Source organism: Hymenobacter sp. YIM 151500-1, from assembly GCF_025979885.1.
GTDB lineage: Bacteria > Bacteroidota > Bacteroidia > Cytophagales > Hymenobacteraceae > Hymenobacter.
In genome coordinates, this window is the sequence record NZ_CP110139.1 from 421,642 (window position 1) to 478,108 (window position 56,467).

53 protein-coding genes (2 of these 53 running past the window's edge) are annotated in these 56,467 nt (G+C 62.8%); 25 read left to right on the plus strand and 28 right to left on the minus strand.

What is annotated here, in order from left to right; genetic code table 11:
- The 3 genes in view from OIS53_RS01710 to OIS53_RS01720 are tightly spaced (at most 28 nt apart) and all read left to right on the plus strand, a layout consistent with a single transcriptional unit that may run on beyond the window.
- Positions 1-311 carry the 3' end of a DUF58 domain-containing protein gene (locus OIS53_RS01710; RefSeq protein WP_264680661.1) on the plus strand. The gene continues 613 nt to the left of window position 1, outside the view, so 311 of the gene's 924 nt are visible here — the last part of the coding sequence; its start codon lies beyond the left edge, outside the window; the stop codon is at positions 309-311.
- 19 nt (positions 312-330) lie between these two features.
- Positions 331-588, plus strand: a complete 258-nt coding sequence (locus tag OIS53_RS01715) for a hypothetical protein (protein ID WP_264680662.1) — start codon at positions 331-333, stop codon at positions 586-588.
- A gap of 28 nt (positions 589-616) precedes the next feature.
- On the plus strand, positions 617-829 hold the full coding sequence (locus OIS53_RS01720; protein WP_264680663.1) for a hypothetical protein: 213 nt from the start codon (positions 617-619) through the stop codon (positions 827-829).
- A 6-nt stretch (positions 830-835) separates the two neighbouring features.
- On the opposite strand, the gene OIS53_RS01725 is transcribed toward OIS53_RS01720, so the two are convergent.
- The 5 genes from OIS53_RS01725 to ltaE form a co-directional block, all read right to left on the minus strand.
- Entirely contained in the window at positions 836-1,462 is a 627-nt protein-coding gene (locus OIS53_RS01725) for a DNA-3-methyladenine glycosylase family protein (RefSeq protein WP_264680664.1), read from the minus strand.
- 445 nt (positions 1,463-1,907) lie between these two features.
- Entirely contained in the window at positions 1,908-2,558 is a 651-nt protein-coding gene (locus tag OIS53_RS01730; protein WP_264680665.1) for a metallophosphoesterase, read from the minus strand.
- Positions 2,555-3,016, minus strand: a complete 462-nt coding sequence (locus OIS53_RS01735; RefSeq protein WP_264680666.1) for a GNAT family N-acetyltransferase — start codon at positions 3,014-3,016, stop codon at positions 2,555-2,557. Before OIS53_RS01735 ends, OIS53_RS01730 begins: the two co-directional genes overlap by 4 nt.
- Before the next feature lie 13 nt (positions 3,017-3,029).
- Complete coding sequence (locus OIS53_RS01740) at positions 3,030-4,301, minus strand: cation:proton antiporter (protein WP_264680667.1); 1,272 nt, start codon at positions 4,299-4,301, stop codon at positions 3,030-3,032.
- A gap of 171 nt (positions 4,302-4,472) precedes the next feature.
- Complete coding sequence (ltaE, locus tag OIS53_RS01745) at positions 4,473-5,507, minus strand: low-specificity L-threonine aldolase (protein WP_264680668.1); 1,035 nt, start codon at positions 5,505-5,507, stop codon at positions 4,473-4,475.
- 98 nt (positions 5,508-5,605) lie between these two features.
- On the opposite strand from ltaE, the gene OIS53_RS01750 reads away from it, so the two are divergent.
- On the plus strand, positions 5,606-5,776 hold the full coding sequence (locus tag OIS53_RS01750; protein ID WP_264680669.1) for a hypothetical protein: 171 nt from the start codon (positions 5,606-5,608) through the stop codon (positions 5,774-5,776).
- A gap of 188 nt (positions 5,777-5,964) precedes the next feature.
- Here OIS53_RS01750 and OIS53_RS01755 read toward each other — a convergent pair whose 3' ends face one another.
- On the minus strand, positions 5,965-6,459 hold the full coding sequence (locus OIS53_RS01755; protein ID WP_264680670.1) for a metallophosphoesterase family protein: 495 nt from the start codon (positions 6,457-6,459) through the stop codon (positions 5,965-5,967).
- 421 nt (positions 6,460-6,880) lie between these two features.
- On the opposite strand from OIS53_RS01755, the gene OIS53_RS01760 reads away from it, so the two are divergent.
- Both OIS53_RS01760 and OIS53_RS01765 read left to right on the plus strand, forming a co-directional pair.
- Positions 6,881-7,582: an NUDIX hydrolase gene (locus tag OIS53_RS01760; RefSeq protein WP_264680671.1), complete on the plus strand. Its 702-nt coding sequence runs from the start codon at positions 6,881-6,883 to the stop codon at positions 7,580-7,582.
- 34 nt (positions 7,583-7,616) lie between these two features.
- Entirely contained in the window at positions 7,617-8,099 is a 483-nt protein-coding gene (locus OIS53_RS01765) for a hypothetical protein (RefSeq protein WP_264680672.1), read from the plus strand.
- Positions 8,100-8,217: 118 nt separating this feature from the next.
- On the opposite strand, the gene coaD is transcribed toward OIS53_RS01765, so the two are convergent.
- The 4 genes from coaD to OIS53_RS01785 form a co-directional block, all read right to left on the minus strand.
- Positions 8,218-8,685 (minus strand): pantetheine-phosphate adenylyltransferase, encoded by a 468-nt coding sequence (gene coaD / locus OIS53_RS01770; protein WP_264680673.1) that lies wholly within the window; start codon positions 8,683-8,685, stop codon positions 8,218-8,220.
- A gap of 225 nt (positions 8,686-8,910) precedes the next feature.
- Positions 8,911-9,789, minus strand: a complete 879-nt coding sequence (locus tag OIS53_RS01775) for a DUF3822 family protein (protein ID WP_264680674.1) — start codon at positions 9,787-9,789, stop codon at positions 8,911-8,913.
- A gap of 108 nt (positions 9,790-9,897) precedes the next feature.
- On the minus strand, positions 9,898-10,401 hold the full coding sequence (locus tag OIS53_RS01780; RefSeq protein ID WP_264680675.1) for an NUDIX domain-containing protein: 504 nt from the start codon (positions 10,399-10,401) through the stop codon (positions 9,898-9,900).
- A 158-nt stretch (positions 10,402-10,559) separates the two neighbouring features.
- A complete protein-coding gene (locus OIS53_RS01785) occupies positions 10,560-11,174 on the minus strand; it encodes a DUF4126 domain-containing protein (protein ID WP_264680676.1) in 615 nt (204 codons plus the stop codon).
- A 133-nt stretch (positions 11,175-11,307) separates the two neighbouring features.
- On the opposite strand from OIS53_RS01785, the gene OIS53_RS01790 reads away from it, so the two are divergent.
- The 4 genes from OIS53_RS01790 (at position 11,308) to OIS53_RS01805 (ending at position 16,792) form a co-directional block, all read left to right on the plus strand.
- Positions 11,308-11,778, plus strand: a complete 471-nt coding sequence (locus OIS53_RS01790) for a PaaI family thioesterase (protein WP_264680677.1) — start codon at positions 11,308-11,310, stop codon at positions 11,776-11,778.
- Positions 11,779-11,884: 106 nt separating this feature from the next.
- Positions 11,885-14,119 (plus strand): ATP-binding protein, encoded by a 2,235-nt coding sequence (locus OIS53_RS01795; RefSeq protein WP_264680678.1) that lies wholly within the window; start codon positions 11,885-11,887, stop codon positions 14,117-14,119.
- A gap of 313 nt (positions 14,120-14,432) precedes the next feature.
- Positions 14,433-15,857 carry an ATP-dependent DNA helicase gene (locus OIS53_RS01800; RefSeq protein WP_264680679.1) on the plus strand — a complete coding sequence of 475 codons (1,425 nt, stop codon included), beginning with the start codon at positions 14,433-14,435 and terminating at the stop codon, positions 15,855-15,857.
- A gap of 377 nt (positions 15,858-16,234) precedes the next feature.
- Entirely contained in the window at positions 16,235-16,792 is a 558-nt protein-coding gene (locus OIS53_RS01805; protein ID WP_264680680.1) for a DUF1573 domain-containing protein, read from the plus strand.
- Between the two features lie 177 nt (positions 16,793-16,969).
- Here OIS53_RS01805 and OIS53_RS01810 read toward each other — a convergent pair whose 3' ends face one another.
- The 5 genes from OIS53_RS01810 to OIS53_RS01830 all read right to left on the minus strand — a co-directional run bounded on the left by OIS53_RS01810 (position 16,970) and on the right by OIS53_RS01830 (position 21,418).
- A complete protein-coding gene (locus OIS53_RS01810; RefSeq protein WP_264680681.1) occupies positions 16,970-17,347 on the minus strand; it encodes a DUF423 domain-containing protein in 378 nt (125 codons plus the stop codon).
- A gap of 126 nt (positions 17,348-17,473) precedes the next feature.
- The gene (locus tag OIS53_RS01815) at positions 17,474-18,136 is read right to left on the minus strand and encodes a YggS family pyridoxal phosphate-dependent enzyme (protein ID WP_264680682.1); all 663 of its coding nucleotides are present in this window, start codon (positions 18,134-18,136) and stop codon (positions 17,474-17,476) included.
- A 99-nt stretch (positions 18,137-18,235) separates the two neighbouring features.
- A complete protein-coding gene (locus OIS53_RS01820) occupies positions 18,236-19,279 on the minus strand; it encodes a vWA domain-containing protein (protein ID WP_264680683.1) in 1,044 nt (347 codons plus the stop codon).
- 233 nt (positions 19,280-19,512) lie between these two features.
- Complete coding sequence (locus tag OIS53_RS01825) at positions 19,513-20,526, minus strand: hypothetical protein (RefSeq protein WP_264680684.1); 1,014 nt, start codon at positions 20,524-20,526, stop codon at positions 19,513-19,515.
- Positions 20,519-21,418: a DUF58 domain-containing protein gene (locus OIS53_RS01830; protein WP_264680685.1), complete on the minus strand. Its 900-nt coding sequence runs from the start codon at positions 21,416-21,418 to the stop codon at positions 20,519-20,521. The genes OIS53_RS01825 and OIS53_RS01830 overlap by 8 nt, the downstream gene beginning before the upstream one ends.
- Positions 21,419-21,455: 37 nt before the next feature.
- On the opposite strand from OIS53_RS01830, the gene OIS53_RS01835 reads away from it, so the two are divergent.
- Entirely contained in the window at positions 21,456-21,833 is a 378-nt protein-coding gene (locus tag OIS53_RS01835) for a DUF4296 domain-containing protein (RefSeq protein WP_264680686.1), read from the plus strand.
- A gap of 230 nt (positions 21,834-22,063) precedes the next feature.
- Here OIS53_RS01835 and OIS53_RS01840 read toward each other — a convergent pair whose 3' ends face one another.
- The 6 genes from OIS53_RS01840 to egtB all read right to left on the minus strand — a co-directional run bounded on the left by OIS53_RS01840 (position 22,064) and on the right by egtB (position 28,353).
- The gene (locus OIS53_RS01840) at positions 22,064-22,396 is read right to left on the minus strand and encodes a tRNA-binding protein (RefSeq protein ID WP_264680687.1); all 333 of its coding nucleotides are present in this window, start codon (positions 22,394-22,396) and stop codon (positions 22,064-22,066) included.
- Positions 22,397-22,634: 238 nt separating this feature from the next.
- The gene (locus OIS53_RS01845) at positions 22,635-23,189 is read right to left on the minus strand and encodes a DUF922 domain-containing Zn-dependent protease (protein WP_264680688.1); all 555 of its coding nucleotides are present in this window, start codon (positions 23,187-23,189) and stop codon (positions 22,635-22,637) included.
- A gap of 71 nt (positions 23,190-23,260) precedes the next feature.
- A complete protein-coding gene (locus OIS53_RS01850) occupies positions 23,261-24,631 on the minus strand; it encodes an MATE family efflux transporter (protein ID WP_264680689.1) in 1,371 nt (456 codons plus the stop codon).
- A gap of 43 nt (positions 24,632-24,674) precedes the next feature.
- Positions 24,675-25,787, minus strand: coding sequence for a pyridoxal phosphate-dependent aminotransferase (locus OIS53_RS01855; protein ID WP_264680690.1), 1,113 nt, complete (start codon positions 25,785-25,787; stop codon positions 24,675-24,677).
- Positions 25,788-25,815: 28 nt separating this feature from the next.
- Positions 25,816-26,919 (minus strand): L-histidine N(alpha)-methyltransferase, encoded by a 1,104-nt coding sequence (gene egtD, locus OIS53_RS01860; protein WP_264680691.1) that lies wholly within the window; start codon positions 26,917-26,919, stop codon positions 25,816-25,818.
- A gap of 93 nt (positions 26,920-27,012) precedes the next feature.
- Positions 27,013-28,353: an ergothioneine biosynthesis protein EgtB gene (egtB, locus tag OIS53_RS01865; RefSeq protein WP_264680692.1), complete on the minus strand. Its 1,341-nt coding sequence runs from the start codon at positions 28,351-28,353 to the stop codon at positions 27,013-27,015.
- 252 nt (positions 28,354-28,605) lie between these two features.
- Between egtB and OIS53_RS01870 the strand changes: the two genes are divergently transcribed.
- The 7 genes from OIS53_RS01870 to OIS53_RS01900 all read left to right on the plus strand — a co-directional run bounded on the left by OIS53_RS01870 (position 28,606) and on the right by OIS53_RS01900 (position 37,231).
- Complete coding sequence (locus OIS53_RS01870; protein WP_264680693.1) at positions 28,606-28,836, plus strand: KGG domain-containing protein; 231 nt, start codon at positions 28,606-28,608, stop codon at positions 28,834-28,836.
- Between the two features lie 220 nt (positions 28,837-29,056).
- Positions 29,057-30,127 (plus strand): o-succinylbenzoate synthase, encoded by a 1,071-nt coding sequence (locus OIS53_RS01875; protein WP_264680694.1) that lies wholly within the window; start codon positions 29,057-29,059, stop codon positions 30,125-30,127.
- 195 nt (positions 30,128-30,322) lie between these two features.
- Positions 30,323-31,618 carry an aspartyl protease family protein gene (locus OIS53_RS01880; protein WP_264680695.1) on the plus strand — a complete coding sequence of 432 codons (1,296 nt, stop codon included), beginning with the start codon at positions 30,323-30,325 and terminating at the stop codon, positions 31,616-31,618.
- Positions 31,619-31,950: 332 nt separating this feature from the next.
- Positions 31,951-33,120: a lysophospholipid acyltransferase family protein gene (locus OIS53_RS01885; RefSeq protein WP_264680696.1), complete on the plus strand. Its 1,170-nt coding sequence runs from the start codon at positions 31,951-31,953 to the stop codon at positions 33,118-33,120.
- Between the two features lie 289 nt (positions 33,121-33,409).
- On the plus strand, positions 33,410-34,363 hold the full coding sequence (locus OIS53_RS01890; protein WP_264680697.1) for an alpha/beta hydrolase: 954 nt from the start codon (positions 33,410-33,412) through the stop codon (positions 34,361-34,363).
- Between the two features lie 211 nt (positions 34,364-34,574).
- The gene (locus OIS53_RS01895) at positions 34,575-35,132 is read left to right on the plus strand and encodes a phasin family protein (RefSeq protein WP_264680698.1); all 558 of its coding nucleotides are present in this window, start codon (positions 34,575-34,577) and stop codon (positions 35,130-35,132) included.
- Between the two features lie 404 nt (positions 35,133-35,536).
- On the plus strand, positions 35,537-37,231 hold the full coding sequence (locus tag OIS53_RS01900; protein ID WP_264680699.1) for an ABC1 kinase family protein: 1,695 nt from the start codon (positions 35,537-35,539) through the stop codon (positions 37,229-37,231).
- Between the two features lie 147 nt (positions 37,232-37,378).
- On the opposite strand, the gene OIS53_RS01905 is transcribed toward OIS53_RS01900, so the two are convergent.
- From OIS53_RS01905 to hppD, 5 genes are all read right to left on the minus strand, one after another.
- Positions 37,379-38,509 carry a hypothetical protein gene (locus tag OIS53_RS01905; RefSeq protein ID WP_264680700.1) on the minus strand — a complete coding sequence of 377 codons (1,131 nt, stop codon included), beginning with the start codon at positions 38,507-38,509 and terminating at the stop codon, positions 37,379-37,381.
- Positions 38,510-38,563: 54 nt separating this feature from the next.
- Positions 38,564-39,766: a hypothetical protein gene (locus tag OIS53_RS01910; protein WP_264680701.1), complete on the minus strand. Its 1,203-nt coding sequence runs from the start codon at positions 39,764-39,766 to the stop codon at positions 38,564-38,566.
- Positions 39,767-39,911: 145 nt separating this feature from the next.
- On the minus strand, positions 39,912-40,358 hold the full coding sequence (locus OIS53_RS01915; RefSeq protein ID WP_264680702.1) for a hypothetical protein: 447 nt from the start codon (positions 40,356-40,358) through the stop codon (positions 39,912-39,914).
- A gap of 162 nt (positions 40,359-40,520) precedes the next feature.
- Positions 40,521-42,257 (minus strand): phospho-sugar mutase, encoded by a 1,737-nt coding sequence (locus OIS53_RS01920; protein WP_264680703.1) that lies wholly within the window; start codon positions 42,255-42,257, stop codon positions 40,521-40,523.
- Positions 42,258-42,388: 131 nt separating this feature from the next.
- The gene (hppD, locus tag OIS53_RS01925; RefSeq protein ID WP_264680704.1) at positions 42,389-43,522 is read right to left on the minus strand and encodes a 4-hydroxyphenylpyruvate dioxygenase; all 1,134 of its coding nucleotides are present in this window, start codon (positions 43,520-43,522) and stop codon (positions 42,389-42,391) included.
- A gap of 150 nt (positions 43,523-43,672) precedes the next feature.
- Here hppD and OIS53_RS01930 point away from each other — a divergent pair, with 150 nt between their 5' ends.
- From OIS53_RS01930 to OIS53_RS01940, 3 genes are all read left to right on the plus strand, one after another.
- Complete coding sequence (locus OIS53_RS01930; RefSeq protein ID WP_264680705.1) at positions 43,673-44,059, plus strand: hypothetical protein; 387 nt, start codon at positions 43,673-43,675, stop codon at positions 44,057-44,059.
- A 276-nt stretch (positions 44,060-44,335) separates the two neighbouring features.
- On the plus strand, positions 44,336-44,689 hold the full coding sequence (locus OIS53_RS01935) for a DUF952 domain-containing protein (protein WP_264680706.1): 354 nt from the start codon (positions 44,336-44,338) through the stop codon (positions 44,687-44,689).
- 132 nt (positions 44,690-44,821) lie between these two features.
- Entirely contained in the window at positions 44,822-45,586 is a 765-nt protein-coding gene (locus OIS53_RS01940; protein ID WP_264680707.1) for a hypothetical protein, read from the plus strand.
- A 90-nt stretch (positions 45,587-45,676) separates the two neighbouring features.
- Here OIS53_RS01940 and OIS53_RS01945 read toward each other — a convergent pair whose 3' ends face one another.
- A complete protein-coding gene (locus tag OIS53_RS01945) occupies positions 45,677-47,572 on the minus strand; it encodes an ABC-F family ATP-binding cassette domain-containing protein (protein WP_264680708.1) in 1,896 nt (631 codons plus the stop codon).
- Between the two features lie 131 nt (positions 47,573-47,703).
- Here OIS53_RS01945 and OIS53_RS01950 point away from each other — a divergent pair, with 131 nt between their 5' ends.
- Positions 47,704-50,970, plus strand: coding sequence for an RICIN domain-containing protein (locus OIS53_RS01950; RefSeq protein WP_264680709.1), 3,267 nt, complete (start codon positions 47,704-47,706; stop codon positions 50,968-50,970).
- Between the two features lie 39 nt (positions 50,971-51,009).
- Here OIS53_RS01950 and OIS53_RS01955 read toward each other — a convergent pair whose 3' ends face one another.
- Positions 51,010-51,243, minus strand: a complete 234-nt coding sequence (locus OIS53_RS01955) for a hypothetical protein (RefSeq protein WP_264680710.1) — start codon at positions 51,241-51,243, stop codon at positions 51,010-51,012.
- A 169-nt stretch (positions 51,244-51,412) separates the two neighbouring features.
- Between OIS53_RS01955 and murI the strand changes: the two genes are divergently transcribed.
- The 3 genes from murI to OIS53_RS01970 all read left to right on the plus strand — a co-directional run.
- The gene (gene murI / locus OIS53_RS01960; RefSeq protein WP_264680711.1) at positions 51,413-52,237 is read left to right on the plus strand and encodes a glutamate racemase; all 825 of its coding nucleotides are present in this window, start codon (positions 51,413-51,415) and stop codon (positions 52,235-52,237) included.
- Positions 52,238-53,481: 1,244 nt separating this feature from the next.
- On the plus strand, positions 53,482-56,121 hold the full coding sequence (locus tag OIS53_RS01965) for an RICIN domain-containing protein (protein ID WP_264680712.1): 2,640 nt from the start codon (positions 53,482-53,484) through the stop codon (positions 56,119-56,121).
- A gap of 94 nt (positions 56,122-56,215) precedes the next feature.
- Positions 56,216-56,467, plus strand: the beginning of a protein-coding gene (locus tag OIS53_RS01970) for an RICIN domain-containing protein (protein ID WP_264680713.1). It continues 2,367 nt past the right edge of the window; the window shows 252 of its 2,619 coding nt (coding positions 1-252); its start codon is at positions 56,216-56,218; its stop codon lies off the right edge, out of view.

A 56,467-nucleotide genomic window follows, 5' to 3' on the forward strand; every position in this document is an offset into this window, starting at 1 on the left:
TGGCTGCCTTGCAGCACCTGCGCCACCAGCACCACGAGGTGCTGCTGTTCCACGTCATGGACCGCGCCACCGAATCCGACTTCACCTTCCAGGACCGCCCCTACCTGTTTGAAGACCTGGAAACCGGCCAGACCGTAAAGCTCCAGCCCGCCCAGGTGCGCGAGCAGTACCGCGCCGCCATGCGCACCTACGAGCACGAATTGGCTCTGCGCTGCGGCCAGTATAAGATTGACTTCGTGCCGGTTGACATCCGGGAGCCCTTCGACAAGGTGCTGTACGCCTACCTGGTGAAGCGTGGCAAAGTGCGGTAGCCTACCAGTTTAGTAGCACATGAGCACTTGGTACTGCCGGATCTGCGGCCTTGACTACGACACCTCACCCTGGGGACCCGACGAGCGGACTCCAGACTACACTATCTGCGACTGCTGCGGCGTCTCGTTCGGGTATGAGGACTACACGCCGGCCGCGGCCCGGCAGTTTCGGGTGGAGTGGTTGCGGCGGGGCGCGCCGTGGTTTTGCCCGCGCCAGCGGCCCGCCGATTGGGACCTTGCCGGGCAGTTAGCCCAGGTACCGCCTGCGTATCAATAAGCAAGCCCTCTAACGTAGCAATAACTTGATGTACAGTGATATTTGGTTTTTACTGGTTCTGGTGTGTCCGCTGTCGGCTATAATTACCGTGTACGTAGCGCATATGTACGGGCGGCGGTTTTGGCCGTGGCTGGTGTTTGGCTTCTGCGTGCCGCTGCTTTCCGCCTTTATAGCTCTAGCTCTTGCCATGCGCGATGCCCGGCGCGAAGCAGCAGCGGACAAGAGAGAAGAGGAGAAATAAGCCACTTTACTCGGCGGGCGTGTTGTCCAGAGACTGCCACAGGTACTTGCTGGCCAGCGTGCGGTAGGGCCGCCAGGGCTCAGCCAGCTCGGTCATGCGGCGCAGCAGGGCGCGGCCGGTTTCCGGCAGGCCATAGTGGCGGCGCATGGCATTCTGAATACCCAGGTCGCCCTCCGGAAACACGTCGGGCTGGTCCAGGCTGAACATTTGCAGCATCTGCGCCGTCCAGCGCCCCACGCCTTTAATTTGGGTGAGGTGGCGGGTGAAATCCTCTTCCGGCAGCCGGCTGAGGTGGGCGTGGTCGAGCTGGCCGCGCTGGGCAAACTCGGCAATGGCGCGCAGGTAGCCGGCTTTCTGGCGCGAGATGCCCGCCGCGCGCAGGTCCTCGTCGGTGAACTGGAGCAGGGCGGCCGGCTCGGGGTAGCCGTCGGGCGGAAACAGGGCCTGCACCTTGCGCCAGATAGCGGCCGCCGCCTTGGTCGATATCTGCTGGCTGACAATAGCCCGCAGCAAGGCCAGGTACAAATCTTCGTGGGCAGAAGGCAGAATGGGACGGCCGTGCCGGATAATGTCCGCCAACACAGGGTCGGCTTGGGAAAGGTGGTGCAGTGCGGCGTTCAAATGGTCAGTCATAAGCTGTGAGGTAGATATCTGGCGGCAGACTTAGCCACCACAGGTGGCGCGTCTGCCCGCCGGGAAATGGGGCAAGTCTCCCGACTTGCGGCCGCCGCAGGCGGCCATCGGGCGTCAGGGCCGCCTGCCTGAATATAGCGTTGTCGCGGGCCTCGTTGCATGGGTGTCGTTCTGGCCCTCAGGGCTGAAGCCCTGGGCTAATCAGCGGAAAAATGTCCCGCTACGTAGCCCAGGGCTTCAGCCCTGGGACGTGCAGAGCGGTCCAGCATTGTGCTGCCGTGTCGCGAAGTACAACTTCGCGTTACATCTTCTGGGCTCACCATCTAGCCATACGGCGCGGTGCCACCTGACCGCTGCGCGGCCGCAAGTCGGGAGACTTGCCCCATGCCCCGGCGGGCAGACGCGCCACCTGTGGTGGCTAAGTCTGCCGCCAGGCTTACACCCTCTACTCAATATCAGCCCGGTGCGTGGGGACGATGAACTCGGCTAGAACATCGCCGGTGAGGGAGAAGCGGATGCCGGTCAGGGCCTGGCCCAGGTAGGCGCCGGTGTCGATGCACACCACGTTGGCAATGGGGTCGAGGGTGGGCTGGCCGTCGGTGGGGGTGTGGCCGATGACCTGGCGCTTGCCTACGTTGAGCAGGGGGCCGCGCCGCCAGAGTACGCCGTCGGGGTTGTCGGGGTCGAGCGGGTCGAGGGTATTAGCGAAGCCGGCGTGGCTGAGCAGCAGGTGGTTATTTTGCCAGAATAAGGGTCGTTGCTTCAGCCAGGCGAGGTGCTGCTCCAGCAGCTCGGGGCGGCCCTGGTACTGGCGCAGCGTGGCCCGGCCACCCCAGCGCAGCCAGTCGGGGTTGGGGCCCTGCGGCCCTAAGTGCTGCAACATCTCGTGCTCGTGGTTACCGAGCAGAAACACCGTGCGGCCAGGGTGGCGGGCCTCCAGGTTCCGGGCCAGTTCCACGCACTCCGGGGCGTAGCGGCCCCGGTCTACCAGGTCGCCGGTTTGCACCAGCAGCTCGTCTGCAGGGTGCCAGTGCTGCACCAACTCCCGCAAAGTGTGGTAGCAGCCGTGCACGTCGCCGATGGCAAATACAGTCATGAATCAGAGGACGTGAGGTGGGCGTCGTAGCGTATCCGGCACCGGTCGAGGCCCGGCGCCCAGTAGTTGGGCTGGGGCGGTTCGAGCAGGCGGAAGCCCAGCTTCTCGTAGAAAGCCGCCGTAAGCTGGGAGGTTCCAATGTCGATGGGCAGGTGGGGGTACTGCCGGGCGGCTTCCAGGAGGCGAAACTCGGTGAAGGCCCGCCCGATGCCCTGCCCGTGCCGGCCGGCGTGCACCATGCCCCAGGTAAGAGCCACGTGGGAGCCGTTGAGGGCGTAGCCGCCAGCCGCCACCGCTTCCCCTTCAGTTACCGCCACAAAATACGGGTGGCCGCTGGCCAGGTAGTCCAGCAGGTCTGGCTCTTCCGCCGTCACGAAGTAGCGCGGCACGTTGGAGCGGAACAGCCCGCGCACGGCTGTTTCGTGGCGGGCTGGGTCGTAGGGAAGGAAGTGGAGCATACAAACCGGAGCGTTACTGCGGAGGAGGAGAGGCCTCAGGGTCAGTGCTCAGCCCCAGGCGCCTGACCAGCGGGCCGATGGTGAGTCCCTGCCCGATGATGCTGAACACCACCACTACGTACGTAATGCCCACGAGCAAGTCGCGGGGCATGGTAGCGGGCAAGGACAACGCCAGGGCCACGGAAATGCCGCCCCGCAGCCCGCCCCAGGTGAGCACGGTGGTGCTGTGCGGGGCAAAGGTGCGGGTGCCGAGCCGCAGCAGCCCCAGCGGAATCGACACCGACACGAGCCGCGCCACCAGCACCACCGCCACGGCCAGCACGCCGGCCAGCACAAAGTGGCGGGTGATGTGCAGCACCAGCATTTCCAGCCCAATGAGCACGAACAGCACCGCATTCAGCACTTCGTCCAGCAGCTCCCAAAACTTGTCGAGGTACTCGCGGGTGCGGTCCGACACGTTGCCGGCGCGGCTGTAGTGGCCCACCAGCAGCCCGGCCATCACCATGGCCAGCGGCCCCGACGTGTGCAGCCACGCCGCCAGCGCCGTGCCGCCCGCTACCAGAGCCAGGGTCAGCAGCACCTCGGTCTGGTAATGGTCGATAGTGCGCAAAAGCCAAGCGGTGCCGTAGCCCAAAGCCGCACCCAGCACCAAGCCGCCTACCGCCTCGCGCACAAACAGCCAGACTATTTGTAAGGGCTGCACGGCGTCGTAGCCCAGCGCGGCCACTTCAAATACGCTCACGAACACCACCACGCCCACGCCATCATTAAACAGCGACTCGCCCACAATCTTGGTTTCCATCTCCTTGGGAATGTTGGCTTTAGTCAGGATGCCCAGCACGGCAATGGGGTCGGTGGGCGAGATAAGGGCGCCGAACAGCAGGCAGTGGATAAAGTCGGTGGGCAGGCCCAGCAGCGGGAGTCCCACGTACATGGCCGTCGCCACCACTACCGTCGACAGCAAAGTGCCGGCCGTGGCCAGCACGCCTACTGGCCAGCGCAGCCGCTCCAGGCGGCGCGTATCGACATGGATGGCGCCGGCAAACAGCAGGAAACTCAGCAGCACTTGCATCAGCAGGGTGTCGAAGTCGAGCCGGGCCACCAGCGCCACCACGGCCAGCACCGGCGTCACGCCCATTCGCCCCAACGCCACCAGCCCCAGCGACAACACCAGCGCCAGCACCATCAGCCCAATAGCGCTGGGCAGGTGCAGAAAGCGGTGGTTGAGGTAGCCAAAGCCCGCCGCCACCAGCAGCAGCAGCGCAAATGCGTTGTAGAGTTCCAAGCGGGAGAGGTGAGGAGGTGAAAAAGTGAGAAGGTGATGGAGTGAAGAGGTAATAAACCAGGTATCATCTAAAGCTGGCGAAGGCCCTCCCCCGCTCGAACGAACCGTTCTGCCGTTCCGTCGTTCGGGCGGGGGAGGGCCTTCGCCAGCTTTAGATGACCAGTAGAAACGTTACAACGCCAGTTCTTGCAGCGTGGTTATCACGCGGTTCACCATGGCGTCGTCTACGTCGAGGTGGGTGACGAAGCGGACGGTTTGCGGCCCGAAGGCGGCGGCCCGGATGCCGTGCTGCTCCAGCCGGGCCAGAAACTGCTCGGCCGGAACCTCGTCGCGTAGCCGGAAGATGACTAGGTTTGTTTCCGGGGCCAGCACCTCGGCCACGGAGGGCAGGGCCGCCAGCGCGTCGCCCAGCTGCCGGGCGCGGCGGTGGTCGTCGGTCAGGCGCTCCACGTGGTGATCCAGGGCGTAGAGGCCGGCGGCGGCCAGGTAGCCGGCCTGCCGCATCCCCCCGCCCATCACCTTGCGGATGCGCTTGCACTTCTGCACCAGCGCCCGGCTGCCCAGCAGCACCGAGCCCACCGGCGCCCCCAGCCCCTTGCTCAGGCACACCGAAATGGTATCGAACAGGCGGCCGTACTCGGCGGTCGGCTGGCCGGTGGCGGCCAGGGCGTTGAAGATGCGGGCCCCGTCGAGGTGGAGGGCAATGCCGTGGCGGCGGGCCACCTCATGGATGGCTTCCAGGGTGGGCAGGTCGTAGCAGGAGCCGCCGCCGCGGTTGTGGGTGTTTTCCAGCGAAATCAGCCGCGTAATGGGGTAGTGCAGGTTGTCGGGGCGGATGGCGGCCTCCACCTGCGCGGCCGTGAGGCGGCCCCGCTCACCGGGCAGCAGGGCCACCGAGGCGCTGGAGTGAAAGGCCACGCCGCCCGCTTCCCAGAGGTAGATGTGGGAGTTCTGCTCGCAGATAACCTCCGACAGGGGCTCGGTGTGGGCCTTGATGGCAATTTGGTTGGTCATGGTGCCCGAGGGGCAGAACAGGCCGGCTTCCAGGCCAAACCGGGCGGCAGCTTCCTGCTCCAGGGCCCGCACGGTGGGGTCCTCCTCGTACACGTCGTCGCCGACGGGGGCGCGGAACATGGCCTCGAGCATGGCGGGGGTGGGGCGCGTCACGGTGTCGGAGCGCAGGTCTATCGGGGCGGGGTGGGTCATGCGAAAGGAATAGGAAAAGCGGGAAAGGTTTCCCGTTTCAAATTTAACCCTTACTTTTGCGCCTCATTACCTGAACGACGTAAACCGACCCGGAAAAAATGAGCGTTACCCGTCTGAAGCGGAAGCACCGCAAGAACATTGCCCGCGCCAACAACAAGCAGCGCGTTATCAAGCAACTGCTGCTAACCCCCGTTCTGAAGAACGTGGACATCGAAGAGCTGAAATCCCGCTTCGCCAACAAGCCCGCCCAGACCGAAGCCGCTGCCTAAGCCGCAGCCTTCCCGTCTGACGCACCTACCCCCGGTGTCGGTGGGTTTTCAGTCAGAAATCACAAAAGCGCCTTTCCTATAGCAGGAAAGGCGCTTTTGCTTGAGCTACAAGCTGTAAGCCGCAAGCTACAAGCTGATGTTCAGGTGCCAGCACAGAGCTTGTAGCTTGCGGCTTACAGCTTGCCGCTCTACTTCGGTCCTAGCTCCACGGCTTGCAGCTGCTGCACTTTGCCATCGGCTACCTCGAACCGAAGCAGAGTGCGCACTTTGTGGAAACCGTGGCGGCCAGCGGCGCCGGGGTTGAGGTGGAGCAGGCCCAGGCGCGGGTCGGGCATGACTTTGAGAATGTGGGAGTGCCCGCTGATGAACAAGCCCGGCCGGTGCTCGTGCAGCAGGGGCCGGGCCGCGGGGCTGTAGTGGCCGGGGTAGCCGCCGATGTGAGTGATGAGCACGGCCAAGCCCTCTACCGAAAACGCCTGCACCAGAGGCTGTGTCAGGCGCACGTCGCGGCCGTCGATGTTGCCGTACACCCCACGCAGCGGCGCCACCGCCGCCAGTTGCTCCACCACGGCCGCCGTACCGAAGTCGCCGGCGTGCCAGATTTCGTCGCAACCGCGCAAATGGTGCAGGATTCGGTCGTCGAGGTAGCTGTGGGTGTCAGAAAGCAGGCCAATTTTTTTCATAGGGTCTCAGGGACTTGGGGGCTTAGGATCTTGGAGGACGTTCTATTGAAGCTGTTTGGAAGTCGCCAGACCGTCATGCTTCATCTGGCGTCCGCTTGTCGAAGCATCTCTACCGCTTCGTCTGCACGTGATGAGAGTTACCCTCAATAGAGATGCTTCGCGGGGCTCAGCATGACGTTCCGGTATGTTTTAGACGACTTCCTAAACAGCTTCACTGTCATTCTGATTACGTGGTATACCGCCTACGCGGTATAGCATCTAAGACCCCAAGCCCCTAAGCCCCCAAGACCCTAAATACAACACAACGGCTGACATCCCGTATCTTGCCCGACTACGGGTATACTTTCGTTTCCCGCGAAATATGCTGTGCTTTGCAGCCTTGCCCCTAGATGTTTGTGCTCCTCCCGCAGAATACCCCGCGATGAACGTCTTCATCAATGACATCCCGCTGATTATCAAAAAGAACAGCGAGAAAATCTACAAGCACCGCTACGACCTGATTTTGGGGCCGGAGGACGAATTTACTTCCAAAGACCTGGTGGGCGACGTGCTGGTGCGCGACGTCACGGATGTGTTTATCGACCGGCTGCTGCGGTTGATGGAAGTAAAGAAACTCAAGAAGCTGAAGTCGCTGACGCTGCTGGCCCGCAAGAAAAAGCGGCTGATTCTGCACCTCAAAGACCAGTTCAAGATTGTAAAAGCCGCCGGTGGCCTAGTGGTAAAGGAAGGGCTGGTGCTGATGATTTACCGCCTCGGCAAGTGGGATCTGCCCAAGGGCAAGCTGAAAAAGGACGAGGACCCGGCCCTGGGCGCCCTGCGCGAAGTGGAGGAGGAGTGCAACATCAAGATTGAGCTGGGCGAGCAGCTACCCAGCACCTGGCACTCCTACGCCTACAACGGCAACAAGATCCTGAAGAAAACCAACTGGTACGTCATGCGCTGCCTCGACGACACGCTGATGAAGCCCCAGGCCGAGGAATACATCGAAGAAGTGCGCTGGATGACGCCCCAGGAGGCCCTGGGCGTGCTCCACGAGTCATACGCCAGCATTGCGCTGGTGGTGCGTCACTACCTCAGCGAAACCGCCGGCGCCACCCCCGCCGACAAAGAGTCGGCCCAGTAACCCACGCGCGAGTACCAGTTAGTACAGTTTCTTGATGCATTTTCTACGCTTTGCCTGTTTAGCGGCGCTGGCGGCAGCCACGGCCTGCACCGGCTCTCAAACCGCCTCCGAAATCGGCTCCCCGGCCGTTAGTCGCGCCGAAACTATCATGCCCCTTGGCACCCTCAACGCACCCGCGTTACTCGGCAGCACCATTGACCAAGTACGGCGCAGCCTGGGGGCGCCCCGCGAAGCCAAAGCCCAGAAAGTGGGCCTTGAACCCACCCCCGAGCAGCTGAAAGCCACCAAAGGCGAAGCTTGGGTAAACACGTTTGAAAAGAGCGGCACTACCATTATCGTCACCTTCGACGCCCGCAGCCGCAAAGTGCGCGACCTGGTGCTGATGGGCGAAGACGAGGACAAACTACTGTACCTGGGCAACCTCGACCTCGATGCTCCTGAGTATCAGGTGTTGCCCGTTGCTAATCCCAAAAACGACCGGCAGCTCATGGGCCTACGCGTGGTGCCCAAAAAGTAAGAGCTGCGCTCCGATACGTAAGCCTCACCCCCGAATCTTCCCCCGCGAGGTGGGCCGGGGGTGGGGCTGCCTGTGGATTAGCCGATAGGCTATACTGTGTTCCGCAAAACTGCTCTCGTCACTGCTCTGGGCGGGGCGGCAGGGCGAACGGCACGAAATCGTCCACGTTGCCGCCGAAGCGGTGAATTTCGCGGATGATGGTGCTGCTGATGGCGGCCAGGGTGGGGGAGGTAATTAGAAAGACGGTTTCCAGGTCCGGGTTGAGGTGGCGGTTGGCCTGGGCAATGGTGTTTTCGTACTCGAAGTCGGTGGTGTTGCGCAGGCCCCGCAGCAGAAACCGGGCCCCGGTGTGGCGGGCGAAATCGGCAGTGAGGCCCTTGTAGGTGCGCACCAGCACGCGAGGCTCCTCCCGAAATACCTCGGCTATCAGCTCCTGCATCTGCTCCACCGGCAGGTAGCGCTGCTTGCTGCTGTTGTTGCCGATGGCTACAATCACCTGGTCAAACAACTCCACCCCGCGGCGCACCACGTCCAGATGACCATTAGTAAACGGGTCGAAAGAGCCGGGAAACAGGGCGATGCGCATGGTAGGGGCTTGGGGTCTTGGGGACTTAGGGGCTTAGAACTGTACCAGTAGCCCGTCATGCTTTATCTGGCGTCCGCGAAGTCGAACCGAAGGAAGGCGAAGCCAAGCATCTCTCCTTCTGGCTAACTCCTGACGCTTGTTCAACGAAGTGGGAGAGATGCTTGGCTTCGCCTTCCTTCGGTTCGACTTCGCCTCCGGCTCCGCTCCGCATGACGTACCAGTGCTTCACTCGCACAAATGCAGGGCGTACAGCTCGAAGAAGCGGTACTCGAACACGTCGTTGAGGCGGTAGCTGTAGCCCAGGTCGAAGGGGCGGTTGCCGAAGCGGATATGGCGGATGTACTTGCGCAGGATGGTAAACAGCTCCGAGTCGTGCATCAGGTCGCCCCACACTACCACGGAGTCCTGGTCGGGGTTGAGCTGCAGCTCCTGCATCACCAGGATGGTGTAGTAGATAAGGTCTTCGGGAGTGCTGAAGGGAAAGACGTTGCAGAACTCCGGGCGCTTGTCGCGCACGGCCAGGATGGTTAGCTCCAGGTGGCCGATGCTGAGGTAGATGCGCCGCGCGCCGCCTTGCTCACTCTGGTGGACTACGCCTTCGAGCAGGGCGCTGGTTTGGTGCAGCAGCCGGCCCTGCGGATAGATGCGCCGAAACCAATCGGCCAGGTTTTTCTCGGCCGCAAACACGCTCACCAGGTCCAGGCTGGCGTGCTGGTAGTGCTGCACGGTTTCGTGCTGCAAGTCGGGGGCGTGGTGCAGGCGCAGGTAGGGTTCCTCGTCGCCGGGCCGAAACAGCGGGGCCGGCAGCTGGGTGAAAAAGCGGTTCTGCACGGCCAGCCGCACGTGGTTCCAGCCGGTCTGGCCCACCAGGTCGTGCTGGCTGGCCAGGGCCTGCAGCTGCCCGGCCAGGGAGCTGGCCGTGGTGGGCGCGTAATCTTCCAGCACCACAAACTTGTTGCGGCGCACGTCGGCCACGCCCAGGCGCAGGCCGGCGGGCCCGGCCGTCAGGTACAGGTTGTAGGAGGCCAGCTGGCCGGGGTCCAGCGTCTCGTCGCGCAGGCGGTGCAAGGCAACCGGGGGCACGAGAGCGGTGGCGGCAGACATAGGCTCAGCGGGTAAAGCGGAAACGGACACGAGCGGAAAGCAGCAGAAACGAGTTGAGCCGCTAAAGGTACGAAAGCCGACCTTAGTGCTGCCTGCTAGCCAATAAGGCTACTGAAACCGGATTTGTGGAATAAATACGTCGTCGGTGCTGATGATGTCGCGCAGGACGGGGTGCACCTGGGCCGGGGGCAGCGCATGGAGCTGGCGCGGCGTGCAGAAGGCCACCTCGCTGAGTAGCTGCTGGTCGGGGCCGTGCTCGGGGTCGGAGCCCAGGCGGGGCACGGCGCTGGAGTGGCGCGGCGTCACTTCAAAGAACAGCTCCAGGGCTTGCAGCTCGGCCCGCTTAAACTCGTGCAGATGCAGAAAGCGCCCCACCGCTATTTCCAGACCAGTTTCTTCCCGAAACTCCCGCTCGAGGCAGTGGCGCAGGGTTTCGCCGAACTGCCAGCCCCCACCCGGCGGCGACCAAAACGGCTGGCGGCCGGGCAGCAGGCCCCGGTGGGAGGTCAGCAGCAGGGCGCCCTCGTGCACCAGCAGGCCGCACACGCGCACCCGCGCCACGCCGGCGTAGGTGCCCAGCAGTGAGTCGATGGAAGATGTGCTATCAGTCATGCAGATTAAAGAACAGGAGGCCGAAAGGTGCCGCCTGCAGTATGCCTACGGCAAAAGAAGCTGAGCAGCCACACCAACCAGCCAGCGCAGTTGCGGAGTACGGAGCCAGAGCTGGTTCTGGTGCGCAGCTTGGGTTTGCTACAGCCGAACTGCTGCCACTACGCGGATCCTTCGGGAGCCGGCCAGACGGCAGCAGTCCGGCGGGCGGCCCGGCGCTGCCGCCAGCGGCGCAGGTGCACCAGCACCCACCCCACGGCACCCACCGCCAGTGCGGCCACGAGCAAGGGCACCAGCAGCCCCAGCACCGTGCCCACAATGGCCAGCAGGTTTTCGGCCGTAGCCAGCACGGGGTTGCCCAGGCCGCCCGTGGTGGCCGTGGAGCCGGCCCGCAGCAGGGAGGTGCCGGTTTGGATGATGCCGGCCGTGCCGCCGCCCACCAGCACGCCCAGCCCCCAGCGTACCATGGGCGGCAGGTCGGGCAGGGCCGAGGTCATGAGCAGGGTGCCGGCAATAAAGGAGGCCGGACCCGTAATGGTGTCCAGCAGGTTGTCGACCACCGGCACGTAGTAGCCCAGGATTTCGGCCACCGTGGCCGTGCCCAGGGCGGCTACGGCCGGCCAGCTGCCCAGCCACTCGAAGCCCGCCGACGGCGTGAGGTAGCCAGTGCGGTAGGCAAGGCTGGCCGCCAGCAGGGGCACAAACACCCGAAAGCCGCTGCACGCGGCCAGGGCCAGGCCTAGCGCCCCGGCCAGGAGGTAGTTTATGTGTTCCATAATGCTCAACGTGAGGTATTTTTCTGCCCGGTCGCTTGCAGGGGTACTGGCAGCCGGGGTGAAATTATTTCCAAAATATACACAACTGCGCGGTTTGGTGGGGCGGGGCCCAGGCCAATACCTTTGCCGCCGCATGACCACACCACCCCCCGCTATTCCCGCCGCTGCCGACGACGATTCCCTGCCGGCCCGCATCCGCCGCAAGCTGGCCCGCCAGCACTTCATGCACCACATCGGCGCCGACCTCACCCGCATCGAGCCGGGCCGGGTGGAGGCCGAGCTGCCCTTGCGGCAGCAGCACCAGCAGCACGCCGGCTTTGCCCACGGCGGCCTGGTAGCCACCCTGGCCGACCTGGTAGCCGGCTTTGCCGCCGTAACGCTGGTGCCCGAGGGCACGGGGGTGGTGACGGTGGAGCTGAAAATCAGCTACCTGCACCCCGGCGTGGGGCAGCAGCTGCGGGCCGTGGGGTGGGTGCTAAAAGCCGGCCGGCGCTTGCACTTTTGCGAGGCCGAGGTGTGGTGCGACGCCCTGCTGATTGCCAAAGCCACCGCCACCATGGCGGTAGTGGAACCCTCGGCACCGGCCGATGCAGCCCAGGGCTAGCGGGCTTAGGTGTTGGCATCTTTTCGGTTTGACCAAGGCTGCTTTTTAGGATTTAAGTGGCATCTTGGCAGGCGAAGCAGCACGCAGTTGCTGGCTTTGCTTGCCTATGAAATGGATCCTGACCCTGCTGCTGCTCTTGACTGGTGGGCCGCTGCTAGGCCAGCATCGGTACTGGAGCGCCAACGTGGACTCGCTACAGCGGGTGCTGCACCAGCAGTCAGCTGATACGGCGCGCCTGCGGACGCTCGTGCACCTGCTGGACCTGGTGGAGCTAACCGAGGTCCGCGGCCGGCACCAGGTTCTGCCGCTGCTTGACGAGTTGCTGCGCCTCAACCAGCGCACTCCTACGCTGGATGCGGCAGGTTACCAGGCGCTGCGCCAGGGTGTAGCCTTGTGGGTGCAGGGTGGCACCAGCCTGCCCGCCGCCATGCAGACCCTGCACGAGGCCGTCCGCCTGTTCGACCAGGCCGGCCGCCCGGTGCCCCAGCTGCTCGTCGACCTGGCGCCCCTCTACAACCAGCTTCGCCAGACCGACGAGCGGCTGGCTTACTTTCAGCGCCAGCTGACGCAGTACCGCCTGCGCGGGGCTACTGAAAACGCGGCAGCCTGCTACCTGGTGCTGGGCGGCTCCTACCGGCACCGCGGCCACTACGACCGGGCCATCAGCTGCTACCTGCGGGCCGCCGACCTGTTTCGGCCGTTTCATCCGCGCCTCTACACCAGCGAGTTGATGGTGGCCGGCACCACCTACGCCGAGTGGGGCAACGCCCGCAAGGCCCTGCACTACCTGGAGCAGGCCCTGAAGCTGAACGACCAGTTTCGGATTCACGGCTTGCAGCGCTTCTTCACGTTTCAGGCGGTGGCCAAGGTGTACTTGCAGCAGCACAACGTTCCGGCGGCCCTGCGCTACGCCGAGCAGGCCCTGCAAACCGCCCGCCACGACTCCCTCGACCGGGCTCAGTTTACGGCCTACGCCCTGGTGCTGAAAAGCCTGATTCTGCTGCAAGCCGGCCAGGCTGAGCAAGTGCGCCCCCTGCTCACGCGGGCCCAGCAGCTGGCCGATTCCCTGCACCTGTCCATTACGGCCCGCCCCGGCGAGTTTGCCCTGGATATGGCCTGGGCCCGCTACCACGCCAGCCGCCACCGCTACGCCCAGGCCGAAGCGCACTGGTGCCGGGCCTACAACGCGGCCACCGCAGCCCGCCTGCAGATGGTGCGGCCCAAGTACCTGAAGGAGCTGATTCGCTTCTACGACGCCCAGGGCCAGGCTGAGCAGGCCCGCCGCTACGCCCGCATCTACCTCGACCTGGCCGACACGCTGGCCGCCAGCCAGGGCAGCAACCTGCTGGCCCAGTACGAAAGTGAGCGGGTAGAGCAGGCCCAGAACAACCAGATTGCCCGCCTGCACCAGGCCCAGGAGGTGCAGGCCCTGCGCCTGCGCCAGCGCAACCAGCTGCTGGGCCTGGCTTTGGCGGCTATTGTGCTAGTATCGGGGTTGGGCGGGCTTATCTTCTACCAGCTCCAAATCAACCGCCGCACCCTCGCCCAGCTCCGCCAAACCCAGAACCAGCTGGTGCAGTCGGAGAAATGGGCGTTTGTGGGTGAAGTGTCGGCGGGTATTGCGCACGAGCTGCAAAACCCGCTCAACTTCATGAAGAAGTTTGCCGAGGTCAGCACCACGATGGTGGACGGGATGCACCCTAGCTCAGGAGAAGCGCAAGCGCCCGGACTGGGACAGGAAATCTTGCAGGGACTGCGCCAGAACCTTCAGGAAATTAGCCAGCACGGTATTCGGGCCTCGGCCATCATTCGCAACATGCTGGAGCACTCTCGCGCCGGCGCCGGCCAGCGCCTGCCCACCGACCTGAATGCCCTGGCCGCCGAGCACGTGCACCTGGCCCGGCAGAGCTGGGAGCTGCAGCCCGGCGCCTGCCTGGGCGTGGAGGTACGCACCGACCTGGCCCCAAACCTGCCCTGGGTGCCCGCCGTAGCCCCCGACCTGGGCCGGGTGCTGCTCAACCTGCTGGGCAACGCCTTCTACGCCGTGTGCCAGCGCCAGCAAACCGCCGCCGAGCCCGGCTACGTGCCCCGCGTGGAGCTGAGCACCCGCGCCCTGCCCGGTGCCGTAGAAGTGCGCGTGCGTGACAATGGCGTCGGTATGCCGCCCGAAGTACGCGAACGGGTGTTTCAGCCCTTTTTCACCACCAAGCCCCTGGGCGAAGGCACCGGCCTGGGCCTCTCCCTCAGCTACGACATCATCACTAAAGGCCACGGCGGCACCCTCACCGTCGAAACCGAGGAAGGAGCTGGCACCGAGTTTATCGTAACGTTGCCGGGATAAGATGAGTGAATGAGTGAATGAGTGAATGAGTGAATGAGTGAATGAGTGAACGTAGCGGAACGTAGCGGAACGTCATGCTGAGCGCAGCCGAAGCATCTCTACAGAGGGCTAATTCCAATCGTGCACACGGCTTCCGCTGCATAACCCAGGGGTTAACCCCTGGGCTACGGAGGGCCCACCGAAGCGGCAGAGATGCTTCGGCAAGCTCAGCATGACGTTCTGTTACATTCACTCATTTACTCACCCACTCATTCACTCATTCCAAAAGGCCGGAGCTTAAACGGGCGTAGCTTTGTTGTCCGATTACCTCTGTATGCTGACAATCAAAACTCCGTCCGTTCGGGACTATTTTCCGTTTGAACCCACCCAGGACCAGGGCCTGCTGTTCCAAAAGCTCGATGGGTTTCTGCGCGACGACCTGCCGGGGCGCAAGGCCTTTGTGCTGCGCGGCTACGCTGGTACCGGCAAAACCACCGTGGTCAGCGCCCTGGTGCAGTGGCTGCACCGCATGGGCCGCAAGTATACGCTGATGGCGCCCACCGGCCGGGCGGCCAAGGTGATGAGCACCTACTCGGGCGTGGCCGCCAGCACCATTCACAAGAAAATCTACCGCCAAACCAGCGGCACGCCGGCCCAGGGCCTGGCCTTCCAGCGCCAGCCCAACCGCGCCCAGGACACGCTGTTCATCGTGGACGAGGCCTCCATGATTTCCGACGAAAAGGCCTTCGGCGAAAACGGCCTGCTCGACGACCTCATGGGCTACGTGTTCGAGAAAACCTCCAACCGCCTGCTGCTCATCGGCGACACGGCGCAGCTGCCGCCCGTGGGCCAGCTGCTCAGCCCGGCCCTCGACCCGGAGCTGCTGCGCCAGCGCTTCCGCGCCCAGGTCGACTCGGTGGAACTGCGCCAGGTGATGCGCCAGGCCGAGGAGTCGGGCATTCTGATGAACGCCACGGTGCTGCGCGAGGAGCTGCGCGAAGAGCACCCGCGGATTACCTTTTTCACCCGCGGCTACCCCGACATCTTCGCCATGCAGGGCGACAAGCTGGAAGACGGTCTGCGCTGGGCCTACAAGCACTACGGCCACGAAAACACCACCATCATCTGCCGCTCCAACAAGAACGCCAACCAGTACAACCAGTACATCCGGCGCATCCTGTTCGAGGCCGAAGACGAAATTGAGTCGGGCGACTACCTGATGGTGGTGCGCAACAACTACTTCTGGCTGCCCCGCGACTCCGAAATCGGGTTTCTGGCCAATGGCGACTTTGTGCAGGTGGTCAAAATCATTCGGCGCACCGAGGAATTTGGCTTCCGCTTCGCCGATGCCCGCGTGCGTCTGGTGGACTACCCCGACGAGCCCGACCTGGAAGTAAAGCTGCTCCTGGACACCCTGCACACCGAAAGCCCCGCCCTGCCCCAGGACCGCAACAAGGCCCTCTACGACGCCGTGAACGAGGACTACGCCCACCTCGAAACCAAAAAGGAACGCTCGGCCGCCTTGCGCAAAGACCCGTTTCTGAATGCCCTACAGGTGAAGTTTGCCTATGCCCTCACCTGCCACAAAGCCCAGGGCGGGCAATGGCAGGCTGTATTCGTCGACCACGGCTTTCTAAAAGAAGACATGGTAAACTCCGAGTTTGCCCGCTGGCTCTACACCGCCGTTACGCGCTCCTCCGAGAAGCTGTTCTTACTGAACTTCAATAAAACCCTCATCGGCGACGAGCCGACAGACTAGGGCAGAAAACCGCCTGGCAGGGCTGGATGTCAAGCATCTTACCTACTGATGCAAGCAAGGTAACCGTTCTGCTGAGCCTGTCGAAGCATCTCTCCCGCTTCGTTGAACAAGCGTCAGCAGTTAGCCAGAGGTAGAGATGCTTCGGCAAGCGGACGCCAGATGCAGCATGACAGGACCACTGCAACGTCAGTAAGATAGATGCTCTCTGCCTTAGCATGACATTCTGCTGTCCCTGTTTTTCCAAGCCTCCTGTGCTTCGCCCAGAATGACGTTCTTTGCGCTGCTCTTCTACACCTGCGCAAACTAATCTGGCCGGGAAATTGTCCGGAGTGCGAAACCTGTATTTTTGTTCACGCCAACGCTTATTTGCTTTAGCCATGAAAAAAATCTTCTTGCTGGCCTTGTCCCTGACGGCCGCTGGCCTTAGCGCCCAGGCCCAGACGACGGCCGCCGCCGGTAAGTCCGCCACCGCCCAGGCCAAAGCTGCTGGCCCGCAGATTCAGTTCGAGGAAATGAAGTACGACTTCGGCTCCATCAAGTCTGGCGACGTGGTAGAGCACACGTTCAAGTTCAAGAACGTGGGCACCCAGCCCCTAGTCATTTCCAACATCGGGGTGAGCTGCGGCTGCACTACTCCCGACTGGACCCGGGAGCCCGTATTGCCGGGCAAAAGCGGCACCATCACGGCCAAGTTTAACAGCGCCGGCAAGGTGGGCATGCAAAACAAGGTGCTGACTGTTGAGTCGAACTCCGTGGGCGGCAACGCCATGATTTCGCTGGTCGGTGAATCCAAAGACCCCAACGTGGCTACCGCCGAAGTTCCGGCTCCGGCCGCTGCTCCCGCCGCCCCCGCCACCTCGGCTGCCGACACCAAGGAAGTGAAGCAAAAAACCAAAATCAGCGACAATAAAATCAAGGCGAAGCGGAAAAGCTAATCGCAGATTGTGCAGATTAAGCTGATTTCGCAGAATGCAGCTTCGCAATGATGCACACTTGCTGACGCAAAAGGCCGGTCAATTTCTGACCGGCCTTTTGTGCTTTTTAAGCTAAAAGCAGGGTACATCTTGCTCTCGTTTCTCACCTCTGACTTCTCACTTCTTATTTTCTAACTTCTACAGCTGCCGCGCCGCCAGCAGCAGCGTAATCCAGCCGGCAATGAGCAGGACGCCGCCGATGGGCGTGATGGCGCCCAGCTTGGTGATGCCCGTGAGGCAGAGCACGTAGAGCGAGCCGCTGAAGATGAGCACGCCGCCCAGCCACAGCCAGGCCGTGGTGCCCAGGCCGCGCAGCTCGGGCCGCACGTGGTAGAGCACGCCGATGATAAGCAGAGCCAGCGCGTGGTAAAACTGGTAGCGCACGGCCGTCTCGAAGGTTTCGACGCGGCCGGAAGCTTCCAGCATCTTGCGCAGGCCGTGAGCCGCAAAGGCCCCGATGCCGACGCTGAGGCCGCCCAGCAGAGCCGCCAGTTGAAGAATAAGTCGAGCCGTCATATGGTTTCTGGTTGCTTGTTGTTGATTTTTGGAGCTGGCCAGGAGTTCCTGGCGCATGGAACATGGGCGGTGTTCGGTTTCAGCACACGAAGCCAACACCCAAAAACCACCCACCAAAACCACCCATCATCGGGCGCCAAAAATAGCGCTGCCCACCCGAATCAGGGTGCTGCCTTCTTCCAGGGCTAGGCGGTAGTCGGAACTCATGCCCATCGACAGCTCCCGGAATCCTTCATCCTGAGCGAAGTAGCGGGCCCGCAGGTGCTCGAAGATGCCGCGCAGCTCCTGGAACTCCCGGCGCAGCTGCTGCTCATCCGGCGTGTTGGTGGCAATGCCCATGACGCCGGTCAGGCGCACGTGGCGTAGGGCGCGGGTAGCGCCGGATTGCAGAATTTCCTCGGCTTCGGGGAGACTGAGGCCGGTTTTGGTTTCTTCCTGGGCAATGTGAAACTGCAAGAGCCCCTCAATTACGCGCTGGTGCTTGGCGGCTTGCTTCTCGATTTCCAGCAACAGCTTCAGGCTGTCGATGCTCTGGATGGTATGCACGAATGAGGCAATGTACTTGACCTTGTTGGTTTGCAGGTGCCCGATGAGGTGCCACTCCACATCTGGGGGCAGCTCGGGCAGCTTGGCGGCCATTTCCTGCACCCGGTTTTCGCCGAAGAGCCGCGCGCCAGCTTCGTAGGCCTCGCGCAGGCGCTCCACAGGGTGCGTTTTCGTAACGGCCACCAGGCGGGCCTGGCTGCCGGCAAGGTCTTGCTGAATGCGGTGAAAATTTTCGGCAATCATAGTAGGGGCGCGTCGCACGCGCCCGCCCCGTAGAACACAGAGTAGCGCGGCTCATAAAACACGCCTCAAAGATAGGCGGGCGCGGGCGAGGCGCCCCTACTAATCTTCCAAGGCATTCGTCAGAAACGTGTTTTTCAGCCCCAACCACAGCAGCCAGAGGCCCACGCACCAGAGCAGGTAGATGCGGTAGTAGTCGCGGGTGTTGCGGTAGCGGGTTTGCTTGATTTCGGACTTCTCGTACCGGTCGATGCGGCGGAACACCTGGCGCAGGCCGGCTTCGTCGGTGGCGCGGAAGAACTGGCCTTCGCCGGCCTGGGCAATCTGGCGCATGGTGGTTTCGTCGAGGCGGGTTTCCACGTAGCGGGTGCGGCCGGCCGCATCCTGGCCGTAGGGCACCAGCCCATCCTGCCCCAGCCCGATGGTGTAGATTTTCAGGCCATAGGCGTGGGCCAGCTGGGCCGCCGTAAGCGGGTCGAGGGAGCCGGCCGTGTTTTCGCCGTCCGAGAGCAGAATGCACACTTTGGTGCGGGAGCGGGAGTCGCGCAGGCGGTTGGTGGCCACGCCCAGGGCCGTACCGATGGCCGTGCCGTCGTTCGGAATCATGCCCAGGCGCAGGCCCTGAAGGTTGTCACGCAGCAGGTCGTAGTCGGTGGTGAGCGGAGCCAGCGAATAAGCGTCGCCGGCAAAGGCCAACAGCCCGATTCGGTCGCCCCGGCGGCTGTCCACAAACTCACGGGCCACGCGCTTGGCGACTTCCAGGCGGTTCGGTCTAAGGTCTTGCAGCTCCATGGAGCCCGACACGTCCAGCACCAGCAGCAGGTCGATGCCTTCGCCGCTTTGCACCACCCGCTCGTCGGTGCGCTGGGGCCGGGCCAGCGCCACAATGCCGAAAGCCAGGCTGAGGGCCAGCACCACATCGGGCACGAAGCGCAGCACCGTGCTCCAGTCGCGCGGGAGCTGGCCCTGCACAAAGGCCACGTCCAGCTTGGGCTGGCGCCGGTGGGCCAGCACCCAACGCCCCACAAACAGTAGCGGCACCAGCGGCAGCAGAAACAGCAGCCGTGGCTGCTCCCAGCTGTAGCTAGCCAGCGTGGCGTAGCGCACACTATCCAGCAAGGGAGTTACTACGTCGGGCCAGGGCATGTGGGGAAATGAGTGAATGAGCGAATGAGTAACTGAGTGAATAAAGATACTGCCATCCTGAGCGTTGCCGGAGGCCAGCATCTGGCGTGCTGACGCTAGGAAGGTATTGTCCTGCTGAGCTTGCCGAAGCATCTCTCCCGCTTCGTTACACTGCTAATCAGTTACTCAGCGGGAGAGATGCTTCGGCTCCGGCTGCGCCTGCGCTCAGCATGACTGTTGTACTCACCATCTCACTATTTCGCCATCTCCTCCAGCACCCTGCTATACTGCCGGTCGGCGAAGTCGCGGAGGAGAATGAAGGCCAGGTCGGTTTCGGTTTCTTCCTCGGTGAACTGGTTGCCGTAGATAACCCGGTCGGTGAGGTGCAGGGCCAGGCTCAGGTCGGCGTCGTTCTGGTAGTGGCGCACGATTTCCTTGGTAGTCAGGCTGTTGATGGCATTGTCTTCGAGGGCCGAGAGGTAGTTTTTCCAGAGCGTAATGGCCCGCTCCATGTTGGTCAGGGACCGGGACAAGGTGAAGCGCTCCACGTGGCGGGCGTACTGAGCCAGGAAGTACGCGTGGTTTTTGCGGAGGCGGTAGCGGCGGTAGCGGCGGCGCAGGCGGCGCCGGAAGCCTAGCACCACCCCGCCCCCGGCCAGCAGCAGGGCCGCGCCCCCGGCCAGCCAGAAAGGATAGTTGAACCGCGCTTCCACCGGCAGCAGGCGCGTATTGGGGCGCAGGGCGGGCGTGTGGCCGGGCGTGGGCAGCGGGGCCGTGCGCACCAGCCGCACGCGGGCCGGCGTCACGGGCGCCGTGAGCGTGTCGCGGCCCCGCAGAATGGTGAGGGGCAGGGCCAGGGTCTGCACCGAGTCGAGAGCGAAGGTGCGCAGGCGGTACACGGTGCGGTCGAGGCTGCGGCCCCGGCGGGTGCGGGTGGGCGTGTAGCGGCGGCCCACGTACTCAAACGGTGCGTAATCGGCTGCCGAATCCGGAAAAATGACTTCCAGACTGGGTGCGTGGCGGTAGGTTAGCTCATACTCCACAATCTCGCCTACGCGCACCGTGGGCCGCAGAAACCGGCCTTGTGGAATTGTATCGGTGAGGTTGGGAGCTTGGGCGGAAGCCAGAAACGGAAGCGCCCACAGGAGCAGTAGCCCCAGGCGGGGCAGCCAGTGAGCGGGCGTTTTCCGATTGGCGAAGTCAGATTCCTCGCTGCACTCGGAATGACACGCTTTATCCGCTCTATTGCCTTGCATTTGCTTAGCCACGGCCGCCGCGCTGGTTGCGCCGCCGAAACAGGTTCACCAGCTGGGGAACGAAGTCGGTGTCGGTGGCAATGGACAGGTACTCGGTGCGGTGGCGACGGCAGATCTGCCCGATTTGCTCCCGGTTTTGCTCGTAGGTGGCCCGGTAGCGGCTGCGGAATGCCTCCGACGACGTATTCACCCACACCGTGCGCCCCGATTCCTGGTCCAGGAGCGGCACGATGCCCAGGGGCGGAAATTCCCGCTCCCGCTGGTCGAGCAATTGCAGCACCACCAGGTCGTGCTTGCGGGCCAGCATGGTCAGCTCCCGCTCGTAGGCGGTGTCGATGAAGTCAGAAATCAGCAGCACAATGGTGCGGCGCTTGAGCAGGCCCAGCGCCTGCTTGATGCCGGCGGCTACGGCCGTCTGGCGGCTCTGGGGCTCCAGGGCAAACAGGCGCTTGATGAGGGCGTAAGCGTGGCGGATGCCCTTGCCGGGGGCCAGGTACAGCTCTTTCTGGTCGGTGAAGGCCAGGATGCCGAGCTGGGCGTCCTGGCGGGCGGCGGCCAGGGCCAACACCCCGCAGATGTCGCGCCCCACGTCGATTTTGCGGCGGCTGGCGGCCCCCACCTGCTGGGAGGCACTCACGTCGAGCAGCAAGAGCACCTGCTGCTCCCGCTCCTCCTTATAGGTCTTGACGAAGGTGCCGTGGCCCTTGCTGGATACGGCCCAGTCAATGGCTCGCACTTCGTCGCCGTACTGGTAGAGGCGCACGTCGTCGAACTCCAGGCCCGTGCCCTTAAACACGGAGTGGAAGTCGCCCTGGAGCTGGGCATCCACGGCCTTGAGGATGCGGATTTCCATTTGGCGAAGCTTGCGCACCAGCTGCTGAAACGGGGAGGCGGCGGGTTTCATTCCGGCTAAACTACGGGTTCCTCTTAACTTTACGGCTGTGAAAAAACATACGGTTTGCGCCCTGTTGCTGCTCGGGCTGGGGGCGGCTGCCTGCCAGAAGCCCGAAGAAGTGGTGCCGCCCGCCCGCCTCATTCCCCGCGACCAACTGGTGCGCCTGCTCATCGACCTGCACACCCTGGAGGCGCAGGTCGATGCCAGCGCCCTGCCGCCCGACTCGGGCCGGGCCTTGTTCCGGGTTCAGCAGCAGCAGCTGTACCGCCGCCTCAACGTCACCGACTCGGCCTTTCAGCAAAGCTACCGCTACTACGCCATCCACGACAAGGACCTGGACGAAATCTACGCCATCGTCATCGACAGCCTGGCCCTGCGCGAGTCGCGCCGCCAAACGCCCGGCACCCCGCCCCCGCATCGGTGAGTGAGGTGGTAAAGGGTGACAGGTGACACGTAATACGTAACAAGGGATAGGCATCAGGTAACAAGTGAGAGGTAAATAAGCCCGTCATGCTGAGCTTGTCGAAGCATCTCTCCCGCTTTGTTGCGGATGGTTGCTTCGTCCTCACGATTGAGTTAGCCCGCGGGAGAGATGCTTCGACTTCGCCTCCGGCTCCGCTCAGCAGGACGGTTTACCTATCACCTGTCACCTCCTCACGCTAGGCGGCTGCCGTTGGGCACCGGCGCGACCAGCGTAGCCAGCACAATGTGGCCGTCGGCGTCCGGGGCACCCGTGACGAGGACTTCGGAGAGAAACTTGCCGATTTGCTTGGGCGGGAAATTGACCACGCACAGCACTTGCTGGCCCACCAGGTCGGCAGGCTGGTAGTGGTGGGTAATCTGGGCGCTGGACCTTTTCTGGCCGATTTCAGGCCCCAGGTCGATAAGCAGCTGGTAAGCCGGCTTGCGCGCCTGCGGAAACTCCCGCGCTTCGAGGATAGTGCCTGCGCGCAGGTCCACGCGTTCAAAATCAGCCCAGGTTATCATATGGTGATGAGGTAACAGGTGACAGGTAACAGGTGACACGTAGAACAGCCATGCTGAACTTGCCGAAGCATCTCTGCCGCTTGGTTGGGCCCTCCGTAGCCCAGGGGTTAACCCCTGGGCTATGCAGCGCAAGCCGTTTGCACGATTGAGATTAGCCCTTAGGAGAGATACTTCGGCTATGGCTCCGCTCAGCATTAACGTTCTAAGTGTCACCTGTCACCTGTTACCTCATCACCACTCACCGCGACGCGAACTGCTCTAGCTGCTGGAGCTTCTGCTGGACTTGCTGCTCCCAGTATTGCTGGCGGGGCTGGTTGAGGCCGTGGTTGGTTTCCTGGTCGTAACGGGCTTCTTCGCGCTGCCACTCCAGAAAGGAGGCCTTGGTGAGGTTACCGAAGGCCGGCTGCAGGCGCTGGCAGTCCAGCTTCACCAGGCTCAGGCGCTGGCGGAGCTTGCGGGCGTGCAGCTCGGTGAGGTCGAAGTGCAGCTGCTCGTGGCGCAGCAGGTTGGCCGAAGCGCGGGCCGGGTCGCGCACCCACGACTCGGCGGGCACAAACACGGCCGTTACCTGAGCCGAAAATTTGAAATCGGTGCAGCCCACTTTAGCGTCGATGGTGGAGGAGGTAAGGGCCGCCAGCCGGTCGGTTTTGGGGCGGCTTTTGAAGTCGGCCCAGGTGAGGGGGCGGTCTGCGCGCCATTCCAGCGCCTCGGGCGCGGCGGGCTTAGCGGCCGAGTCTGCCGGGCCCTGGGCGAGGGCCGCAACCAGCAGGGGTAAGAGAAAAAGTGAGAACATGCGGTGGGAAGAGCTAAGGGCTGGCTCCGGAACGTGGCCGGCAACCCAGCCGCGCACCCGGCGGTGGCACTCTAACGCACGGCCAGGGCTGCTTCGTTCATGGGGGCCGCCACAAAGGGCCGCCGCCGGAAGCGCACCAGCAGCAGGGCGGCTACCAGCGTGAGGCCGGTGAGCAAGCCCACCCACACGCCGGCTGCGCCCCAGCCCGCCCGGAAACCCAGCACATAACCCAGGGGCAGGGCCACTACCCAGTACGCCAGCAACGCCACCACCGAAGGCACTTTCACGTCTTCCAGGCCGCGCAGGGCACCCAGCCCCACCACCTGCAAGCCATCCGACACCTGAAAAGCCGCCGCAATCAGCAGCAAGGCCGCCGCCTGCGCCACCACGGCCGGGTCATGGTTGTAGTACAGCGGAATACGAAGGCGGCCCAGCACCAGCAGCAGCCCCATCAGACTCATAAACCCAAACGTAAGCCAGTACGCCGCCAGGCCCGCCTGGCGGGCCTCCGGGCCATCCTGCTGGCCGTAGTACTTGCCCACCCGGATGGTAGCCGCCGCCCCAATGCCGCTGGCCGCCATGTACGTCACGGAAGCCACGTTGATGGCAATCTGGTGGGCCGCTAGCTGCGTGGCGCCCAGCCAGCCAATCATGATGGCCGAGAAGCTGAACGCGCCCATTTCAAACATCATCTGCACCCCGATGGGCGTGCCCAGGCCCAGGAGGCGGTGCAGGCCGGGCGCGTCGGGCAGTAGGCGCTGGGCGGCGGCTTGGCGGTACGGTTGCAGGCGTACGGCGCGCAGCACGTAGGCAGCCATGAGCAAGGCCATGAGCCCGCGGGCCAGCAGCGTGGCCCAGGCCGCCCCCATCATCCCTAGCTCCGGCAGCCCCAGCCGGCCAAACACCAGCCCGTAGCACAGCACGGCATTCAGCAGGTTGGCCTGCACCGATAGCAGCATGGCCTGGCGCGTCAGGCCTAGTCCTTCGGCAAACTGCTTGAAGCCCTGAAACAGCATCAGCGGCAGCAACGACAAAAACATAACCCGCACCCAGGGCGCGGCCAGGGCCACCACCTCGGCCGGCTGATTGAGGTAGGGCAGCAGGGGCGGCACCACGAGGCCAAACAAAGCCAGCACCGCACCCGCCGCCGCGCACAGCCACACCCCGTTTACCAGCAGCCGGCCCAGCGCGGCCACGTCGCGGCGGCCGTCGGCGGCGGCCACCAGGGGCGTGATGCCCATAGCCAACCCCAGGCCCAGCACCATCACCACCGTGCTGACACTAACGCTCAATGACACCGCCGCCAGGGGCACTTTGCCCGTTTGGCCCACCACCATGCTGTCTACCACATTCACCAGCACGTGGCCCAACTGGCTGAGCATAACCGGGTAAGCCAAAGACAAGGTAGGCCGCAGATGAGCACGCAGGGAAGCTGGGGACATGACAACACGAAGAACAGGCGGCCCCAAAGGTACGGGGCCGAAACTACGCTTCCCGCAGGCACTGGCTGGCCAGCAGGGCGTGGGTGAAGTGGGTGAGGCCGGCGCGCAGTACCGGCTCGGGCACGGCGTAGGAAAGGCGCACAAACCCCGGCGCGCCGCACTGGGCGCCATCCACCACCTCAACCCCGGCGGCCAGCAAGCGGGCCACCAAGTCGGCGGAGGCTTTGCCGGGCGGCAGGCCGGGCCGGAGGTAGGCGCGCAGGTCGGGGAAGGCGTAGTAGGTGGCTTCGGGCTGCACGGGCGGTACCTGGGGCAGAGCGGCCAGGCGCTCCAGTAGGCGCTGCCGGTTGCGGTGCAGCTGGTTGATAAGGCCGCTGGCAATACCCGGGGCAGCCCGCGTAGCGGCCAGGGCGGCATGCTGATTCGGCATGGGCACGGCCGCGCCGGTGGCCTGCTGCCAGGCCGCGCAGGCCCGCGCCACGACCGGCGGCGCCACCAGGTAGCCCACGCCCCAGCCCACCAGCGCCAGCGACTTGCTGAAGCCGTTCACCACCAGATGCCGCCCGTGCGGGTCAGGAAAGTCGAGCAGGGACGGTACGGGCTGAGTGCCGAAGGTGATGAGGTCGTAGATTTCATCGGCCAGCACGTACAGGTCGGGGAAGGCGCCGGTGACGCGCAGCAGCTCGGCCAGAGCCTCGGCGTGGTACACGCGGCCGGTAGGGTTGTTGGGGTTGGAGAAAAGCAGCACCCTAGTGCGGGGCGTGAGGGCGGCCCGCAGCTGGTCAGGGTCCAGCTCATAGTTGGTGGCGGGGTTCAGGGCCAGCTCACGCAGCGTAGCGCCGGCCTGGGCCACGAGGTCGGCAAACCCAAACCAGTTGGGCGTGAGCAGCAGCACTTCGTCGCCGGGGCGCAGCACGGCCCGCAGCAAGGCAAACAGGGCCGCTTTGGCTCCGGGCGTGATAATCACCTGACTCAGGCAGATGTGGCCGTCGGCGGGCAGGTAGCGCCGGGCCAGGGCCTCGCGCAGGGGGGGCAGGCCGGCCGCTTCGCCCAGGGGCAGCTGACCGGCCCGGATGGCGCGTACCGCCGCCTCCGTCGCCACCGTCGGGGTCAGGAAAGAGCCATAGCCCGAGGCCAGGCTAACAGTATCAGACATAAGAACAAGCAGAGAAGCACCACGCAGGCTATCCGGCCGGCCGCAAAATCACGTCGGCGAAAAAGTCCTGCGCATCGGTAAATATCTCCTGTACCGCCAAGCCAGCGGCAGCGGCTACCTCCCCAATGCCGGGGCAGGTAAACTTGTAGGAGTTTTCCGTATGAAGCATTTCCCAGGCCGCAAAGTTCACGGTCCAGTCAAGCTCGGCAAAATGCACGCGCTGGGTCCGGGTGCTCACCAGAAACGAGCGGACGGCCCCATCCAGGGGGTTATAGTCGGTGTAGTGCTGCCAGTGGGCCAGGTCGAAGTCAGCGCCCAGCTCCCGGTTGAGGCGGCGCAGCAGGTTGAGGTTGAAGGCCGCCGTCACGCCCCGGCTGTCGTCGTAGGCCGCCCGAATCAGGCGCGGGTCTTTCTGCAAATCGAAGCCGATGAGCAGCCGGTCGTCGGGGGTAAGCGGGCGGGCCAGGCGCTGCAAAAACTGCTGGCGGGCGTCGGGCAGGAAGTTGCCGATGTTGGACCCCAGAAACAGCACGGCTTTGCGGCCAGGACGGGCAGCCATCAGCGTGAGGGCGTCGGCGTAGTCGGCCTGCACGGGCTCCACGCGCAGCGCGGGCAGCTCCCGGCTTAGGTCGGCGGCCAGCCCGGCCAGCGCCGCCGCCGAAATATCTACCGGCACGTAGGTGAAGCGGGCGCCGGCGTCCAGCAAGTGGCGCAGCAAAATCTTGGTTTTCAGCCCGTCGCCGGCGCCCAGCTCCAGCAGAAAAAACGGCTCCTCGGGGTCGGTGGGCCGCAGGGCCGCCCCAATAGCCGCCTGGTGACGAGTAAGCAGGGCAAACTCCGTGCGGGTAGGGTAGTACTCTGGCAAAGCCATAATCTGCTGAAACAGCCGGCTGCCCTCATCATCGTAGAAGTACATCGACGACAACGTTTTAAAGGGCCGCGCCAGCCCCTCGCGCACGTGCCGGGCTAGTTCGGAGTTGGTTGATGGTTGGGGGTTGTTGGCTAGTGGCTGGTTGATTTTTGGGGTTGGCTGGGCGTTGTCCGGTGCTGGTTGGTGGGCGGCAGGCGGTGGTGACGCGGAGCCACCGGCCGCGTGAGCAAGCGGAGCGGGAGAGAGAGGAGTAGACGACATCGGAAAAGAAGCAAGGCAGGGGGCCAGCCCGTAGCTGGCCCATCAGCATCAAACAAAAAACCACCAACCAGTAACCATAAACTACCTACCCCGCTACCGGGCCAGGCGGATGCCGGTGAACTGCCAGCGCTTGTCGGCGTGGAAGAAGTTGCGGTAGGTGAGGCGGATGTGGCTGGCCGGCGTGGCGCAGGAGCCCCCGCGCAGCACCAGCTGGTTTACCATAAACTTGCCGTTGTACTCGCCCAGAGGACCAGCCGCGCGGTGGTAGCCGGGGTAGGGGTGGTAGGCCGAATACGTCCACTCCCAGCAGTCGCCCAGCAGCTGGTGGCACTGGTCGGGGGCGGCATCCGGGGGGAGGGCCTGCGGGTCGAGGCGGTTGCTTTCCAGGAAGTTGCCGCCGTCAGGGGTGGCACCGAAGTGGCGGGCCGCAACTTCCCATTCCTGCTCGGTGGGCAGGCGGCAGCCCCGCCAGTTGGCGTAGGCATCGGCCTCGTAGAAGCTGAGGTGGGTGACGGGCGCGGCCGGCTCCACGGGCACCAGGCCGTGGTGGGTAAAACGCAGCCAGCCCCCGGCCTCGGGACGATGCACCCAGTACAGCGGCGCCTCCCAGCCCTGCTGCTGGGCCAGGTCCCATCCTTCGGCCAGCCAGTACCGGAAGTTCTGGTAGCCGCCGGCTTCCATAAACTCCAGGTATTCGGCGTTGGTTACCAGGCGGTTTTGCAGCTCAAAATCAGCTACGTAGGTGTCGTGAGGAGCCTGCTCATTGTCGAAGCAGAACCCGGCGCCCTCGTAGCCGATGCGGTGCACCCCGCCCGGCACCGGGAGCCAGGATGCTTCGCTTAATGAGGAATTAATAATTGGTAATGAAGAATTGACCGTGCATAATTCCTCATTCCTAATTCCTGCTTCTTCAGTAATAAAACTAGGGGCCAGCGGGCTGGAGCTGAGGATGTACTTGATGTCGGTAACGAGCAGCTCCTGGTGCTGCTGCTCGTGCTGCAGGCCCAGCTCAAACACACTCCCAAAGGCCGCCGGCAGCGTATCGTGCAGGGCTAGCAGCTGCTCCATTTGCTCGTCCACGTAGGCGCGGTAGGCGTACACGTCGGCCAGCGGAGGGCGGGAGAGGGTGCCCCGGTCGGCGCGGTTCACGCGGGAGCCCAGGGAGTTGTAGTAGGAGTTGAACAGGTAGGCGTAATCGGGGTGAAACACCTGGTAGCCCGGCAGAAACTCCCGTAGCAGCATGGTTTCAAAAAACCAGGTGGTGTGGGCCAGGTGCCACTTGGGCGGGCTCACGTCGATGATGGGCTGCACCACGGTGTCTTCGGGCAGCAGGGGGCGGCACAGGGCCTCGGTTTGCTGGCGCACGGCCCGGTAGCGGGCCACAGCAGGGGCGGCCGCGGCCACCGCCGCCGGGGCAGAAGGTAAAACGGACATGGCAGAAGTAGTGAAAGGCAGTGGAAAAACAACTCCGTTGGCGGACTACTGTTTTCAGTACCTACGGCGCGAGCGGGTTGAAGGTCATCCGTATTTCACGTACTGTTGCGTATTACTACGGACGAGCTGTCAGTACTATCCGGTATTTTACCCCAAATAAATGGTATTATAATTGACAATGTCGACAGATAGGTGCTCACTTGCGTTGAAGACACCAAACACATTCAAGCTCTTTTCAACTCCTTCAACGCTATGAATACCAAACAAAACACCGCCGCCTCATCGAATCAACCTGTCGCCAAACGTCCCCGCGGCTTTGCCGCCATGGACCCCGCCCAGCAGCGCCGCATTGCCAGCGAAGGCGGGCGGGCCTCGCATCAGAGTGGCCGTGGCCACCGCTTTACCTCAGAAGAAGCCCGGGCTGCCGGCCGAAAGGGGGGCCAGGCCAGCCGCGGACGCAGCAATCAGGGCGCTGCTGCCTAAATGCTTCCGCTGAGGACGACGGCAGCCCTGGTTTCGGCCGGGGCTGTTGCCCGTACCACGCCGCCCCCGCACCCCGTGCGGGGGCGGCGTGTTTTTTATAGAAGCTGCAAGCTGTAAGCCGCAAGCTACAAGCTGACGTTCTGAGCACAGTATATCAGAACATCAACTTGTAGCTTGCGGCTTACAGCTCTACGAACATGGGCTTGCAGCTTCTTCACCTATGCTTCAGCTTCACTACTCGCGGCGCGTGTTGCGCTTCAACTTTCCGGCTCGCACCTCACGCGGGGCCCTCACCGAGCACACGGCCACCTACCTGCACCTCACCGACCCGGCCCGGCCCGGCCGGCAGGGCCTGGGCGAGGCCGCTCCGCTAGCCGGCCTCAGCCCCGACCACCGCCCCGATTTTGCCGATACGGTGGCCGGCTTCTGCCGCGAGTTCAACCGCCGCCAGCTGCGGGAGTTGCTGCCCGAGGAAGCCGCCACCCTGGTAGGCCCCGAGTGGCCCGCCCTGCGCTTCGCCCTCGAAACCGCCGTGCTCGACTACCAGAACGGCGGCCAGCGCCAGCTCTACGACAATGCCTTCAGCCGGGGCGAGGCCGGCCTGCCCATCAACGGCTTGGTGTGGATGGGCGACGCCACCTTCATGCGGGAGCAAATCGAGAAGAAGCTCACGGAAGGGTACACCTGCCTGAAGCTGAAAATCGGCGGCCTCGACTTCGCCACCGAGCTGGAATTGCTCTACGAAATCCGGGCCGTGGCCGGGCCCGAGCGCCTGACCCTGCGCGTAGATGCCAACGGCGCCTTTAGCCCCGCGGAGGCCCCGGCCAAGCTGGCCCAGCTGGCCCGCTACAACCTGCACTCCATCGAGCAGCCCATTGCGGCGGGGCAGTGGGCCGCCCTGGCCGAGGTGTGCCGCCACTCGCCCGTGCCCGTGGCCCTGGACGAGGAGCTGATTGGCGTCACCGACCCCGCCCGGCAGGCCGAGCTGCTGGAGCGTACCCGCCCGGCCTACCTGATTCTGAAGCCCACGCTGCTGGGCGGCCTGCGCGCCAGCCTCGACTGGCTCACGGCCGCCGAAACCCTGGGCATTGGCTGGTGGCTGACCTCGGCTCTGGAGTCGAACGTGGGCCTGAGTGCCATCAGTCAGTTTGCTGGCTCCTACGCCCGCCCCGGCTTTCCGCAGGGCCTGGGCACCGGCCAGCTCTACCACAACAACCTCACGGCACCCCTGCACATCCGCCACGGCCATCTGCACTACGACCCGCACGGCCCGTGGGAGCTGCCGGAGTGAGCCGCCCCGCATTTCCGGCCAACCGCAGGCTGGCGTCTGCGCCGGCTCTGGGCGTATGCGGGCTATATTAGGCTGAGCCAGAGAATCTCATGTAGCCTGTTGTGGAACAGATAAGGTGTAGTTTTCGTGTTACAGCGGAGTAACAATGGGTAGGTTTTTTGGTTAACTTACCCTGCCTGCTACTTCTCCACACGTATGGGTCGCCGCTTAGGGATTGTACTGCTGTTTTCGGGCCGCGTACGAGTGGCGGGCGCGGTGCTGCTGGCACTCTGGCTGGGGCTGCTGGCGGCCGGCCCGGCCAGAGCCCAAACGCCGCCGCCCGCGTTTCGCTTCGAGCGGGCCGGGGCCCGGCAGGCGCGGGTGCCGTTCCAGATCCAGCGCAATCTGATGGTGGTGGAAGCCACGATCAACGGGCAGGGGCCATTCAACTTCATGCTCGACACGGGCATCGGCATTTCGCTGATTACCGACCCGGCCCTGGTGCGGCAGCTGAACTTGCAGGGCGGGGCGCAGTTTCTGGTGGCCGGAGCCGGGGAGGAAAAGCCGCTGGTAGCCCAGCAGATAACGGGCGTGCACGTGCGCCTGGGCAAGACCGAAGCGCCCAGCATGTCCTTCCTGGCTTTGTCCGACGACGTGCTGAACCTGTCCGGCTACGTGGGCATGCCCATTCACGGCCTCTTGGGCTCCGACGTGTTTCGCAGCTTTGTGGTGCAGGTGCAGCCCGAGCAGGAGTACGTGGTGCTGCACGACCCGGCCCGCTACCGGGTGCCCCGCGGCCGGCGCTGGACCCGCCTGTCCCTCGACCTGGAAGGCAATAAGTCCTACCTCACCCTGCCCGTGCAAGTCAACGACACGCTCACGCTGCCCCTGAAACTGGTGCTCGACACCGGCGCCGGCCACGCCCTGTCCTTGGAAACCACCTCCGACCCCCGCCTGCGCCTGCCCGACCTGCGCTTGCGCACCCAGCTGGGCCGCGGCCTCAGCGGCGACATCAACGGCTACCTGGGGCGGGTGGCGGCCTTGCAGCTGGGCCGCTACCGGGTGGCGCTGCCCCTCACGTCGTTCCCCGATGCCGCCGCCGTGGCCCACCGCGCCGACGTGCCCCGCAACGGCAACCTGGGCTTCGAGCTGCTGAAGCGGTTTGAAATGGTAATCGACTACTCGCGCAACCAGCTGCTGCTGCGGCCCAACCGGCTCTACAAAGACCCCTTCGAGCACGATATGTGCGGGTTCGACGTGCTGGCCAGCGGCCCCCACTACCGGCAGTACCGGGTGCTGCGCGTGCAGGCGGGCTCCCCGGCCGAGCAGGCGGGCCTGCTGCCCGGCGACGAAATCCTGAGCATTAATTTTCTGCCCGCCGAAAGCCTGTCGCTCACCCAGCTCAGCCGCCTGCTGCACTCCCAGAACGGCCGCCAAATCTTCTTCATCGTCCGCCGCGCCACCACCGGCGACCTGCACACCGCCGTCGTTCGGCTCAAGCGGCAGATATGAGGAAATGAGTAAATGAGCGAGTGAGTGAATGAGTAAATGAGTAAAGTAGATCGTCCTGCTGAGCGCAGCCGAAGCATCTCGTGTGCTGATGTTGCAATGGTATTGTCATGCTGAGCGCAGCCGAAGCATCTCTACTGCTTCGTTGAACGATTGAGTTAGCCCGCGGTAGAGATGCTTCGATTCCGGCTGCGCCTTCGCTCAGCATGACGGGCTACTTTACTCATTTACTCATTCACTCACTCGCTCATTTACTCATTTCGCCCCTAAATCCTGTATCTTGAGACCCCACGGCGGGAGTGCTCCGCCGGTTTTCTGCCGCACTTCTCCCGCCCATGCCGTTGGCTTCTGCTCCGTTGTCGTCTGCTGCGCTGCCCCAGCCGCCGCCCGCCATTCAGGCCAATCAGCACATTTACACCGACTACTTCGACGAGCAGTTTGTCGAGACGCTGGACCGCAACATCCTGCGCCTGCTCGACCGGGTGTGGTTTCGGTCGCGACTGGTGGGGTTCGAGAACTACCCCCAGCGCAACAACCCCGACCGGCCCCTCATCTTCGCCTCCAACCACTCGGGCATGGCCTTTCCCTGGGATGCCATCGTGGCCCTGTCGCACATGTGGCGGGCCCTGCCCAACCAGCGCGACCTGCCCCGCCCGCTCTCGGCGCCCATGCTCTCGCAGTCGGTGCTCATGAACCCTTTTCTGGTTCGGAACTTCTGGAAGAAAGCGGGCTGCGTGGATGCCACCACGCTCAACTTCGAGACGATGATGTACTACCAGGACCACAACCTGATGCTGTACCCGGAGGGCGTGCCGGGCATCGGGAAGGGGTTCAACCGCAAGTACCAGCTCCAGCGCCTGGCCACCAGCATCGTCCGCCTCGGCATCCAGCACCGCACCGACATCGTTCCCTTCTACACCATCAACGGCGAGTACCTCAATCCCTACACCTACAGCTGGGACTGGGTGAACCGCCTGAGCAAGAAAATCGGCATTCCCTTTATTCCCATGGGGCCGGTACTGCTGCTGGTGCTGCTACAGCCCTGGTTTTTCTACATGGCGTTTCCGGCCCAGCTTACCTTCGTGCTGGGCTCCCGCATCAAGCCCTACGAGCTGACCCCGAAAACCACCGCCGAGCTGACCCGCGACGAATACCTGGCCCTTTCGGAGCAGGTGCGCCAGCGTATGCAGCAGGAGCTGGACGCCGCCGTGCAGCAGCACGGGCAGCAGCCCTACCGCTGGCGCGAGCTGTGGCAGCGCATCAAGGAAAACTGGCGCTACTTCCCGTTTTTCCTGCCCTGGGCCTGGCCCGCGCTGTTTCGGGAGTTTGAGCGCCAGTACGTGCGAAACGGCTGCCGCGACTTCGACCTCGACCTGCGCCGCCCCGGCGCCTACTGGCGCATGCTCTGGCGCAACCCGTTTACCCTGACCTTCTTCATCCCCGTGCTAGGCTGGATTCCCATCGCCATCCGCGGCTACAAAGGCCACCGAATTGGGAAAGAGTAAGTAGTAACTGATAAGTAGGGAGTAAAAATTGTCATCACACTGGTAGTGTCAAAATACGCTTCACAAACGCTTGTTTTGCCTACTGAATTTAAGAAGCTGTTTGAGTTAGTTTTTAACTGTCATGCTCTATCTAGCGTCCGCTTGCCAAAGCATCTCTCCCGCGGGCTAACTCAATCATTCAACGAAGCGGTAGAGATGCTTTGGCAAGCGGACGCTAGATAGAGCAGGACAATTCTCAATTTCAGACCAAATTATTAATTCCTACTTCTCAAGTATTCATTCAAACAAAATGCCTTCCCTTCAGCATCTGCTGCTTAAGCAATTCCTGACGGCGGCTACCGGGCCGCTGGCCCGGCGCCGGCCGCGCCTGCCGGCCATGCGGCTGGCGGTTGAACTCCTGTCGTTTGGCCAGCTAATGCCCTGGAACGTGTTTCTGGAAGATGCCGACGTGGACGGGATGCCGGCCGAGTGGGTGCGCCCAGCCAGGGCCGCCTCCGGGCGGGTGCTGCTGTATCTGCACGGAGGCGGCTACGTGTTGGGCTCCCTCAATACCCACCGGGCCCTGGTGGGCACCCTGGCCCAGCGGTGCGGGGTGCAGGCCCTGGCCATCAACTACCGCAAGGCCCCCGAATACCCCTTTCCCGCCGCCCTCGACGATGCCCTGCTGGCTTATGAGTGGCTGCTGCGCCAGGGCTTCGCACCGGCAAGCATCATAGTGGCCGGCGACTCGGCCGGGGGCGGGCTGGCCCTGGCCCTGCTGCTGGCCCTGCGCGACGCGGGCCGGCCCCTGCCCGCCGCCGCCATCGGCCTCTCGCCCTGGACCGACCTGGCCCTGCCCACAGCGGTGCTGCGCCGGGTGGTGCAGGAAGAAAGCCAGGTGCTCGAAGCCCTCGAAATTCGTGGCTGGGGCCCACTGTACGCCGCCGACGTGCCCTTGTCGCACCCGCTGGTGTCGCCGGTGCGGGCGGCGCTGCACAGCCTGCCGCCGCTGCTGATTCAGGTGTCGGATGCCGAGGTGCTGGGCGACGACGTGCTGGCCTTTGTGGGCAAAGCCCGCGCGGCGGGCACTCCCGTAACCGCGCAGGTGTTTGAAGGGCTGGTGCACTGGTGGCACTTGTTCTGGCGCTTCCTGCCCGAGGCCCGCCTGGCCCTGGACCGCGTCGCGCACTTCACCCATACCGTGTGGTCTGAAACCCCCGTTTCGGCCCCGGCAACTGATTCCAAGAAGCCGCAGGCCGCCTAGCTGAAAAGCCCATACGCGGCGCCGGCTGGCTGAGGCGGCACAAAAACAGAATGGATCGTGGAAATTTTTTAAACTCACATTCAACTATATACAGCTGTTTTCGTAGGTTTGCTGGAAGTAGTCGGCTTGCATACTAGTTCGTGATGCGTGAGGCAAGCGCCAGACGGCTTCATCTTTTACACCTCCTCTTTTCTTCTAACCCTTACCTCCCATGGAAGACCTGTTTAAGAAGTTCATTAATGCCGGCGTCGGGTTTGTATCGTTGACCAACGACCGGGTACAGAGCACCATCAACAAGCTGGTGCAGGAAAGCAAGCTGTCGGAGCAGGAAGGAGCCAAGATCATGGACGAGCTGAAAAAGAACACCGACGCCAAGCGTCAGGAGCTGGAAAAGCAGTTTCAGGGTCTGACCTCACGCCTGATGAAGACAGTGGGCGTAGCGCCCAACTCCGACGTGGAGGACCTGAAGCGCACCGTGCGCCAGTCGAAATCCTCGAACTCGGGTGCCGCCGGTACTTCTGCCTCGAAGGCCACGGGCTCGGCTTCGGGCGCTAAGAAAAGCAGCACTTCATCGGCGGCGGGCAAGTCGGCCAGCAGCGCCACCAGCAAGGCCGCCGGCGCCGTTAAGAAAGCCGCCGATAGCACCAGCGCCGCCGCTGGCAAAACGCAAAAGTCGGCCGCCGCTAAAGCTGGCGCTGCCAAGAAGGATGCCCCCAAAGTAGAGGGCAACACCACCTCGGCCGGCTCTTCGGACAACGGCAACTCGTAAGGCCAGCCTTAGTTGTTGAAAAACCCCGCTTGCCGAGTGCAGGCGGGGTTTTTTTGGTGAGGTGGTGAGTGGTGAAATAATGAGTAGGGAGGTGGTGAGTGGAGGGAGGTTATACTCCATCTGACGTCCGCACAGCCGGAACCGCAGTCGAGCCGAAGGTCGCTGTAGGCAAGCATTCCGCATGCTGACGTTGAAGAGGCGTAGTCATGCTGAGCGCAGTCGAAGCATCTCTACCACTTCATTGAATAGACGTCAGGAAGTTAGTCAGAGGTAGAGATGCTTCGGCAAGCTCAGCATGACTGTTTACCTGTCACCATTTACCTGTTACCTCATCACCTCACTCATTTCCCTAAACTTGCCGCTAGAATCAGCGCAATCCATTCAATCTGCACAATCTGCGATTCATGTTCAAGAATACCATCTCCAACCTCACCCGCATCCGGCAAGTGGCCGAGGTGTTGATTCGCTATGGTTTTGAGGACGTGGTGACCAGCACGGCCCTGCGGCGGCTGGTGCCGCAGAGCCGGCGCCGCTCCTGGCAGCAGGGCGAGCAGCGGGTGTTTGAAACGACGCGCTGGCAACGCATCCGCATGATTATCGAGGAGCTGGGCCCCACCTTCATCAAGCTGGCCCAGGCCCTGAGCAACCGCGCCGACCTGCTTCCGCAGCCGCTCATCGACGAGTTTGAGAAGCTGCAAAGCAATGTGCCGCCGTTTCCGGTGGCCGTGGCCCGCCAGATTATCGAGCAGGAGCTGGGCCGCCCGCTTACGGAAGTGTTCAGCGAGTTTGACGAGGTGCCGCTGGGCTCGGCCAGCATCGGGCAGGTGCACCGGGCCCGCCTGCAAAGCGGGGAGCTAGTGGTGGTGAAAGTGCAGCGCCCCGACGTGGAGGAAAAAGTGCGCACCGACCTAAGCCTTTTGCACGAGCTGGTGCGCCTCACGGCCCCGTTTCTGCGCAAGCAGGGCCTGAGCAACCCCCAGGACATCGTGGACGCCTTTGAGCGGAGCATGACCAAGGAGCTGGACTACACCTCGGAAGCCCGCAGTATGGACCAGTTCCGCACTCTCTACGCCGAGCACGAGTCGTTCTATATTCCGCGGCCCTATCGGGAGCTGAGCACGGCTAGGGTGCTGGTGATTGAGTTTGTGAGCGGCTGCAAAATCACCGACAAAGCCCAGCTGCTGGAGTGGGGCTTGAGCCCGGAAACCGTGGCCGAAACGGGCATGGATGTGTATCTGACGCAGATTTTCGAGTTTGGGGTCTTCCACGCTGACCCCCACCCCGGCAACGTGCTGGTGCGCCCCGACGGCACGCTCGTGCTCATCGACTTTGGCATGGTAGGGCGCATGACCAAGCAGCAGAAGTACGCCTTTGCGGGCGTGTTCATCGGCATGGCCCGGCAGGACGCCCGCAGCATGGCCCTGAGCTTCCGCCGCCTCGCCCTCACGGCCGAAATTCCCGACATGCGCGCCTTCGAGGCCGACCTGAACCAGATTATCGAAGACTTCACGATGCTGGACGTGAAGGAAATGAGCATGTCGGACTTGGCCGAGCGCCTGCAAACCGTCATCTACGACTACAAGCTGCAAGTGCCCGGCGCGGTGTTCCTGATTCTGCGGGCCCTAGTAATTCTGGAGGGCATCGGCAAGGTGCTGCACCCCACCTTCAAAACCTTTGAGTTTGTGCGGCCCTACGGGGCGCGCATCATCGCCGAGCAGTATTCCACCGAGAACATCCTCAGCGAAGCCCAGTACACCGGCACCCAGCTGCTGGCCCTGCTCCAGACCCTGCCGTCGGACCTGCGCCAGATTGTGCGCAAAATCTCGCGCGGCGACATGCGCGTGCGGGTGGAGCTGAGCGGCTACCAGCTGCTCATGCGCAAAGCCGACGCCCTGGTGAGCCGCAGCATCCTAGCGGCCGTGGCCGTGGCCTGCATCGTGTTTGCCGGCCTCAGCCTGCAAGGCACCTACGACCCTGCCCAGATGCCCGTCTACCGCGGCCTGCCCGTGGTGACCTGGTACAGCCTGGGCGTGGCGGCGTTTCTGCTCCTGATCCTGTTTATTCTGGGAATAAAGGGTGACAGACGGCGCGGGGAATAAAAAGGTACTGGATTTCGCTGGCAATAAGGTCGGGCTGTTAACGAGTAGAGGTTAATGAAATTAACAGCCAAACAGGAGTGTCTGTAAACAGTACGTCCAAGCTGACACCTCAGACGTGCCGTTTGCTTCATGCACGGGCGGGAGAAACTACTTATATAGGTGGTATGCTATCTGCAAGCCAATGCTTTGAAATGCAGAGTAGTAATATTGATAGTGAACTGACACCGACGCATCTTTTCGGACACCAATCGGTAGCAGCACGCCGGCCAGGGCTTCCACCCGAAAAACAGCCCCACCCGCATCAGTGTCTACTGCTGTAGTCTGAAACGAACTGGAGCTGTTAGGAAGCCGCTGCTCTGTAATGGACCGTTCCCAAGCCATATACCCTAACCCGATGCCGACTCCGGTGATAGGCTGTAGGCGTCGGCGCGGGTTGCCTAGCCGTTGCGTTACCTGTACATTGCCCAGCAGCACCCCGGAGCTGCCGCTTCCACGCTGTTCCACAGTAGCTCCCGTAGTACTTATTGCTTGGTACGGCGAGGTTTTTCCTGCGAAGTGAAGGTAAGATGCGGACAAAACAGTCTGCAAGCCATTGGCCCGTTGTGCTATCCAATCAAAGCCTGCCTCCCAACTCTGCCAGGTCCCCTGGTTTGGTTGCCAGAACTTACCCTTAAACGGCGTCAGCTGTTGCCCCCCGGTGTGTACTCCGATGCCATAGCGCCACATGGGCCGTTCCGAGGTCGAAACAGCCTTCCACGTAGGATCGAGGCACTGGTTGTAGCGGGTAATAAGCCGGGCAATGGTGGTTCGGGAAAAAGATAAGTCGAAAATTTCCCGGCTGGTGTGGTTCAGCGTAGAGCATCCGTGCAGGTGCCGGTTGAACAGCAAGCGCCACGTAATCGGAGTCAATTCATACAGAGTGTCAGAAGCGGCCGGGCGCAACAGCAACCCCGACTCATCGGCGTAGGAATACAGGCTCACCGGTCCCACCTGCAAGGGAGCCACAAACCGCGTCGAGTCGTGACCGGTGCTCAAGCGAACAGGATAGCTTTTGATTAGCGGCTGATTTCGTAGCCCATAGCCTCGCAGTTGTGCCGGGCGAAACACGAGAGTAGTATTGCTTTCGTTGGGATATACAACGAGCTGTTGGTTTTTCTTCTCCCGCACATAGCCCCGCAAGGTGTCGCCGCTGAGCGTGATGACGTAGCCGGGCAGGCCCTGGGCAGCAGCGGCGAATGTGAAAAGTAAAAAGGTGAATAAGCAGTAGAAGTGCTTCATCTATACTTATAACAGAGGTTTGGACTGAATTTGAGACTGTACAGCAACAACCAGTTACCAGGCCGGCAGCATGAGGCCGGTTTGTACACTTACCACATGAGTGCGTAACGAGGGGCTCTGTATCATCATGTTCTGCCCGTATGATGCGCTAAGCTGAAGGTCGTAGCGCGAACCGAGCGGCAGCCAGACCCCGGTTCCCAGGGCTGCGTGCAGCGCCGCCTGCCCCGACCGGTCAACACTCCGATAATTCGGCGGAAGAATCGAAGAATACACCACTTGCGAAGCAGACTCGGAATCGAAGCATACGCCCGCGCCCAGAGTGGCAACCACGAACGGGCGGAAGCTGCCCGGCTGGCCAAAGCTCCGGCCCAGGTTGCCGAGCAGCAGGAGGTTCTTCAGGTCGTAGGTTTCGGTACGGGAGCCCGTGATGACGGAGGAACCCGTGTAGATGGAAAACGGCTTTACGCCTCCGCGCAGGTGCTGATAGGTTAGGCCGCCCGACAGCCACCAGCCGCTGGAGTGCAATAGGCGTACTTCCAGGCCCAGCAGAGCCCTCGGCTTATGATCCACCTCCGCACTGCCGAGCAGTGCTCGGCCCGCCTCCGCTGAGTAAGCCGTCAGGCCGCCCGTTAGTGCCAGGCGAAGCTGCGAGGTGGAAGTCTGGGGCCGCACTGGCTTCCAACCGGGCTGCACGCAGCGGTTATACTGCGTGAGAAGCAGCCGCAGGCTGCGCTGCTCGAACCGGCGCGACAAGATGCTTGGGTCCGAAAAGTCGAGGTACTCGCAGCTCCGCAAGTGGCGGTTGAAGAGCAGATTCCAGTTGAAGGCCGTCAGCTCATACAGCGTGTCCGACGCAGGAGCCTGCAACAGCAGCCTGGCGCTGTCCGACGATGCGTTGTACAGGCTGGCCGGCCCCAGCAGCAAAGGCCGCACGAAGCGCAGCGAGTCGCGGCCCGACTTCAGGCGTGCCAGCCGGCTGGTGTACACGGTTTGCCGGCCAATGCCGTAGGCGCGGGCCTGCGCAGGACGGAAAAACTGGGGCGGGGCTCCGGCCTGGGCGTAGAAGGCAATGCGCTGCGCATCGGTTTCGGCCACAAAGCCCCGCAGCGTGTCGCCGCTGAGCGAAACGACGTAGCCGGGCAGGCCCTGGGCCGCGGCGCTGCCGGCCGCCAGCAGCCACCCTGCGCCCAGGACCAGCAGCCGGTAAAAAGGTGTAAGAAATGCGGAGGTGAGCCGGGCAGGTAGAAATTGCTTCATCAAAAGAATATAGCGTGAGGTAGATAATGGCCGCAAAGCTAGCACACAGCTCAGGTTCCGCAAACCAAGCCGCCGGAGCGCCACAGCCCGCAGCTCGCAGCAGCAGTACCGGCCGCTTTTTAAGTTCCGCGTGGCTGCTGGCCGTCTACTGGTGTGCCGGTGGGGGCGCGTCTTGCACCACGGATACCTGCTGGTACTGGTTAAACTCCACAACTTCCACCCCTAGCGCGTCGCCAATCTGGCAGGCTATTGCCACTGCCTGTTCGCGCACCGGGTGCCGGTACAGTATAACGCCGGTGGGAGAGTCGGGCACGGAAAACAGCAGAATGTACTCCCGCGCCTGCTGGAAGTCGCCTTCTTGATAGTCGGAGGAGGCCGCTACGTATTCGGAAAAGTAGCGCACCACCACGCGCTGCACGAGAGGGAGCTTCTTCCACTGCCCCCGCTGTAGCCCCAGCACGTGGGAGCAGATGCGGTAGCGGCCCGAAGAATGATTGATTTCTAGCGTCGTCATCATGCGGTTGCGGGCCAGCACCGGCACAACACCCAGCACCACCATGGCCACTGCCCCCAGGTAAAGCTTCAGCCACACCAGGCCGGCGGCTATCAGAACGCCAATAAGCCAATTGAGGGAAAGAGGCCGATGAAGGACAATTACTGCGTTACGAGTCGGGCGAGGCGGCATACGGCACTACAAACAAGACCGCCCAGCCTGACTACCAAGCTGGGCGGGAGTAAAGTAAAAAAGCAGGCCTTACTTCAGCTGCATGTCTTCGATGATGCGGGCAATTTTCTCGTCGGCCAGGCGGTTAGCCAGGTCGAAGTCAACGGCCGACTTCAGGGGCTGCCGCACGCTGAAGTAGAACTTGATTTTGGGCTCGGTGCCGGAGGGGCGGGCCGAGATTTTGCTGCCGTCTTCCAGAATGAACTGCAGCACGTTGGAGCTTTCCAGGCCGGTTTCGGTTTCGAGGCCCGTGCGCAGGTCGCGGATGCGGCCGGTTTGGTAGTCGCGCAGCTCCACCACGGGCAGGCCGGCAATGGTGGCGGGCGGCGCGGCACGCAGCTCCCGCATCATTTCCTGGATTTCCTCGGCCCCGCGCTGGCCTTTCTTGGTCAACGAAATCAGGTGCTCCTTGTAGAAGCCGTAGGTCAGATACATCTGCACCATTTCCTGGTACAGGGTGCGGCCCTGGTCTTTGGCCACGGCCGCCATTTCGGCCAGCATGGCGCAGGCCGACACGGCATCTTTGTCGCGCACGAAGTCGCCAATCATGTAGCCGTAGCTTTCCTCCCCGCCCCCGATGTAGGTCTGCTCGCCTTCCAGCTCCCGGATGATGCCGGCAATGTACTTGAAGCCGGTCAGGGTTTGGTAGGCCTTGACGCCGTGGGCATGGGCAATGTCGCCCAGCACGTCGCTGGTCACGATGGTGTATACGATGTAGTCCTGCTCGGTCATGCGGCCGGCCTGGTGCCGGGCCGAAAGCAGGTAGTGCGTGAGCAGGGCGGCGGTCTGGTTGCCGTTCACCAGCACCCACTCGCCGCGGTTGTCTTTTACGGCTATGCCCACGCGGTCGGCATCGGGGTCGGTAGCCAGCACCAGGTCGGCGTCCAGCTCGCGGGCTTTGTCCAGGGCCAGCTGCATGGCTACTTTCTCCTCGGGGTTGGGCGAGAGTACCGTGGGGAAGTTACCGTCCGGAGTGGCCTGGTCGTCCAGCACGTGCACGGTGGTGAAGCCCAGCTGAGCCAGGGCCCGCGGCACCAGCGTAATGCCCGTGCCGTGCAGGGGCGTGTACACGATGCGCAACTCGTGCTGGCGCTGGATGGCGGCGGGGTTAATGCTCAACGCCTTTACCTGGGCCAGATAAGCGGCGTCCACCTCGGCCCCAATGAGCCGGATGCGCGACTCGTCGGCCTGAAACTTCACTTCCTGCACCGAGGCAATGGCCTCGACCTCCCGGATGATGTTCTTGTCGTGGGGCGCTACCACCTGGGCACCATCGTTCCAGTACACCTTGAAGCCGTTGTACTCCTTGGGGTTGTGCGAGGCCGTCACCACGCAGCCGCTGTGGCAGCCCAGGTGGCGGATGGCAAACGACAGCTCCGGCGTGGGGCGCAGCTCGCTAAACAGGTACACCGTAATGCCGTTAGCCGAGAAGATGCCGGCCGCAATGCGGGCAAACTCCCGGCTGTTGTTGCGCGAGTCGTGGGCCACGGCCACCTTGATTTCCTCGCCCGGAAACTGCCGCAGCAGGTAGTTGCACAGGCCCTGGGTGGCCATGCCCAGGGTGTAGCGGTTCATGCGGTTGGAGCCCACGCCCATGATGCCGCGCAGCCCGCCGGTACCAAACTCCAGGTTGCGGTAAAAGGCATCGGACAGAAAATCGTCCTGATTCTCGGCCAGCAGCTGCCGGATTTCGGCCTGGGTGTCGGCGTCGTAGTGCTCAGTGAGCCAGGAAGAGACTTTGGTGTGAAGGTCGGCGGAAAGTGGCATTGGATGGAAGTAATAGATAAGAAAGCAGACTTGAGACAGGAAGACATGAGAAGTGAGACTTCGTTCTACTTAGCGTTGGTGTCAGCAGAACATCGCCTCACTTCTCATGTCTCACGGTCTCACCTCTAAAACTACAGATTGCCGCGCAGGGCCTGTTCCCGCTCAATGGCTTCAAAGAGAGCTTTGAAGTTGCCTTTGCCGAAGCTCTTGGCGCCTTTGCGCTGGATGATTTCGTAGAACACGGTGGGACGGTCTTCCACGGGCTTGGTGAAAATCTGGAGCAGGTAGCCTTCCTCGTCGCGGTCCACGAGCAGGTTGAGGGCGCGCAGGGAATCGAGGTCTTCGTCGATGTGGCCCACGCGGTCCAGCAGGTCGTCGTAGTAGGTGTTGGGCACTTGCAGAAACTCCACGCCGCGGCGGCGCAGCTCCGTGACGGTGCTGCGGATGTCGTGGGTGATGAGGGCCATGTGCTGCACGCCGGGGCCGTGGTAGAAGTCGAGGTACTCCTCAATCTGGCTTTTCTTTTTGCCCTCGGCCGGCTCGTTGATGGGGAACTTCACGAAGCCGTTGCCGTTGCTGACCACCTTGCTCATCAGGGCCGAGTATTCGGTACTGATGTCGTCGTCATCGAAGGTAATCAGCAGCTTGAAGCCCATAACGTCCTCGTAGAACTTCACCCACTGGTTCATCTCGCCCCAGCCCACGTTGCCCACGCAGTGGTCCACGTACTGCAAGCCCACCGGCTGGCCCTGGGGCACGTTGCTGGTGCGGGCCACGAAGCCGGGCAGGAAGGGGCCGCGGTAGTTGTGGCGCTCCACGAAGGTGTGGATGGTTTCGCCGTAAGTGTAGATGCCGGCCAGCGTTACGGTGCCGTGCTCATCTTCCAGGGTATACGGCTCAAAGGCCGGCCGGGCGCCGCGCCGGGTAGTTTCCTCGAAGGAGCGGCGGGCATTGTCCACCCACAGGGCCATTACCTTCACGCCGTCGCCGTGCTGGGCCACGTGGCGGGTAATGTCGGAGTCGGACAGCAGGGAGGTGGTGAGCACCAGGCGGATTTTGTTTTGCTGAAGCACGTAGGAAGCCCGGTCGCGCACCCCGGTTTCGGGGCCGGCGTAGGCTACCAGCTCGAAGCCGAACGCGGCCTGGTAGAAGTAGGCCGACTGCTTGGCGTTGCCGACGTAGAATTCGAGGAAATCGGTACCGTTGAGGGGCAGGAAGTCCTGGGCGGGATGGGCCTGCACGGCCGGCGAGGTCATGGTTTCCATGGGCGGAGACGTTGGATGGCGGGAGGATGGGAATGTGCTGGTAAAAATACGGGAACTGCCGAAACGCGGCTGCCAGGCCGGGCTGCGGAGGTGGGGCAAATTTGCCAATTCCTATGCACCTTTGCGCTCCACCATTTATTGCCTGTGGCTATGAACAAAGAGGACCTCAACCGCGCCCTCGTGGCCCTCATCGAAAAAAAGCAGGAGCTAACCCAGCTCACCTACGATGATGCCCGCTACGACGACGTAGAAGAAGAACTGCACGACCTCGAAGACGATTTCAACGACGAATACGGCCCTTTCCTGGAAGAGGCCCTGGAAAAAGTGCACGCCGACCTGGGCTCCGACACCGACGTGCTGCTGCCCACTGCCTACCTGCCCGCCTCCACCAGCGGCACGCCCACGCCCAAGGAAGGCGTGTGGATTGACGCCGAAAAATACTCCGGCAAAGAAGCTCGCCTAACCCTGGTGCCCAACCCCATCCGCCTAGTAATCACCGTGGGCAAGCAGGTGCAGGAAGCCGTTTGGACGGCGTGAGGTAAATTAAAAATTGAGAAGTAAGAATTAAAAATTGGAGCTGATGACGCTGGTTGTCAGCTCCAATTTTTCGTTTAGCTGTATTCCCGCGGCGGTTCTCAGCAGCGGACAGGTTCTGCATTCAGATGGTAGTCGTAAGCTGTTACGCCTGACCCAAAGCCACTACATAGCCCAGGGCTTCAGCCCTGGGACCTAAGCGCGCTGCCAACGGATTCAAACCCATAGTCTGCTGCCGTCAACTTTTAATTCTTATAATTCTTACTTCTCAATTTTTAATTGAAACCGCTCTACCGCATTGCCGAACCCGCCGACTGGGCCCAGGCCCAGCATACCGGCTTTTTCACTAGCCAGGACTTGGCCACCGAAGGCTTCCTGCACAGCTCGGAGCGGCACCAAGTGCTCGAAACGGCCCGCCGCTACTACGCCGGCCGCCGCGGCTTGCTGCTGCTGGAATGGGACGAGGCCGCACTGGAAGCTGCTGGTATAAAGGTGAAGCGGGAGTGGGTCGAGAGCCGGCAACAGCACTTTGCCCACGTATTTGGGCCGGTGCCGCTGGCAGCCGTGCAGCGGGTGTGGCCGTTCGGGGCCGATGCGGCGGGGGAGTTTCACTTGCCGCCGGAGCTAGGGTAAGGGGCCGGGGCGAGAAGCGTATTCGGCGGCAGGCCATCCGCCGGGCGGTGCAACCGATTCGCAATGCGGCGGCTCTGATAAGAGAATCCCGTTTCTATACCACAGCCTTACCGTCTGTCTATGGCTATACGTGTGAGTACTTTACGTTGGGGCTGGGCCGGAATTGCTGGCCTGGGCTGGTTGCTGGCCGCTTGCGCCCCGAGCTATTACCTTAAGCCCGCCCCCGGCCAGGCCACCGACCCCTCCAGCTTCAGCACAAACGTGGGTCTAGCCGAGGCCGACAGTCTGGAGGTGCGTTTGCAATTTATCGGCTACGAAAAAACGGCCATCATCTTCAGCGCCGACATCCGCAACGGCTCCGACCGGCCGGTGCAGGTAGCGCCCGAAACGTTCTGCTACCTGCCCACGCTCCCGCGCCCGGCCGTGGCCTCCGCTGCCCCCGGCACCTCTGGCCCCAAACCCTACGTGCTGGCCCTGAACCCCGAAGTGCAGCTGCAAAACCTGGAAGCCCGCCTCGACCGCCACGCCCGCAAGGCCTCCGGCGTGAGCTTTTTTGAGCTACTCACCGTGGCCACCCACGTGGCCGAAGACGTTTCCAGCATTAAAAAGAAGGAAACCGACCAGCAAATTGCGGAACGGGAAGACCGCCACGCCCAGAACAACCAGTATTTCGACGAGCAGCGCGCCGACCATGCCGACCAGGCCGCGGCTCTCTACCAGGAGCACCACAGCAAGCAACACCAGCTGCTGCGCCGCCGCGAGGTAGGCCCCGGCGAGCGGCTGACCGGCTTCGTGTACTTCCCCCGCACCGACGTAGCCAGCCACCTACGGGTAGTGGTATACCTGCGGGAGCGGCCCTTCGTGTTCGACTTCAATCAAGCAAAGGTGAAGCAATAATCACAGATTAGGCAGATTGGCGGGATTTCACAGAGGTATAGGTGCAGCATTACCATCTGTGAAATCCTATCAATCTGCCTAATCTGTGATTTATACCAGCTCGGCCAGCTCCAACCAGCGCATGCCTTTCTCGTCAAGGTCCTGGTCGGTGCGCTTGAGGTCGGCGGCCCAGGTGGCCAGCTCCTGGTGGGTGCCGGTGCCGGAGTTGAGCTGCTCAATCAGCTGCTGCTTGCGGGCTTCCAGCTGCTCAATTTCCTTTTCCAGGGCTTCGTACTCTTTTTTCTCGGCAAACGTGGCGCGGCGCTTGGCAGCGGGAGCCGCTGGGGCCGCGGTAACTGCGGCGGCTGAAACTGCGGTTTTGGCGGGGCGGCTGGCTTCGGCTTCTTTCTCGCGCTCCTGCTCCCGCTGCCACTCGCGGTAGTCGGTGTAGTTGCCGGGGAACGGGCGCACCTTGCCGCCAGGCTCCAGCACAAACACCTGCTCCACCAGCGCGTCCATGAAGTACCGGTCGTGCGATACGATAATCAGGCAGCCCTGGAAGTTGAGCAGGAAATCTTCCAGGATGTTCAGGGTGATGATGTCGAGGTCGTTGGTGGGCTCGTCCAGAATCAGGAAGTTCGGGTTCTTGATGAGCACGCGCAGCAGTTGCAGCCGCCGTTTCTCGCCCCCGCTCAGCTTGCTCACCAAGGTGTACTGCTGGGCCGGCGGAAACTGGAAGTGCTGCAAAAACTGCGAAGCCGTAACCGTGCTGCCGTCGGCCATTTCCACCACTTCGGCCACTTCCTTCACAATATCAATAACGCGCTGCTGGGGGTCGAACTCCAGCTCCTGCTGGGTGTAGTAGCCGAACACGGTGGTCTGGCCCGCGTCCACCAGGCCACGGTCAGGCGGCAGCTGGCCCGTGAGCATGTTGAGCAGCGTGGACTTGCCGGCCCCGTTCGGCCCAATCAGGCCGATACGGTCCTTTTTTTTGAACACGTAGCTGAAGTCCTGGAGCACTACCTTGTCGCCGAACTGCTTGTGCAAGTGCTGCACCTCGATGATTTTGCCACCCTGGCGGGTGGTTTTCACCGACAGCTCCAGCTCGGGACCCTTCAGCTTGGTGCGGGCCTTCTCCTGGGTTTCGTAAAAGGCGTCGATGCGGGCCTTCTGCTTGGTGCCGCGGGCCTGGGGCTGGCGGCGCATCCACTCCAGCTCCTTGCGCAGCAAGTTGCGGGCCTTCTCTACCTCGGCGGTTTCCTGCTCTTCCCGCTCGGCTTTCTTCTCCACAAAATAGGAGTAGTTGCCCTGGTAGCGGTGCACGCGGCCCTGGTCCAGCTCCACAATTTCGTTGGCCACGCGGTCCAGGAAGTACCGGTCGTGGGTCACCATGAGCAGGGTGAGGGTGGGGGAAGCCAGGCGGTTTTCCAGCCACTCGATGGTAGCCAGATCCAGGTGGTTGGTGGGCTCGTCCAGGATGAGCACGTCGGGCTCCTCGATGAGCACGCGGGCCAGGGCCACGCGCTTGCGCTGCCCCCCACTGAGCTGGCTGACGGGCCGCGTCAGCAGGTCGCCCAGAATGCCCAGGCGGCCCAGAATCTGCTTCACCTGCGCCTCGTAGTCCCAGGCGTTGTAGGCGTCCATGCGCTCCATCACCCGCTGCAAGTCGGCCGGCGAGTGAGCGGGGTCATTCACCACGTGCTCGTAGTCGCGGATGGCGGCCAGCGTGTCGTTCTGGCTGGCGAAGATGGTCTGCTCCACGGTCAGGGCCTCGTCAAACACTGGCTGCTGACCCAGGAAGGCCACCCGCGTGTCTTTCCGCACGCTTACTTCGCCCGTATCGGGTGGCTCCAGGCCGGCCAGGATGCGCAGCAGCGTGGTTTTGCCCGAGCCGTTGATGCCCACCAGGGCCACGCGCTGCCCCTGTTGCAGGCCAAAGTTCAGGTCCCGGAACAGCCACCGGTCGGCGTAATTTTTCGAGAGATTCTCGGCAGAAAGCAAATTCATAGCCGCAAAGGTACGCGCCCAATTTGGGCCCCGCTGTGGGCATCGTCCGCCTTTTTATACGCTAGAGCTTGTATTCATCAATAATTATTAAATAATTAGAATAAAAATTTGCACTATTTATCAGGCGGCGCATGAAACAACTCGACTCAGCACCTCAAACCCGCTCCGCCAATCTTGGCTTGCTACCCTCCCGGAACGGGCGGGGCTGGCTGGCGCTTCTGCTGTTGTTTCTACTCCTGAGCAATGTGTGCCAGCTGCGGGCCCAGACCACGTACGGCGACCGTATGGGCATTGGCTTATCGCACCTGGGTGATGTGCAGCTGGACCTGGTGGACGTGGCAAAAACCGCGGGCGTGTACCAGCGGCGGGACGGTAGCGGCCCAGCGCCGGTTGACCAGCACGGGTGGCCCACTACCGATTTCAAAACCATCTTCTTCGATTTTCGCCCGTTTGGGGTGTGGTGGCAGGGCGGCACCTGCCCGCAGTGCCCCGACGATAATGTTCAGATAAACCTGGGCGGTACCTACAAGCTGTCTTTCAAGGGCCAGATGGCCAGCCTGCGCAACAACGGCCAGCCCGGTGCTTACCGTGTCACCAACCTGCGCTACGACTCCATCACCACGACCACCACCGCCGACGTGGAGTTCGGCTGGTGGGCCGGGATGCTGTCGATGGAGTTTATCGGGACGCAAGGCGGCGTGCGTGACCTGAAGCTGATTCGGCCGGGCTACCACAATCGGCCCAACGACCTGTTCACCCAGGAGTTTATCAACGCCGTGAAGCCCTACGGCGCCATCCGGTTTATGGACTGGACCGGCACCAACAACAACGAAGCTACCTTCCCGCACACCATCGAGTGGAAAGATCGGCCCCGCATTACGGATGCCCGCACGCCCCATGCGCCCTGGGAGTACGCCGTGGAGCTGGCCAACCGCACCGGCGCCGACCTCTGGATTAACATCCCCGTGTCGGCCTCCGACGACTACGTCCGGCAGCTGGCCTCCCTGCTGAAAAAGACGCTTACCAACCCGCAGGTGCGGATTTACCTCGAAAACAGCAACGAGGTCTGGAACAACGAGTTCAGCCAGTACCACTACACCAGGGCAGCGGCCGTGGCCGAGGTCAGGGCCGAGCTGGCCGGCGGCCCCACCACGCCCCTGAACGACGCTACCACCCAGTGCGACCCGAACGACACCACGTTTTTGTGGGTGGGCCGCCACCACCTGCGCCGCACCAAGCAGCTGGGCGACATATTCGTGGAAGCCTTCAGCCCCGGCAGCCGCACGGCTTTCGGTACCCAGATTCGGCCGGTGTTTGCCTGGGGCGTGGGCGTGTGGGTGCCTTATTACAGCTGCATGCTGGAGTGGTTTGAGCACACCTACGGCGCGGGCAGTGCCCGCACCTACCTCTACGGCGTGGGCGGCACGCACTATATAAACGACTCGGGCATACCGGACGGCGCCAGCGTGGCGCAGATTCATCAGCGGATGCTGGTGAACAGCGACGCTGACCGCGGCAGCCGCCGGAGCCCGGCCACCAACTGGCTTAGCGGCAGCGGCCCCATTGGCATGCGCGAAATAGCCGACCTGTACGGCCTGCACTGCCTGGCCTACGAAGCCGGCGCCGACAATAAATCGGGTTACGAGGCCACCAACACGCCCAATCAGATTCGGGCCAACCGGGACGCTGGCATCAAGGACGTCATTCTGCACGGGTTGCGTACCAACTGGTTTGACGAGCCCGATATCCGTGGCGAGCTGGCCATGTACTTTGTGCTGGCGAGCCGGTACACCCGCTGGGGCAGCTTTGGGCTCACCGACGATGTGCGCAACCTGCACACGCCCAAGCTCAAGGCCCTGTACGAGCTGCTGGGCCTCGCCGAAGATGTAACGGCCCCGGAGGCGCCCCCGCAGGTGGAGGCCACGGCTACGGCCCAGGGTACGCGCGTGCGGTGGCGCCCCGCCCTCGACAATGTGGCCACGGTAGCGTACCGGGTGTACGACAGCACAAGCTGCGTGGCCACCATCTTGCCGGGCGAGCCACTGGAGTACACCTTCCCGAACCGCTACGTGCCCAACGCCAACCTGCGCGTGACGGCCCTCGACGCCTTCACCAACGAATCCAAGGCCGATACCGTCAGGGCCGCTCCGCTGCGCCAGCCCGACAGCGTGGCCGCCCCGCTGGCCGGATTGCGCTACCAGTACTACGAAGGCACCTCCTGGAGCCAGCTCCCCGATTTTGCGGCTCTGGCAGTCCGGAAGTCGGGGCTGGCGGCGGGGTTCGACTTGGCGCCGCGCCTGCGCAACGACGACTTTGCTTTCCGGTATCAGGGCTACGTAGAGGTGCCCCAGGACGGGGAGTACACCTTTTACGCGGGCTCCGACGACGGCAGCAAGCTCTACATCGGCACCCAGGAGGTGGTAGCCAACGACGGCCTGCACGCCTACTGGGAGCAGTCCGGCACCATTGGCCTGAAGGCCGGCAAGCACGCCGTAACGGTGGTGTTCTTTGAGCGCGGCGGCTACGAAACGCTGCACGTGAGCTACGAAGGGCCCGGCGTGCCGAAGCAGCTCATCCCGGCCGCGGCCCTGTGGCGCGACAGCACCCGCACCGACAGCAGCGCCGTGTTTCACGGCCACTTTCTGCTGGCCGCCCAGCACAGCGGCAGCGTACTCGACGTGTGGGACTATTCCCGCGCCGAGGGCGGGCTTGTTCGCCAGTATACCCGGCACGGCGACGTCAACCAGCAGTTTGCCATTGAGTCGGTGGGCGGTGGCTACTGCAAGGTGCTGAGCCGGCACAGCGGCCTGGCCCTGACCGTGCAGGACTCCACCTGCGCGAATGAGGTCTTGATTGTACAGCAGGCCTACCGCCGCCAGGACAACCAGCAGTGGCAGATTACGCCCATCGGGGACGTATACTATACAATCACTGCTAAATGCAGCGGCAAGGCTCTGACCGTGGCTGACGGCTCGGCGGCCAACGTCGCGTACGTGCTACTGCAAGAGGTGGTAGGAACCGGCCTCGGCAATCAGCACTGGCGGTTTGAGGCGGTGGAGAGCAGCGCCGTGGCTAGCCGGGGCAGTGTTTCGACGCATGAAGATAAAGCCAGCACCGCTGCCGCCGCGCGGGGGGCTTCTGCTCGGCGGGAGTTTCTGTATCCCAACCCGGCCGCGGCCGAGGTAACCGTGCAGCACCGCGCCGCTACGGCCGGGCGCCTGCACATCGAAATACACGATGCCCTGGGGCGCACCGTGTACCAGACCACGGCCACCGTCGTGGCCGGCGACAACGCCCTAACTCTGCGCCTACCGGAAGCAGTGCGCAATGGCTACCACACAGTCAGCGTGTCGGACCACGTTGCCCGGCGCAAGTACCGGCTGCTCATTGCGCGCTAACTGCGGCGGCAGGGGCGCCAGTGCATCGTTGGCCGGAAACTAAATCACCCGCACCAGGTCCACGTGCTGGTCGTCGCGCAGGATTTCGAGGCCGCGGTAGGCGAGAGGCCGGCCGGTGTTATGGGTTAGCTCGCCGCCGTCGGCGTGTACGTGGGCCACATCGAGCACCAGCTGGGTGTACTTCCGCTCGCCCAGCTCAATAGCCACCGGGCGGCCGTGCCTGGAATCGAAGGAAGCCAATGCCTGGTCGATTTCTTCCAGAATCTTACTCATACGCTACGCAGAACAAGTGAACAGGTGGGTAAGATAGGAAAATCGGCTGTTTGGTTAGGAGCTGCAAGCGGTAAGCTCCCAGCTGCAAGCATTCGTGCTAACATCCGGACGTCGGCTTGCGGCTGGCAGCTGACAGCTTGCAGCTCTTTATCGGCTACCTTCGCCTTGTATGAGTTCTACTGATTTGGCTGCCCGGCCCATCGGGATATTCGATAGCGGAATTGGCGGGCTGACCGTGGCCCGGGCCGTGAACCAAGTGCTGCCCCACGAGCGGCTGGTGTACTTCGGCGACACGGCCCACCTGCCCTACGGCGACAAAAGCACGGCCGCCATCCAGGCCTACGCCGTCAAAATCTGCGACCTGCTGCTCAAGCAGCAGTGCAAAGTGATTCTGATTGCCTGCAACTCAGCTTCGGCGGCAGCCTACGAGCTGGTGCGCGAGTACGTGGGCTCTAAGGCGCGGGTGCTCAACGTTATCGACCCCATTGTGGCCCACGTGGGGCAGCAGTACGCCGGCCGCACCGTGGGGCTCATCGGGACCAAGCAGACGGTGAACAGCAACGTCTACCGCAAGAAAATCGACGACCTCGATGCGCAGGTGGAGCTTCGGTCGTTGGCTACGCCCCTACTGGCGCCCATGATTGAGGAAGGCTTTTTCGACAACTCCATTGCCGAAAACGTCATCGAAACCTACCTCACCAATCCGGCTCTGGATGGCATTGAAGCCCTGGTGCTGGCCTGCACGCACTATCCGCTTATCAAAAGCCAGATTGCGGATTTCTACCAGGAGCGGGTGGCCGTGCTGGACGCCTCCGATGTGGTGGCCCGCCACGTGCAGCAGTACCTGGACCACCACGGCTTGGCCGCCCGCCCCGGCTCGGCAGCGCCGGCACACCACTTCTACGTCTCCGACTTCACCCGCTCGTTCGAGGAAAGCACCCGCATTTTCTTCGGGCAGGAAGTGCACCTGGAGCATTACCCGCTGTGGGAGTAAGGTTATTACTATCTGGTTACACCGAAGTGATTAAGGAAGCTGGAAGACCGTCCTGCTGAGCCTGTCGAAGCAGCTCTACCGCTTCGTTGTGGTGCCACTGTCATGCTGAGCGGAGGCGCAGCCGCAGTCGAAGCATCTCTACCTCTGGCTAACTATTAACGCTTGCTCAACGAATCGGGAGAGATGCTTCGACAGGCGGACGCCAGATGGAGCATGACCGTCTTTCAGCTTTCTTAACGGCTTCACAAAAAATGTCTTCTCAGGTGCCAGAGAGACGTTTTTACGGCTCCCGTAGGGCATTGCTTTCGTCATGCCTGCCGATAATGCTACGTGCTTTTTACCACGTATAGTGCCGCAGAAGGCGGCTGTGCTGGCACTGGCACACGAAGGTTTCGCTGTTCTTGCGCCAAGGAGCGAATACAGCGGGGCCAGCATGCGGGCAAAAGGTGGTTTGCATACGCGCCCACTCCGCATCCGTTGCGTCGCTCGAATGGCGGCTTGCTTCGGGGCCAGGCCTGAACCCCAGCTCAACAGCCGCTGCCCGACGCAAGGCGGCATACGTTGCGGGGCCACCGCGCTAGGGCGCTGTCTCTGAGGACCAAGTACCGTCCGCAGGAAGATGTTCATGTGGCGTAAGCTTCAGCTTGCGCTGTCCCACTGAGGCCCAGATACTGCTAGCAGGAAAGGCTGCAACAGGAGCACGAGGGAGTAAAGGATGGTCGGGCAGGAATGGCTTTGGTCGGGTTGTGGCAGCAGGGGTAGGGGCGGAATTCAAGCCAAGTCTGGTGCGCCTGGGACCGGGCTGCTCGGGTAGGCACCGCCGGGTAGTGAAAATGAGTATCCGCTGGGAAACTACCTCCAATTAGTTGGAGGCAACGCTGAAAAAAGCGAGAAATACTATAGCCTCTCCGCCCAGGCAGCCGGCGCAGCAGGGTTTCGGCAGCCAAGAATAACGTGCTAGTTCTAAAGCACTTGTAGTATAAAATGGCGCCTGTGGAAGCTGCGCGGGTGTGTGGCACATGGATTGGCTATAGGCTACATGCCGGCCACTGATTGTACAGAACCGATTAGCCTGCTGCGGCACCGGGCTCCGTTCCGGCTGCTGCCAGGTTGTGAAAGTGCAAAACAGCAATGAGGCCGGACTGCTGTTTGAATACGTAACCATCAGATTACAAGCATACTAAATTTTTCACCTTAACTCTTTTTCTGCTCACTTTCCATTTCCTTACACCACGTCTACACCCATGAAAAAAAACGTACTGCGAGCCTCGTCGTTTGCATTTTTCCGCCACTGGCCGCCGGCTTTACTGACCGGGCTGTTTTATTTTCTGCTGGTGGCGGCAGCTTCGGCCCAGGTAAAGAAGCCCGTGAAGCCTGCCGACGCATTTGTGGAATCCATTGGCGTAGGTACCCATCTGGAGCGCGGGCAGTATGCTGACCGCAAAACCACCGTGGTGAACCTGCTGAAGAGCACGGGCATCCGCTATGTGCGCTCGGACCGCGACGGCAACATTGCCGACGCCAAAGCCATTGCCGATGGGGCCGGCATCAAGCTGCTGCTGCTCTACGGGGATGACTACTACTCCGGCGACTCCAACAAGAACGCCGCGGCCGTGGCGGCCCAGATTGAGGCGGCCGGGGGTGCCAAGAACGTGTGGGGCATTGAAGGCGCCAACGAAACCGACATCAGGGGAGACGGCCGGCGCGAGCGGCTGCTCGACCACCAGAAAGTGCTCTGGGATGCGGCTCACCCCAAAGGCATCAAGGTGTTGTCGTGGTCGTATTTCGGCACTATCAAGTTCGGAGAGGACCCCAACATTGAGGACCGCATCGACTACGGCAACCTGCACCCCTACCACAAGTTCTGGGGCCACGACGGCGACAAAGGCTATCCGCCGCTGTCCAGCTACTTTAAAACGCTGCGCGAAGACTGGAACGGCGGCAAAGGCTACATTCCCTCCATCCGGAGCGGGCTGGTGCCCACCAAGCCCCTAGTAGCTACGGAAGTCGGCTTTTCGACGGGCGGCTTAGCCAGCAACGACCAGACCGGGATGAGCGAAGGTGCTTCGGCCCGCTACTACATGCGCGCCCTGCTGGGCTCGTTCAACGTGGGCTTCGTGAAGACCTTTATGTACGAGCTGCTCAACGGCGACGAGGAAGGTGACGGGTCGGGCTGCACGGAGTGCCGCTACGGCCTGGCCCGCCAAGATGGTACGCTGAAGCCTTCCGGGGCCGCCGTCAAAAACCTGATTTCCATTCTGAGCGACCCCGGCAACGCGGGCATCAGCACCACCGCCCTCGACTACTCGCTGAGCGGCTCCGGGGTGTGCTTCAAGGAATTCTCGGCTACCGGCGACAACGGCTACGACGGCATCGAGAACTGCGTCAACCACCTGGTTTTTCAGAAAGCTAATGGCAACTACTACGTAGTGCTGTGGCAGGAAGGCCGCAGCTGGGACTGGAACGAGTTGAAGGATGCTTTTCCGGCCCGCAAGAGCGTAACCGTGAACTTTGGCCGCTCTTTCAGCACGGTTAAGACGTTTGAGCCCCTGACCGGCGGTTACTCTTCGCCCACCAGCACCCCGTCGGGCAGCCTGTCGTCGCTGACCGTGCAGGTGCCCGACCACCCCTTGATTATTGAGCTGGGCGGCGGGGGTACTACCACGCCCGTCACCACCACGTCGCGGCAGATTAACGTGGGCGGAGCGGCCGTGTCGCCCTTCGCAGCCGATGCTGGCATCAGCGGAGGCAGCACGTTCAGCTCGACCAACACCATTGCCACCAGCGGGACAACCAACGCCGCTCCGGCCGCCGTGTACCAGAGCGGGCGGTGGGGTACGTTTACGGCTACCGTAGCGGGCCTGGGCGCCGGCACTTCGCAGAAAGTGCGGCTGCATTTCGCCGAAACCTCATTCACCCTGGCCGGCCAGCGCAAGTTCAACGTCAGCATCAACGGCAGCACCGTGCTGAAAGACCTGGATGTGGTGGCGGAAGCCGGTGCCAACAAAGCCCTGGTGAAAGAATTCACGGCCACGGCCAACAGCAGCGGGCAGGTGGTCATCAGCTTCGGCCCAGCTTCGGTGGACAATGCCTTTGTTAATGGCATCGAAGTACTAAGCAACTCGACTTCTGGCTCCGTGGCCGACGGGGTGTACACGCTCACGGCCCGGCACTCGGGCAAGCGCCTAGACGTGTACGGCCTGGCCCTCTACGACACGGCCCGCGTGGTGCAGTGGAGTGCGGCCAGCGGGCTCAACCAGCAGTGGAAGCTAACGCATGTAGGCAACGGATACTACACGCTGATTGCCCAGCATTCGGGCAAGGCCCTGGACGTAGCCAGCTCCAGCACGGCCAATGGGGCCAAGGTGCAGCAGTACCACCCCAATCCTACGGCTGCCCAGCGCTGGAAAATTGAAGCCACCTCTGACGGCTACTATAAGCTCACTAACCAAGCCAGCGGTAAAGTCCTGGAGGTGTACGGCGGCACCGGGGCCACAGCCAACAAGGCCCGCGTGACGCAGTGGAGCTACGTGGGCGGCACCAATCAGCAGTGGAAGCTGGACCTGGTGAGCAGCAGCACCGCAGCCAAAACCAGCGCCACCAACCTAACGACACTGGCTGCCCCGAGCGAAGCCGCCACGCTGGACGCCTACCCCAATCCCAGCCTGGACGGCAAAGCCACCCTGCGCCTGACGTCGAAGCAAGCCCAGCGGGCCACGGTGCAGGTGTTCAATCAGCAAGGCCAGTTTGTGAGCCTGCTCACGGTGCCCCTGCGTGAGGGACAAACCGAGTTCCGCCTGCCGGCCAGCTTGCCGCCGGGCACCTACTACCTCAAGACCCGCCTCGACGGCCAGCCCCAGCAGTTCACGCTCAAAGTCGAGTAGCCAGCGGTAGTGCTACACTACGTTCGCAGGGCCGCCGCACAGCGCGGCGGCCCTTTGCTTACGGCCCTCTTTTCCACCAACCATTCCCTTTCCAATGTCCTTTTCTATCTCTTCTCATTTACCCCGCTGCGGCGCGTGGCTGAGCACGGCGGCCCTTGGCCTGGCCTTGCTCCCGGCCAGCCTTCAGGCCCAAACGAAAGCTATACCCGCCGACCAGATGCTGGAAACCATCGGCATCGGCACGCGCTTCGACTGGAAGCACCGCGACGGCCAGGGAGCCGGTGCTAAGCTGGCCCTGGAAAACATCGGGTTCCGCTACGTGCGCGTTGGCATAGCCGGCGAAACC

Bases quoted from the DNA above. Each gene is read 5' to 3' on its own strand.
- OIS53_RS01905 (WP_264680700.1), bottom strand. From the start codon at position 38,509: ATGAAGCACTTCTACTGCTTATTCACCTTTTTACTTTTCACATTCGCC.
- OIS53_RS01900 (WP_264680699.1), top strand. From the start codon at position 35,537: ATGTTCAAGAATACCATCTCCAACCTCACCCGCATCCGGCAAGTGGCC.
- OIS53_RS01730 (WP_264680665.1), bottom strand. From the start codon at position 2,558: ATGACTGTATTTGCCATCGGCGACGTGCACGGCTGCTACCACACTTTG.
- OIS53_RS01785 (WP_264680676.1), bottom strand. From the start codon at position 11,174: ATGGAACACATAAACTACCTCCTGGCCGGGGCGCTAGGCCTGGCCCTG.
- OIS53_RS01720 (WP_264680663.1), top strand. From the start codon at position 617: ATGTACAGTGATATTTGGTTTTTACTGGTTCTGGTGTGTCCGCTGTCG.
- OIS53_RS01890 (WP_264680697.1), top strand. From the start codon at position 33,410: ATGCCTTCCCTTCAGCATCTGCTGCTTAAGCAATTCCTGACGGCGGCT.
- OIS53_RS01910 (WP_264680701.1), bottom strand. From the start codon at position 39,766: ATGAAGCAATTTCTACCTGCCCGGCTCACCTCCGCATTTCTTACACCT.
- OIS53_RS01880 (WP_264680695.1), top strand. From the start codon at position 30,323: ATGGGTCGCCGCTTAGGGATTGTACTGCTGTTTTCGGGCCGCGTACGA.
- OIS53_RS01755 (WP_264680670.1), bottom strand. From the start codon at position 6,459: ATGAAAAAAATTGGCCTGCTTTCTGACACCCACAGCTACCTCGACGAC.
- OIS53_RS01735 (WP_264680666.1), bottom strand. From the start codon at position 3,016: ATGCTCCACTTCCTTCCCTACGACCCAGCCCGCCACGAAACAGCCGTG.
- egtB (WP_264680692.1), bottom strand. From the start codon at position 28,353: ATGTCCGTTTTACCTTCTGCCCCGGCGGCGGTGGCCGCGGCCGCCCCT.
- OIS53_RS01930 (WP_264680705.1), top strand. From the start codon at position 43,673: ATGAACAAAGAGGACCTCAACCGCGCCCTCGTGGCCCTCATCGAAAAA.
- OIS53_RS01945 (WP_264680708.1), bottom strand. From the start codon at position 47,572: ATGAATTTGCTTTCTGCCGAGAATCTCTCGAAAAATTACGCCGACCGG.
- OIS53_RS01790 (WP_264680677.1), top strand. From the start codon at position 11,308: ATGACCACACCACCCCCCGCTATTCCCGCCGCTGCCGACGACGATTCC.
- OIS53_RS01950 (WP_264680709.1), top strand. From the start codon at position 47,704: ATGAAACAACTCGACTCAGCACCTCAAACCCGCTCCGCCAATCTTGGC.
- OIS53_RS01845 (WP_264680688.1), bottom strand. From the start codon at position 23,189: ATGTTCTCACTTTTTCTCTTACCCCTGCTGGTTGCGGCCCTCGCCCAG.
- OIS53_RS01885 (WP_264680696.1), top strand. From the start codon at position 31,951: ATGCCGTTGGCTTCTGCTCCGTTGTCGTCTGCTGCGCTGCCCCAGCCG.
- OIS53_RS01780 (WP_264680675.1), bottom strand. From the start codon at position 10,401: ATGACTGATAGCACATCTTCCATCGACTCACTGCTGGGCACCTACGCC.
- OIS53_RS01800 (WP_264680679.1), top strand. From the start codon at position 14,433: ATGCTGACAATCAAAACTCCGTCCGTTCGGGACTATTTTCCGTTTGAA.
- OIS53_RS01820 (WP_264680683.1), bottom strand. From the start codon at position 19,279: ATGCCCTGGCCCGACGTAGTAACTCCCTTGCTGGATAGTGTGCGCTAC.
- OIS53_RS01715 (WP_264680662.1), top strand. From the start codon at position 331: ATGAGCACTTGGTACTGCCGGATCTGCGGCCTTGACTACGACACCTCA.
- OIS53_RS01725 (WP_264680664.1), bottom strand. From the start codon at position 1,462: ATGACTGACCATTTGAACGCCGCACTGCACCACCTTTCCCAAGCCGAC.
- ltaE (WP_264680668.1), bottom strand. From the start codon at position 5,507: ATGACCCACCCCGCCCCGATAGACCTGCGCTCCGACACCGTGACGCGC.
- OIS53_RS01815 (WP_264680682.1), bottom strand. From the start codon at position 18,136: ATGATTGCCGAAAATTTTCACCGCATTCAGCAAGACCTTGCCGGCAGC.
- OIS53_RS01855 (WP_264680690.1), bottom strand. From the start codon at position 25,787: ATGTCTGATACTGTTAGCCTGGCCTCGGGCTATGGCTCTTTCCTGACC.
- OIS53_RS01965 (WP_264680712.1), top strand. From the start codon at position 53,482: ATGAAAAAAAACGTACTGCGAGCCTCGTCGTTTGCATTTTTCCGCCAC.
- OIS53_RS01805 (WP_264680680.1), top strand. From the start codon at position 16,235: ATGAAAAAAATCTTCTTGCTGGCCTTGTCCCTGACGGCCGCTGGCCTT.
- OIS53_RS01840 (WP_264680687.1), bottom strand. From the start codon at position 22,396: ATGATAACCTGGGCTGATTTTGAACGCGTGGACCTGCGCGCAGGCACT.
- murI (WP_264680711.1), top strand. From the start codon at position 51,413: ATGAGTTCTACTGATTTGGCTGCCCGGCCCATCGGGATATTCGATAGC.
- OIS53_RS01775 (WP_264680674.1), bottom strand. From the start codon at position 9,789: ATGTCTGCCGCCACCGCTCTCGTGCCCCCGGTTGCCTTGCACCGCCTG.
- OIS53_RS01920 (WP_264680703.1), bottom strand. From the start codon at position 42,257: ATGCCACTTTCCGCCGACCTTCACACCAAAGTCTCTTCCTGGCTCACT.
- OIS53_RS01795 (WP_264680678.1), top strand. From the start codon at position 11,885: ATGAAATGGATCCTGACCCTGCTGCTGCTCTTGACTGGTGGGCCGCTG.
- OIS53_RS01760 (WP_264680671.1), top strand. From the start codon at position 6,881: ATGAACGTCTTCATCAATGACATCCCGCTGATTATCAAAAAGAACAGC.
- OIS53_RS01830 (WP_264680685.1), bottom strand. From the start codon at position 21,418: ATGAAACCCGCCGCCTCCCCGTTTCAGCAGCTGGTGCGCAAGCTTCGC.
- OIS53_RS01955 (WP_264680710.1), bottom strand. From the start codon at position 51,243: ATGAGTAAGATTCTGGAAGAAATCGACCAGGCATTGGCTTCCTTCGAT.
- OIS53_RS01895 (WP_264680698.1), top strand. From the start codon at position 34,575: ATGGAAGACCTGTTTAAGAAGTTCATTAATGCCGGCGTCGGGTTTGTA.
- OIS53_RS01870 (WP_264680693.1), top strand. From the start codon at position 28,606: ATGAATACCAAACAAAACACCGCCGCCTCATCGAATCAACCTGTCGCC.
- coaD (WP_264680673.1), bottom strand. From the start codon at position 8,685: ATGCGCATCGCCCTGTTTCCCGGCTCTTTCGACCCGTTTACTAATGGT.
- OIS53_RS01750 (WP_264680669.1), top strand. From the start codon at position 5,606: ATGAGCGTTACCCGTCTGAAGCGGAAGCACCGCAAGAACATTGCCCGC.
- OIS53_RS01765 (WP_264680672.1), top strand. From the start codon at position 7,617: ATGCATTTTCTACGCTTTGCCTGTTTAGCGGCGCTGGCGGCAGCCACG.
- OIS53_RS01810 (WP_264680681.1), bottom strand. From the start codon at position 17,347: ATGACGGCTCGACTTATTCTTCAACTGGCGGCTCTGCTGGGCGGCCTC.
- hppD (WP_264680704.1), bottom strand. From the start codon at position 43,522: ATGGAAACCATGACCTCGCCGGCCGTGCAGGCCCATCCCGCCCAGGAC.
- OIS53_RS01850 (WP_264680689.1), bottom strand. From the start codon at position 24,631: ATGTCCCCAGCTTCCCTGCGTGCTCATCTGCGGCCTACCTTGTCTTTG.
- egtD (WP_264680691.1), bottom strand. From the start codon at position 26,919: ATGTCGTCTACTCCTCTCTCTCCCGCTCCGCTTGCTCACGCGGCCGGT.
- OIS53_RS01875 (WP_264680694.1), top strand. From the start codon at position 29,057: ATGCTTCAGCTTCACTACTCGCGGCGCGTGTTGCGCTTCAACTTTCCG.